At 66.0% G+C, this 56,702-nt stretch carries 52 protein-coding genes and 1 tRNA gene (1 of these 53 running past the window's edge); 34 read left to right on the forward strand and 19 right to left on the reverse strand.

Features of this window, described 5'->3' with window-relative positions:
* Positions 1-714, forward strand: a 714-nt coding sequence (locus tag V6M49_RS08055) for a glycoside hydrolase family 38 C-terminal domain-containing protein (RefSeq protein WP_332760798.1), incomplete at its 5' end; no start/stop codon positions are given.
* 263 nt (positions 715-977) lie between these two features.
* On the opposite strand, the gene V6M49_RS08060 is transcribed toward V6M49_RS08055, so the two are convergent.
* On the reverse strand, positions 978-1,715 hold the full coding sequence (locus V6M49_RS08060) for a hypothetical protein (RefSeq protein WP_332760799.1): 738 nt from the start codon (positions 1,713-1,715) through the stop codon (positions 978-980).
* Positions 1,712-2,458: a hypothetical protein gene (locus V6M49_RS08065; RefSeq protein WP_332760800.1), complete on the reverse strand. Its 747-nt coding sequence runs from the start codon at positions 2,456-2,458 to the stop codon at positions 1,712-1,714. The genes V6M49_RS08060 and V6M49_RS08065 overlap by 4 nt, the downstream gene beginning before the upstream one ends.
* Before the next feature lie 252 nt (positions 2,459-2,710).
* Here V6M49_RS08065 and V6M49_RS08070 point away from each other — a divergent pair, with 252 nt between their 5' ends.
* Together V6M49_RS08070 and V6M49_RS08075 are read left to right on the forward strand one after the other, a co-directional pair.
* Complete coding sequence (locus V6M49_RS08070) at positions 2,711-4,384, forward strand: ABC-F family ATP-binding cassette domain-containing protein (protein WP_332760801.1); 1,674 nt, start codon at positions 2,711-2,713, stop codon at positions 4,382-4,384.
* Positions 4,381-6,294 (forward strand): ABC transporter ATP-binding protein, encoded by a 1,914-nt coding sequence (locus V6M49_RS08075; RefSeq protein ID WP_332760802.1) that lies wholly within the window; start codon positions 4,381-4,383, stop codon positions 6,292-6,294. Before V6M49_RS08070 ends, V6M49_RS08075 begins: the two co-directional genes overlap by 4 nt.
* Before the next feature lie 9 nt (positions 6,295-6,303).
* On the opposite strand, the gene V6M49_RS08080 is transcribed toward V6M49_RS08075, so the two are convergent.
* The 3 genes from V6M49_RS08080 to V6M49_RS08090 all read right to left on the reverse strand — a co-directional run bounded on the left by V6M49_RS08080 (position 6,304) and on the right by V6M49_RS08090 (position 7,307).
* Positions 6,304-6,723: an NUDIX hydrolase gene (locus V6M49_RS08080; protein ID WP_141139569.1), complete on the reverse strand. Its 420-nt coding sequence runs from the start codon at positions 6,721-6,723 to the stop codon at positions 6,304-6,306.
* Positions 6,724-6,756: 33 nt separating this feature from the next.
* The gene (locus tag V6M49_RS08085; RefSeq protein WP_332760803.1) at positions 6,757-7,233 is read right to left on the reverse strand and encodes a DUF6314 family protein; all 477 of its coding nucleotides are present in this window, start codon (positions 7,231-7,233) and stop codon (positions 6,757-6,759) included.
* Between the two features lies 1 nt (position 7,234).
* Positions 7,235-7,307: transfer RNA gene (locus V6M49_RS08090), tRNA-Arg, on the reverse strand.
* A gap of 83 nt (positions 7,308-7,390) precedes the next feature.
* Here V6M49_RS08090 and V6M49_RS08095 point away from each other — a divergent pair.
* Entirely contained in the window at positions 7,391-8,155 is a 765-nt protein-coding gene (locus V6M49_RS08095; RefSeq protein WP_332760804.1) for a DUF998 domain-containing protein, read from the forward strand.
* Positions 8,156-8,170: 15 nt separating this feature from the next.
* Here V6M49_RS08095 and V6M49_RS08100 read toward each other — a convergent pair whose 3' ends face one another.
* The 4 genes from V6M49_RS08100 to V6M49_RS08115 form a co-directional block, all read right to left on the reverse strand.
* On the reverse strand, positions 8,171-8,581 hold the full coding sequence (locus tag V6M49_RS08100) for a hypothetical protein (RefSeq protein ID WP_058929960.1): 411 nt from the start codon (positions 8,579-8,581) through the stop codon (positions 8,171-8,173).
* 2 nt (positions 8,582-8,583) lie between these two features.
* Positions 8,584-10,056, reverse strand: coding sequence for a hypothetical protein (locus tag V6M49_RS08105; RefSeq protein ID WP_332760805.1), 1,473 nt, complete (start codon positions 10,054-10,056; stop codon positions 8,584-8,586).
* A gap of 2 nt (positions 10,057-10,058) precedes the next feature.
* Entirely contained in the window at positions 10,059-10,805 is a 747-nt protein-coding gene (locus V6M49_RS08110; protein ID WP_332760806.1) for a hypothetical protein, read from the reverse strand.
* 112 nt (positions 10,806-10,917) lie between these two features.
* Positions 10,918-11,541: a hypothetical protein gene (locus V6M49_RS08115; RefSeq protein ID WP_332760807.1), complete on the reverse strand. Its 624-nt coding sequence runs from the start codon at positions 11,539-11,541 to the stop codon at positions 10,918-10,920.
* Between the two features lie 32 nt (positions 11,542-11,573).
* Here V6M49_RS08115 and V6M49_RS08120 point away from each other — a divergent pair, with 32 nt between their 5' ends.
* The 6 genes from V6M49_RS08120 (at position 11,574) to sucD (ending at position 19,588) form a co-directional block, all read left to right on the forward strand.
* Positions 11,574-12,419 carry an inositol monophosphatase family protein gene (locus V6M49_RS08120; RefSeq protein ID WP_141139575.1) on the forward strand — a complete coding sequence of 282 codons (846 nt, stop codon included), beginning with the start codon at positions 11,574-11,576 and terminating at the stop codon, positions 12,417-12,419.
* Between the two features lie 98 nt (positions 12,420-12,517).
* Positions 12,518-15,085 (forward strand): DNA helicase PcrA, encoded by a 2,568-nt coding sequence (pcrA, locus tag V6M49_RS08125; RefSeq protein WP_332760808.1) that lies wholly within the window; start codon positions 12,518-12,520, stop codon positions 15,083-15,085.
* Positions 15,086-15,188: 103 nt separating this feature from the next.
* Positions 15,189-16,556, forward strand: a complete 1,368-nt coding sequence (locus tag V6M49_RS08130) for a glycosyltransferase (protein WP_332760809.1) — start codon at positions 15,189-15,191, stop codon at positions 16,554-16,556.
* Positions 16,557-16,574: 18 nt separating this feature from the next.
* Entirely contained in the window at positions 16,575-17,282 is a 708-nt protein-coding gene (locus tag V6M49_RS08135; protein ID WP_104062813.1) for a hypothetical protein, read from the forward strand.
* Between the two features lie 222 nt (positions 17,283-17,504).
* Positions 17,505-18,674, forward strand: coding sequence for an ADP-forming succinate--CoA ligase subunit beta (gene sucC / locus V6M49_RS08140; RefSeq protein ID WP_141139579.1), 1,170 nt, complete (start codon positions 17,505-17,507; stop codon positions 18,672-18,674).
* A gap of 11 nt (positions 18,675-18,685) precedes the next feature.
* Positions 18,686-19,588: a succinate--CoA ligase subunit alpha gene (gene sucD, locus V6M49_RS08145; protein WP_056346687.1), complete on the forward strand. Its 903-nt coding sequence runs from the start codon at positions 18,686-18,688 to the stop codon at positions 19,586-19,588.
* A 160-nt stretch (positions 19,589-19,748) separates the two neighbouring features.
* Here sucD and V6M49_RS08150 read toward each other — a convergent pair whose 3' ends face one another.
* Positions 19,749-20,198 carry a MarR family winged helix-turn-helix transcriptional regulator gene (locus V6M49_RS08150; protein ID WP_141139580.1) on the reverse strand — a complete coding sequence of 150 codons (450 nt, stop codon included), beginning with the start codon at positions 20,196-20,198 and terminating at the stop codon, positions 19,749-19,751.
* 169 nt (positions 20,199-20,367) lie between these two features.
* Between V6M49_RS08150 and V6M49_RS08155 the strand changes: the two genes are divergently transcribed.
* Entirely contained in the window at positions 20,368-21,588 is a 1,221-nt protein-coding gene (locus V6M49_RS08155) for an MFS transporter (RefSeq protein WP_332760810.1), read from the forward strand.
* A gap of 40 nt (positions 21,589-21,628) precedes the next feature.
* Positions 21,629-22,474: an aldo/keto reductase gene (locus V6M49_RS08160; RefSeq protein WP_332760811.1), complete on the forward strand. Its 846-nt coding sequence runs from the start codon at positions 21,629-21,631 to the stop codon at positions 22,472-22,474.
* 108 nt (positions 22,475-22,582) lie between these two features.
* On the opposite strand, the gene V6M49_RS08165 is transcribed toward V6M49_RS08160, so the two are convergent.
* A complete protein-coding gene (locus V6M49_RS08165; protein WP_141139583.1) occupies positions 22,583-23,065 on the reverse strand; it encodes an SRPBCC family protein in 483 nt (160 codons plus the stop codon).
* Positions 23,062-23,421: an ArsR/SmtB family transcription factor gene (locus tag V6M49_RS08170; protein ID WP_141139584.1), complete on the reverse strand. Its 360-nt coding sequence runs from the start codon at positions 23,419-23,421 to the stop codon at positions 23,062-23,064. The genes V6M49_RS08165 and V6M49_RS08170 overlap by 4 nt, the downstream gene beginning before the upstream one ends.
* A gap of 170 nt (positions 23,422-23,591) precedes the next feature.
* On the opposite strand from V6M49_RS08170, the gene V6M49_RS08175 reads away from it, so the two are divergent.
* The 9 genes from V6M49_RS08175 to V6M49_RS08215 all read left to right on the forward strand — a co-directional run bounded on the left by V6M49_RS08175 (position 23,592) and on the right by V6M49_RS08215 (position 34,077).
* Positions 23,592-23,996: a tautomerase family protein gene (locus tag V6M49_RS08175; protein ID WP_332760812.1), complete on the forward strand. Its 405-nt coding sequence runs from the start codon at positions 23,592-23,594 to the stop codon at positions 23,994-23,996.
* Positions 23,997-24,182: 186 nt separating this feature from the next.
* Complete coding sequence (iolC, locus tag V6M49_RS08180; RefSeq protein WP_332760813.1) at positions 24,183-25,217, forward strand: 5-dehydro-2-deoxygluconokinase; 1,035 nt, start codon at positions 24,183-24,185, stop codon at positions 25,215-25,217.
* The gene (locus V6M49_RS08185) at positions 25,214-26,137 is read left to right on the forward strand and encodes a Cgl0159 family (beta/alpha)8-fold protein (protein WP_332760814.1); all 924 of its coding nucleotides are present in this window, start codon (positions 25,214-25,216) and stop codon (positions 26,135-26,137) included. The genes iolC and V6M49_RS08185 overlap by 4 nt, the downstream gene beginning before the upstream one ends.
* Before the next feature lie 35 nt (positions 26,138-26,172).
* A complete protein-coding gene (gene iolD / locus V6M49_RS08190) occupies positions 26,173-28,101 on the forward strand; it encodes a 3D-(3,5/4)-trihydroxycyclohexane-1,2-dione acylhydrolase (decyclizing) (protein ID WP_332760815.1) in 1,929 nt (642 codons plus the stop codon).
* A 44-nt stretch (positions 28,102-28,145) separates the two neighbouring features.
* The gene (locus V6M49_RS08195) at positions 28,146-29,657 is read left to right on the forward strand and encodes a CoA-acylating methylmalonate-semialdehyde dehydrogenase (RefSeq protein ID WP_332760816.1); all 1,512 of its coding nucleotides are present in this window, start codon (positions 28,146-28,148) and stop codon (positions 29,655-29,657) included.
* A gap of 10 nt (positions 29,658-29,667) precedes the next feature.
* Positions 29,668-30,579, forward strand: coding sequence for a sugar phosphate isomerase/epimerase family protein (locus V6M49_RS08200; protein WP_332760817.1), 912 nt, complete (start codon positions 29,668-29,670; stop codon positions 30,577-30,579).
* A 59-nt stretch (positions 30,580-30,638) separates the two neighbouring features.
* Positions 30,639-31,652: a Gfo/Idh/MocA family protein gene (locus tag V6M49_RS08205; protein WP_141139590.1), complete on the forward strand. Its 1,014-nt coding sequence runs from the start codon at positions 30,639-30,641 to the stop codon at positions 31,650-31,652.
* Between the two features lie 50 nt (positions 31,653-31,702).
* The gene (locus V6M49_RS08210) at positions 31,703-32,575 is read left to right on the forward strand and encodes a sugar phosphate isomerase/epimerase family protein (protein WP_056346707.1); all 873 of its coding nucleotides are present in this window, start codon (positions 31,703-31,705) and stop codon (positions 32,573-32,575) included.
* Between the two features lie 32 nt (positions 32,576-32,607).
* Positions 32,608-34,077 (forward strand): sugar porter family MFS transporter, encoded by a 1,470-nt coding sequence (locus V6M49_RS08215; protein ID WP_332760818.1) that lies wholly within the window; start codon positions 32,608-32,610, stop codon positions 34,075-34,077.
* An 82-nt stretch (positions 34,078-34,159) separates the two neighbouring features.
* Here V6M49_RS08215 and V6M49_RS08220 read toward each other — a convergent pair whose 3' ends face one another.
* The 3 genes from V6M49_RS08220 to V6M49_RS08230 all read right to left on the reverse strand — a co-directional run bounded on the left by V6M49_RS08220 (position 34,160) and on the right by V6M49_RS08230 (position 37,495).
* The gene (locus tag V6M49_RS08220; protein WP_332760819.1) at positions 34,160-35,182 is read right to left on the reverse strand and encodes a Gfo/Idh/MocA family protein; all 1,023 of its coding nucleotides are present in this window, start codon (positions 35,180-35,182) and stop codon (positions 34,160-34,162) included.
* A 109-nt stretch (positions 35,183-35,291) separates the two neighbouring features.
* Positions 35,292-36,311 (reverse strand): sugar phosphate isomerase/epimerase family protein, encoded by a 1,020-nt coding sequence (locus V6M49_RS08225; protein WP_332760820.1) that lies wholly within the window; start codon positions 36,309-36,311, stop codon positions 35,292-35,294.
* Complete coding sequence (locus tag V6M49_RS08230; protein WP_332760821.1) at positions 36,308-37,495, reverse strand: Gfo/Idh/MocA family protein; 1,188 nt, start codon at positions 37,493-37,495, stop codon at positions 36,308-36,310. The genes V6M49_RS08225 and V6M49_RS08230 overlap by 4 nt, the downstream gene beginning before the upstream one ends.
* Before the next feature lie 153 nt (positions 37,496-37,648).
* On the opposite strand from V6M49_RS08230, the gene V6M49_RS08235 reads away from it, so the two are divergent.
* The 8 genes from V6M49_RS08235 to V6M49_RS08270 all read left to right on the forward strand — a co-directional run bounded on the left by V6M49_RS08235 (position 37,649) and on the right by V6M49_RS08270 (position 45,974).
* Entirely contained in the window at positions 37,649-38,662 is a 1,014-nt protein-coding gene (locus V6M49_RS08235; RefSeq protein WP_332760822.1) for a LacI family DNA-binding transcriptional regulator, read from the forward strand.
* A 147-nt stretch (positions 38,663-38,809) separates the two neighbouring features.
* The gene (locus V6M49_RS08240; RefSeq protein ID WP_246848715.1) at positions 38,810-39,802 is read left to right on the forward strand and encodes a substrate-binding domain-containing protein; all 993 of its coding nucleotides are present in this window, start codon (positions 38,810-38,812) and stop codon (positions 39,800-39,802) included.
* Positions 39,803-39,855: 53 nt separating this feature from the next.
* A complete protein-coding gene (locus tag V6M49_RS08245) occupies positions 39,856-40,905 on the forward strand; it encodes an ABC transporter permease (protein ID WP_141139598.1) in 1,050 nt (349 codons plus the stop codon).
* 12 nt (positions 40,906-40,917) lie between these two features.
* The gene (locus V6M49_RS08250; RefSeq protein ID WP_141139599.1) at positions 40,918-41,844 is read left to right on the forward strand and encodes an ATP-binding cassette domain-containing protein; all 927 of its coding nucleotides are present in this window, start codon (positions 40,918-40,920) and stop codon (positions 41,842-41,844) included.
* Between the two features lie 110 nt (positions 41,845-41,954).
* Positions 41,955-42,953 carry a Gfo/Idh/MocA family oxidoreductase gene (locus V6M49_RS08255; protein ID WP_332760842.1) on the forward strand — a complete coding sequence of 333 codons (999 nt, stop codon included), beginning with the start codon at positions 41,955-41,957 and terminating at the stop codon, positions 42,951-42,953.
* Positions 42,950-44,011, forward strand: coding sequence for a Gfo/Idh/MocA family protein (locus V6M49_RS08260; protein WP_332760823.1), 1,062 nt, complete (start codon positions 42,950-42,952; stop codon positions 44,009-44,011). Before V6M49_RS08255 ends, V6M49_RS08260 begins: the two co-directional genes overlap by 4 nt.
* A 35-nt stretch (positions 44,012-44,046) precedes the next feature.
* Positions 44,047-45,162: a Gfo/Idh/MocA family oxidoreductase gene (locus V6M49_RS08265; protein WP_332760824.1), complete on the forward strand. Its 1,116-nt coding sequence runs from the start codon at positions 44,047-44,049 to the stop codon at positions 45,160-45,162.
* The gene (locus V6M49_RS08270; protein WP_141139602.1) at positions 45,162-45,974 is read left to right on the forward strand and encodes a TIM barrel protein; all 813 of its coding nucleotides are present in this window, start codon (positions 45,162-45,164) and stop codon (positions 45,972-45,974) included. The genes V6M49_RS08265 and V6M49_RS08270 overlap by 1 nt, the downstream gene beginning before the upstream one ends.
* Positions 45,975-46,001: 27 nt before the next feature.
* Here V6M49_RS08270 and V6M49_RS08275 read toward each other — a convergent pair whose 3' ends face one another.
* Positions 46,002-47,024 carry a LacI family DNA-binding transcriptional regulator gene (locus V6M49_RS08275; RefSeq protein WP_332760825.1) on the reverse strand — a complete coding sequence of 341 codons (1,023 nt, stop codon included), beginning with the start codon at positions 47,022-47,024 and terminating at the stop codon, positions 46,002-46,004.
* Between the two features lie 134 nt (positions 47,025-47,158).
* Here V6M49_RS08275 and V6M49_RS08280 point away from each other — a divergent pair, with 134 nt between their 5' ends.
* Positions 47,159-48,193, forward strand: a complete 1,035-nt coding sequence (locus V6M49_RS08280; protein ID WP_141139604.1) for a Gfo/Idh/MocA family oxidoreductase — start codon at positions 47,159-47,161, stop codon at positions 48,191-48,193.
* Between the two features lie 64 nt (positions 48,194-48,257).
* On the opposite strand, the gene iolB is transcribed toward V6M49_RS08280, so the two are convergent.
* Both iolB and V6M49_RS08290 read right to left on the reverse strand, forming a co-directional pair.
* Complete coding sequence (iolB, locus tag V6M49_RS08285; protein ID WP_141139605.1) at positions 48,258-49,151, reverse strand: 5-deoxy-glucuronate isomerase; 894 nt, start codon at positions 49,149-49,151, stop codon at positions 48,258-48,260.
* A gap of 14 nt (positions 49,152-49,165) precedes the next feature.
* Positions 49,166-49,906, reverse strand: coding sequence for a GntR family transcriptional regulator (locus tag V6M49_RS08290; protein WP_141139606.1), 741 nt, complete (start codon positions 49,904-49,906; stop codon positions 49,166-49,168).
* A 274-nt stretch (positions 49,907-50,180) separates the two neighbouring features.
* Between V6M49_RS08290 and V6M49_RS08295 the strand changes: the two genes are divergently transcribed.
* From V6M49_RS08295 to V6M49_RS08310, 4 genes are all read left to right on the forward strand, one after another.
* A complete protein-coding gene (locus V6M49_RS08295; protein WP_141139607.1) occupies positions 50,181-50,888 on the forward strand; it encodes a FadR/GntR family transcriptional regulator in 708 nt (235 codons plus the stop codon).
* A gap of 199 nt (positions 50,889-51,087) precedes the next feature.
* Positions 51,088-52,473 (forward strand): MFS transporter, encoded by a 1,386-nt coding sequence (locus tag V6M49_RS08300; RefSeq protein ID WP_332760826.1) that lies wholly within the window; start codon positions 51,088-51,090, stop codon positions 52,471-52,473.
* A 26-nt stretch (positions 52,474-52,499) separates the two neighbouring features.
* A complete protein-coding gene (locus V6M49_RS08305) occupies positions 52,500-53,273 on the forward strand; it encodes an SDR family NAD(P)-dependent oxidoreductase (RefSeq protein WP_058929921.1) in 774 nt (257 codons plus the stop codon).
* Between the two features lie 117 nt (positions 53,274-53,390).
* The gene (locus V6M49_RS08310) at positions 53,391-54,524 is read left to right on the forward strand and encodes an LOG family protein (RefSeq protein ID WP_332760827.1); all 1,134 of its coding nucleotides are present in this window, start codon (positions 53,391-53,393) and stop codon (positions 54,522-54,524) included.
* Here V6M49_RS08310 and V6M49_RS08315 read toward each other — a convergent pair whose 3' ends face one another.
* A protein-coding gene (locus V6M49_RS08315) for a hypothetical protein (protein ID WP_332760828.1) crosses the window boundary here: on the reverse strand, positions 54,525-56,702 show its 3' portion. Its footprint extends 87 nt past the window's final position; the window shows 2,178 of its 2,265 coding nt (coding positions 88-2,265); the start codon falls outside the window, past its right edge — the gene reads right to left on this strand; it ends in the stop codon at positions 54,525-54,527.

The following is a 56,702-nucleotide window of genomic DNA, read 5'->3' on the forward strand; positions in this document are numbered from 1 at the left end:
GTTGAGTGGCAGGAGAGCGAGAAGCTGCTCAAGCTGGGCTTCCCGCTGGACGTCAGGGCGGACCGCTCCGCCTCGGAGACCCAGTTCGGCCATGTCTTCCGCCCCACCCATGTCAACACCTCGTGGGAGGCCGCCAAGTTCGAGATCTGCGCGCACCGCTGGATCCACGTGGCCGAGCCCGGCTACGGCGTCGCGATTTCCAACGCGGCCACCTACGGGCACGATGTCACCAGGAGCGTACGGGATTCCGACGGCGGGACCACCACCTCGGTGCGCCTCTCCCTGTTGCGCGCACCGAAGTTCCCGGACCCGACCGCGGACCGCGGCCACCAGGAACTGACCGTGACCATCCGCCCCGGAGCCGGGATCGCCGACGCCGTGGAGGAGGGGTACCGCACCAACCTCGTACCCCGGCTGGTGAAGGGCGCTCGCGGTGTGGAGCCGCTGTTCGCCGTGGACAACCCGGCCCTGGTCATCGAGGCGGTCAAGCTTGCCGAAGACGGGTCCGGCGATGTTGTGGTCCGCCTTTATGAGTCCCTGGGGCAGCGGTCCGCCGGCGTGATCACGGCCAACTTCCCGGTCACGGCCGTCCTGGCCACGGACCTGCTGGAGCGCGCCACCAACGCGCCGGGCGTCAACACTGCCGCAACGGAGCAGTCGGTGGAGCTTTCGCTGCGCCCGTTCCAGCTGGTCACCCTGAGGTTCGCGCGCTAACACCCATCGACTGCTCCGTAGGGGCCGTTTTGCAGGCTCAAAAGGGCCGTTACGGAGCACTCGATGATGGTTGGCGGGACCTGGCCGTTAAATGGCTGAGTGGGGGCGGTCCCCAACGGCCCGCCACCACTCATCCCCCCAAAGTATGCAAAGACTCAACGGGCCCGGCGTCCGGGAATCTATCCCCGTTCGCGAACACCGGCACCCAACTTCACACATTCATGATTGTGCCATGTCTAATGATTTTGTGAAAGTAGGGAAGGCTACTTTGCAGTAGAAGTCCTTAGCCGAGGGCCTCCCCGCCCGTGCCGGAGCCTGGCCACCGCGATCAAAGCCAGGCCAACGACAAAGCAAAGAATTGCCGTGTAGTTGATCAGGAACGTCGCTGGTCCCCAGCTGGGCGGATAGAAGGGGAAGAGCAGAGTCAGGGGGATGGCCACCGAGCCTACGCCCAGCAGGAAGGCGGCGATCCGAACCAGGGCGGGCAGCGTGCTGCGCACCGCGAGCACCATGGCCGGCAGCAGGACCAGCGAAACATAGGCCGGATAAGCGCGGCCGGCGGCCCCGTAGTACTGGACCAGTAGGGCATTCCCGTCATCCTCGCCTGTCATGGCAACCAATCCCGCGGACGAGCCGGCAGTGTCCATCATCAGGAACACCACAAGCACGGTCAGCGAGGTCAGGCCCAGCGCAGCGATTCCGATCCGTCCGGTGAGCATCCGGTAGGCGTCGTCGGCCCCAAAGCCGCGGGTGATGCGGATGCCCACGAAGAAGATGGCGGCGAAAATGACATAGCGGAGCAGGAGGTTGGTCGCATTAACACCGCCGAGCGCCTGGTCAATGGCGAGGTAGGGTGCTTCGATGCTGAGGAGAGTGGCCAGGGTCAACAGCGCAAAGATGTAAAAGAGTGTCCTGTTCCTCCCCCTCAGGGCACTGGGAACCCTCGCGACGGCCACCAGGCCGGAGACAGTCAGCGTGGACCACTGCAGGATTTCGATCATCCCAGGTTCTCCCAGATCTTTTCGGTTTTCTCGTGGTCGTGTTCCTGCCGGCGGAGGGCCCTGCCGAGAGTCTGCAGCCGGTCACCGGCCAGAGTGGTCAGCTCGCCGTCGGACAGGCTGTCCAAGGCGGCCTGCCGGGCTCCGGGAGGCCAGCTGGCCTCCGCCTCCGTGACCAGCCCTGTGGCCACCAGGCCGCTGGCCGGGGCGACGCCGGCGGCAAGGGAGGTGGCAACGGCCAGCTCGGGGGCCAGCCGGTTTGCGGTCAGTTGTGCCGAATAGTTCTGCGGAGCGATTCCAGTGGCGGCGGAGACCCGGTGCCGCAGCTCGCCGTCGTCGATTGCCTCCACCCAGTTCTTGACCGAGGTGGCGTGCGGTGCCGGCTCCAACGCCGGCGAACCGGCCAGCGCGGCGGCCGCCGGCACGCCGCCCGGGTCCGCGGCGGAACGGGCCAAAACTGCCCGCAGGAGGTCCGGAGTGGAGATCTGGCTGACCAGTTCGGACCTGCTGGGCGGGTGCGTGTCCGTGAGCTGGCTGTAGGCGTCGAACGCCGCCAGCGCCGAAACGGGATTGACGTTGTACGCCCGGCTGATGCTCACCACCGTAGTCTCTGCCACCTTGCCCCGGACAAGCTGCTGGGCAAGGGTGGTCCGCTTGATGCCGGAGACGCGGCAGATATCGGACGTGCTCGTGTTGGGGGCGATGCCGTGCAGCCAGCGCTGGAACGCTTTGGCAGGAATTGGCATATCGGCTCTCTGCTGAACGGATGATTGCCTTTTGATTTTAGCCTGACCTTTCGGAGGCAGTTTGGTGCGGCGTGCTGAGTCGACTATGCTTGATGGTCGAGCCCGTTGGTCCGTACACCCCCCAAGTCCGGACCAGCGGGCTCTTTAGTGCCCCGGCACTTTTCGGGGCGGCACATTGCGGATTCACCGCAGTTTCGGGCCGATTCAGGCGGGCTCCTCCGGCCGGGCGGCGGCGAGAGGATGGACCAACCTATGACTGCAACCCTTGTTGCCAAAGACCTTTCCGGCGGCCACGACCACCGGACGCTGTTCGCCAGACTCTCCCTCACGGTGGCCCCCGGCGACGTGGTGGGTGTGGTGGGCGCCAACGGCGCCGGCAAGTCCACCCTGCTGCGCCTGCTGGCCGGTGTGGACCAGCCCCAGGGCGGCAGCGTCAGCCTCGCCCCCGCCGACGCCTTTGTGGGCTGGCTGCCCCAGGAACACGAGCGCGTCGCCGGCGAGACCGTGGCCGGCTACATCGCCCGCCGGACCGGCTGCGCCCAGGCCACTGTGGAGATGGAGTCCACCGCCGAGGCGCTGGGATCCGGCGCACCGGGAGCCGATGATGCCTACTCGCTGGCCTTTGACCGCTGGATGGCGTCAGGCGCGGCAGACCTCGACGAACGCATCCCGCCCGTCCTTGCCGACCTCGGCCTGGACACCGGCGCGGACGCCCCCATGACCGGGCTCTCCGGCGGCCAGGCGGCCCGCGTGGCCCTCGCCGCGCTCCTGCTCAGCCGGTTCGACGTTGTGCTGCTCGACGAGCCCACCAACGACCTTGACCTGGCCGGCCTGGCCAAACTGGAAGCTTTTGTCCAGGGCCTGCGGGGCGGTGTGGTGCTCGTGTCCCATGACCGCGAGTTCCTGGCCCGCTGCGTGACCACCATCGTGGAACTGGATCTGGCGCAGAATTCCGTGGCGGTCTACGACGGCGGCTATGAGGCCTTCCTGGAGGAGCGCGCGGTGGCGCGGCGCCACGCGAGGGAAAAGTTCGAGGAGTTCGCGTCCACCAAGGCAGACCTGGTCTCCCGTGCCCGGACGCAGCGCGAGTGGAGCTCCCAGGGCGTGCGGAACGCCATGAAGAAAAGCCCGGACAATGACAAGATCCGCCGGGCTGCCAGCACCGAGTCATCGGAAAAGCAGGCCCAGAAGGTCCGGCAGATGGAATCCCGGATTGCCCGGCTGGACGTAGTGGAGGAGCCGCGGAAGGAATGGCAGCTGCAGTTCACCATTGGCCAGGCGCCCCGCTCCAGTGCGGTGGTGGCCACCTTGCGTGACGCCGTCGTGAAGCAGGGAAGCTTCACGCTGGGCCCGGTGAACCTGCAGCTCAACGCGGGGGAGCGGATCGGCATCACCGGCCCCAACGGAGCCGGCAAGTCGACGCTGCTGCGCCTGCTCCTGGGCGTGCAGGCGCCCGACGCCGGCAACGCCGCCATGGGTGCCTCGGTGGCCATCGGCGAAATTGACCAGGCCCGCGGACTGCTGGCCGGCCACCTCAACCTTGCCGACGCCGTCGAAGCCGTGCTCACGGACCTGACAGCGGCGGAGGTCCGCACCCTGCTGGCCAAGTTCGGGCTGAAGGCGGACCACACCACCCGCCCTGTGGATTCCCTGTCGCCGGGCGAACGCACCCGCGCCGCACTGGCGCTGCTGCAGGCCCGCGGGGTGAACCTGCTGGTCCTGGACGAACCCACCAACCACCTGGACCTGCCCGCCATCGAGCAGCTGGAAGAGGCGCTGGGAAGTTATGAGGGCGCTTTGCTGTTAGTAACCCATGACCGGAGGCTGCTCGAGAACGTGCAGCTGGATGTCCGGTGGAATGTAGACAACGGAATGGTAACTGAACTGATGGCAGACGATTCCTCACAGGCGGGGCACCAGCGATGAGCATGGACGGCGTCGCCTGGCACTCCCTGTACAACATCTCCCGGGCCAAGAACGGCTCCCGGCCCTTCTCCAAGGCCACCCTGAAACGGGTCCTGGGCTTCGCCCGCCCGCACCGGACAAAGCTGATCGCGTTTGTGGCGCTGTCCATTGTGATGGCATTCCTGGCCGTGGCCACGCCCGTGCTGGCCGGCCAGGTGGTTGATGCCATCGTGGCCAAGGCGGGTACGGACGAGGTGATCCGGCTGGCGCTGCTGATCGCCGTGGTGGCCGTTGCCGAAGCCGGCCTGGGGCTCGTGAGCCGCTGGCTGTCCTCCACCATCGGCGAAGGCGTGATCGTGGACCTGCGCACCAGGGTCTTTGACCATGTGCAGAAGATGCCCATCGCGTTTTTCACCCGGACCCGCACCGGCGCCCTGGTCAGCCGCCTGAACAACGACGTCATCGGCGCGCAGTCCGCCTTCGCCGGAACCCTTTCCGGTGTGGTCAGCAACGTGGTGGCACTGATCCTGACGCTGATCGTAATGCTCGGGACTTCCTGGCAGGTCACCGTGCTCGCCATGATCCTGCTGCCGATCTTCCTGATCCCTGCCCGCCGGATGGGCTCCAAGCTCGCGGACCTGCGGCGTGAGGCGGCAAACCACAACGCGGCCATGGGCACCCAGATGACCGAGCGCTTCTCCGCTCCGGGCGCCACGCTGGTGAAGCTTTTCGGCCGGCCGGACGAGGAATCCCGCGAGTTCGCGGTCCGCGCCGGCCGGGTCCGGGACATCGGTGTCCGCACGGCCATGCTGCAGTTCACCTTCGTCACCGCGCTGACGCTGGTGTCCGCACTCGCCCTGGCCCTGGTCTACGGCCTGGGCGGCTGGCTGGCCATCGGCGGTCAGCTCGCCGCGGGCGACGTTGTGGTGCTGGCCCTGCTGCTGACCCGCCTGTACGCCCCGCTCACCGCCCTGTCCAACGCCCGGGTGGAAATCATGAGCGCGCTGGTCAGCTTCGAGCGGGTTTTCGAGATCCTGGACCTCAAGCCCCTGATCCGGCAGAAGCCCGACGCCGTGGCCATCCCGCCGGGAAACGTTTCGGTGGAGTTTGACGACGTCCGCTTCGCCTACCCCTCGGCGGACAAGGTCTCGCTGGCCTCGCTCGAGGAAGTGTCCACGCTGGACACCCGCGGCGGCGAAGAGGTGCTGCATGGCATCAGTTTCCGGGTGGAACCCGGGCAGACCGTCGCCCTGGTGGGTTCCTCCGGTGCCGGAAAGTCCACCATCGCGCAGCTGCTTTCCCGGCTGTACGACGTCGATTCCGGCGCCGTGCGGCTCGGCGGCACTCTGCCCGGCTCGGGGCTGGACGTCCGGGACGCCACCTTCGATTCCCTGCGGGACACGCTGGGGATGGTCACCCAGGACGGACACCTCTTCCACGAATCCATTGCCTCCAACCTCCGGCTTGCCCGGCCGGACGCCACGGAAGAGGACATGTGGGATGCCATCCGGCAGGCCCGCCTGGAAACCATGATCCGGTCCCTGCCAGACGGCCTGGACACTGTGGTGGGGGAGCGCGGTTACCGGCTCTCCGGCGGTGAACGCCAGCGCCTCACCATCGCCCGGCTGCTGATTTCCCAGCCCCGGGTGGTCATCCTCGACGAGGCCACCGCCGCACTCGACTCCACCAACGAAGCCGCCGTGCAGGCGGCCCTGGGCGCCGCGCTCGAGGGGCGCACCGCCGTCGTGATTGCCCACCGGCTGTCCACCATCCGTGCCGCCGACGTCATCCTGGTGGTCGAGGACGGGCGGATCGTGGAACGCGGGAACCATACCGATCTGCTCGCGGCCGAGGGCCGGTACGCCGAGCTGTACCAGACGCAGTTCGCCGAGGCCACGGCCGTGGCAGCGGAAGCCGTTCCGGAGTACTAGACCCACTCCTCAGCGGCGCAGGGTGGCCAGTTCGGGCAGGATGTGGTCCGTCAGGAGCGGGGCCAGGTCCGCTGGCAGCGGCGCGCCCCGGTCCAGCGCCGCCAGGTCCAGCCAGCGGATCTCGGCGATCTCAGCCGAGGGGTGCGCGGTCCAGGTTCCGGGTGCGGTAAACACCGTGGCTTCGATGTCCGTGGCGGCCTCGTTGGCGGCGTCGGCGATCCAGACGCCCATCAGCTCCAGGTCGCGCGGATCCACCACGATCCCCACTTCCTCCTGAAGTTCCCGCGCAGCGGCGTGGACGGCGGTTTCGCCGGCTTCGGGCTTGCCGCCGGGGTGCATAAACATGCTGGTGCCGCGCTTGCGGACGGTCAGGAGCCGGCCCGCGTCATCGAAGACACAGACGGCGGAGACAACAATGCGGGATTTCACGGTTCCGAGCCTAGCGTGTTCAGTCGTGCCGCTTCAGACCTGGCGCTTCAGGGCGGACGTCAGCAGCAGGTCCTTGCGCGGGCCGGTCACATCCCACGTGTAACTGAATGTGTCCGGGCCTTCGTAGTTGTAGGCCACGCGGTACGTATCGGGATCGCACCAGTGCCGGTCCAGGTTCGCCTCCGGCGTGAAACTCATCCGGTGGAAGGGCCGCCCGTCGGCAAAAAATACGTCCAGGGCGTCGGGCCGGTCGGCGGGTTTCAGGACGTATTCACGCGAGGCGGGGCCGGTAAAGGTGGGCCAGCGCATGGTGCCTTCTTCACGGAAGGCCAGGCCGCCGTCGTCCGCGGGGGAAAAATGTACGACGCCGGCAAAGGTTCCGTAGGTGCCCGTGGACCGGTCCAGCAGCTGCCGTTCAACGGCCCAGCTTCCCTGAATGGAGAAGTTCCCGGCCGGCGAGGGGCCGAGCAGGTAGGCGCGGAGATCGAACTCCGGTGAAGGAAGATTCAAGTGCCCTCGATTGGAATCGAACCAACGACACCGGCTTTAGGAGAGCCGTGCTCTATCCACTGAGCTACGAGGGCGCGTGTCCGCTGGTCCGGTAGGGCCGGTCCGTCCGGACACGGATACAAGCATACAAGGTGGGAGGCCGTACTACGCTCTTGGCATGAGATCAGCCCCGTCGTCCGCCCCCGCCGTGGCCTACCTCCCGGACACCGCCTCGACCCGCCAGTACATCGGCGCCTGGTCCGTCCTGAGTGTCCTGCAGTATTTTGTGGCGGAAGCGGCCGTGATCGGCGCCTGGGGCGGGCCGCAGCCCTACGACCGCCGGACCGGATACATCAGCGACCTCGGCGCGCTTCATTGCGGGATCTACGACGGACGGGATGTGTGTTCGCCGCTGCATTGGCTGATGAACGCCTCGTTTGTGGTCCAGGGGCTGGGCATGCTGCTCGGTGCGCTGCTGCTGGGCTCGGGGCTGCTGTGTGTCGCCGCCCGGGCGGGGGCCCGGGTCCAGCCTGCGCGCCGGAAGCCTTGGCTGGCGGCGGTCTGCGTCCGGATCCTGACCGGCGCCGCCGGTGCGGGGACCATGATCGTGGGCCTGGTGCCGGAGGACGTCGGCTCCGGCTGGCACTTCGCCGGCGCGGTGGTGTATTTCCTTGCCGGCGCGGCCGCCCTCGTGGTGCTGGGCATCCTGTGGCTGCGGCAGACGCCCCTGGGGTGGTTTGTCCTGGTGTGCGGGCTGGTGTCGCTCGCCGCGCTGGCGACCGGCGGTCTCACGGGGATGGACGTCCCGGAGCCGGGGACGCTTGAAAGGCTGATGGGCTACCCCGTCACTGTGGGTGTTGCTGCCTCAGGTCTGGTGATCGCACAGCGGGTCCACCGGCACCGGAAGGAAGTACGATCGGCCGCGTCTGCAGATGGCCGCTGACGTCCCGCCGGTTGTCTAATTGACGAAGAATTCGCGGAAGTTGCTCAGCGATTTCCCCCCGGAGTAGCCGAGCGCGTCGGCCCCTGCGGACACGGCATCGTCCGGTGAGAAGATGCTGATGGCGAAGGAGCCTGACTCAAGGTCTTCGGTTTTCTCCAGCATCGGCGGGAGGGCCTCGCCGAGCACCTCCGCGAGGGCGGCCTCGTCATTGCTGGTCCCCACCAACTTCACGTTGATGAAGTTTCCGGACGTGTTCATGTTGACGTTGACCTGGGCCGATTCAACTCCAGGAACCGACATCGCGGCGTCCTGCATATCCTTTTTCAGGCGGTCAGCCGGCGACGCGCCTGACACGACGCAGGCTGAGAGGCCAAGGACGGCCATCGCCAAGGTGAGCGCTCCGGCAACGGTTTTGAGTCGGTGCATTGTTACTGCTTTCGGGAGATGTTAGACACTGTCGAGGTGACTTGGCTAGCGTCCGAGGTCAGGAACCTTTGGGTTGATTGCTGTTGACTGTACTGGGCAATCGGTCCTCCGGCCTCCTGCTGGCTGACTGAATCCACGTAACGGTTGGCGTGGTGATACTCGATCCCGGCAAACCCCGGGTCGACGTCAGGGTTGGGCATGGTGACGATCGTGGCGCCGTTGTCCTGGCTGGCGGAGATGGTGCCGTCCGGCCACGCGGTCGCGTCTCCCAGGTCCACCTGCGGAACGGGGTCGCCATCGTGCTGCAGTGCCAGGACATCGATGGACGGCGGGATGGGCGTGGAATCCACGGGTGAACCGAACGTGACCACATTGGTGACGTTGAAGCGGTCTGTGAAACCGCTGTCCGAAGCCAGGGCCGCGGCGATCATTCCACCTTGGGAGTGCCCGGAGAGCATCACCGGTGCGCCTTCGGGAATGCCTGCCTGTTCCATGGCCAGCCGAACGGCCTCCGCGGCGGTGGACAGGTTGCCGCCGGCCAGCTCAAGGTTGCCCGTCAGGTCCGTCGGATTTGCGGCTCCGTCCGGCTCCCACCGGGTGGTGCCTGGAATGCTGATGATATACGCGGGCGGCTGGCCTGGCTTCTCGACTGTGGTGATCCGGACGCCTGTATCGGGCGTACCGGGCATGCCGGGGTCGCTGTAGGCCGCGTCTGTGGTGGACAGGATGGCGCTGATGGTGGACGGGACCGGCGTCTGCGTCCGTCCGTTGTCGTCTGTGTCCTCCGGGTTACCCACTCCGACGGGAAGGGGATCCCCTGCGACCGGCCGGCCGTCGTCGAACAGATGCGGGTTGGAAAAGCCCAGCGTGAAAGTGGCCTGTTTGAGGTTCTCGAAGGAAGCTGCCAGCAATACGCTGTTGGAGACAAGCTCTGTGATGGATGGCGGTTCGCCCGACGTCAGCCATCGCCAGCCCATCTCCGCGACGTTGCCGGTTTGGCTGAAGACATTTCCCTGCGCATCCAGGATGTTCCTGATGGGAAGCGGAGCGATGTCCTGGACGTAGTGCCACGTGTTGCTGACTGTGTCCCCGACAGCATCCGTAACTTCTCCGGCGGTGTCCCACAGGTCCTCTGCGGCGTCGGCTCCGGACTCAATCAGCTGGTCAAAGATTGAGGGGCCGCCGGTAGCTTGGGGTGCCGCGCTTGCCTCCAAGCGGCGGCTGGCTGCCACTTGTTCCTCAACATTCTGTTTGACGGCGTTGGAAGCGGCCGCGAGCGCATGGGCAGTCCCGAGCAGCTGCCGCCGGTAGCCAACCCACTCCTCCGTGAACCGCTTCCCGTCGTCTCCTTTCCATGGCGCGCCTGTAATCAGCGGAGTCAGGCTGCCGCTCAGGGCCAGCAGCCGGTCACTGGTGCGGGCAAACTCTTCGCTGAGGCGCCGCCCGCTCTCCACGTCCATTCCGTACAGGGCCATGGTCACGCCGCCTTTTCCGCAGCGCTGGCGAGGTACTCGCGGGCTCCGAGCACACGCCACGCAACCTCGCGGCTGAGGTCAGCAATGGAATAGCTACGCTCCGCCAGCGCCCAGGCGTCTCTACTGACATGGCCCGGGTGATGTCCCTGGTCCGCAACGGGCACCGCCGCGGACACCTCAAGATGGAACGTATGGGTGGCGCCAGGACCGGTTTCCCCGACGACGGCATCCGGTGCTGCCTGCCGTTCCGCGGCTGCGGGCAAATGGCGCCGGATGGCAGCCCAGGCATCTTCCTCGCGGAAGAAGGAAACTTCGACCGCGTTGCGGACTTCCGTCACGGCCACACCGTCCACACCGTGCCGGATCCTGCGGTAATAGGTGATTCCAACGCCCCGCCCGCCGGTGAGTCCAAGCTCGGTGTGGACGGAGAGGTCCTGTGACTGGACCACCGCCGCGGCCTTCACGGGAGCAGACGCCGCAATCCACACTGCGAGCACCCACTGCCGGGTGATGGCGCCCTGCCCGTCGACAATTCCTGCACGGCGCAGCTCGGCTTCCATGGCCTGGGGGTCTCCAGCCTCCAGTTGGCGGCTGGCCTCGGCCTGGGCCGACTCCCGGTACGCAGAAACGGCCGCCTCGGCTTCCGGTTCACCCGCCAGGACTTCCGCGGCCTTGTGGACCGTCAACGCCCAGGCCAGTCCGCTGATCTCAACGATATTGAGAGCAGGATCCGTCCGTGATTCCCCCATGGATTCCCCCGATGTTTAAGATCCCCGGCATCAAATGCCGGCACTGGACACACTATCGGGGTGTCCGGCAGGAAGGGTATGGGGAGAACTCTCCGGAGGTACGGGCGGGAGCCTACTGTTGGCGCGGCCGTTTGCGCAGGAACACAGCCGTAGCCCCGGCCAGCAGGCTGACGACGAACAGCACCCACCCGGCAACGGTGAGCCCGGACGCCAGGGCGACCTGGCCGGCGTCGGCCGTTTCCGATCCCAGCGCGGCGTCGATGGCGACATTGCCCCACAGCCGGACCACCACAAACAGCAGCGGGATGGCCCAGAGTGACCAGCGGAGGGCCTTCTTGGCGACGTTGGTCCCGATCAGGAGCAGCCAGGTGAAGCCGAAAATGAGCGGGAACAGGGTGCCGGCTGTCTTGTGGACGTAGTTGAGCTGGCCGCGGGCGTCGTTGTCCATGGCGGCGTTCAGTTGGCCGACGTAGCCAGCGTCAAAACCTCCCAGGAGCGAGTCGGGCATGGCCAGGCCGCCGGAGAGCTGGGTGAGCTGCTGGAGCGTGAGCAGGTGGACATACCAGAACAGGAACAGGCTCACTGTCACGCCCGCGATGAGGATCAGGTTGGTGTTGCTCTGGGCCTTCTGCGGCGAACGTTTGGTGGAGGGGTTGATGACCGGCGGGAGGCTGTGCTGCGGAACAGCCGCCTTCGAGCCGTGCTTCTTGATCCGCTGCGCTGGGGTTTTGGCCATGGCACCATTATCCCGCCACCTAAACTGGGTCAATGACCACTGGCCGGCACAGCGCCCTTGAACTTGACCCCGCCCTGGACGACTATCAGCTGGCATCCGCGCTGGTGCGCGAAGCCGGGCAACTGGCGCTCCTGATGCGCATGGCCGGGCTGCAGTCCCAGCAGAAAACCTCCATCTCCGACGTGGTGACCGCCGCGGACCACGCTGCGGAAGCCTACGTGCTGGGGCAGTTGCAGCGCTGCCGGCCGGAGGACGGCATCCTGGGGGAGGAGGGCACCTCTGTGGCCGGCACCAGCGGCCGTACCTGGGTGATCGACCCCGTGGACGGCACCTACAACTTCCTGCACGGATCCACGTACTGGTGTTCGGCCCTCGCGCTGAAGGACTCGTCCGATGTGCTGCTCGGCGCGATTTTCCAGCCGGAGGAGGACAAGCTCTGGCTCGGCGGCACGGCCCACGCAGCCACGCTGAACGGCGAGGTACTGACTGCCTACCGGGACACGAACGCTGTCCAGGACGGCGGGGCGCGCAACGCAACCGCGCTCGCCGAACTCGGCGCAGCCACCTACATCCACCCCACCTGGCTCATGGATCCGCTCTGCGCCATGCCCTGGCACGCTGCGGCCACCTCCGCCGCGGCGCTGCGGATGTTCGGCTCCGGGTCCTGCGACCTGGGCCGGGTGGCCGATGGCCAGCTGGGATGCTGGTTCCAGCACAGCTGCCCGGAATGGGACTGGCTGCCGGGCAAGGCGATCGTCCGCGCCGCCGGCGGCGCCACGGACACGGTCCGGATCAACGGCCTGGACTGGTTTATGGCGGGAGGCACGACGGCGGTGCGGGAGTTGCGTGCGGCCCTTGAGTCGGGCTCGGTGGCCTGAGTCCGGGCCGCCTTTTGCGCGCTTCCCGGGTGGGGAGCACGGTGTTATCCACAGGCTGGACCTGACTGTCAGCCCCACCGCCTAGACTTGTAGGCACCATGGATATGTTGTTTGACCCGTACTCTGACGGACCGTTCAAGGCCGCCGCGCCAGCCTCCGCCCGCACCAAGTCGCGCCCGGAAGGCCTTGCCGCGGCCGCCGAGTTCGGTGGCGGCGGGCCGGGCGGCGGCTCCGAACACGCAGCAGAACGGGGCGCCCAGCGCACGGGCGGCTGGGCCAACCAGCAGCCCTCTCATGACGGCAACGGCGAGCCGGCCCACCACCGGCCGAATGCCGAGGAACTCCTGGAGGGGCTTAACCCGCAGCAGGAGGAGGCCGTCAAGCACGCCGGCGGCGCCCTGCTCATTGTGGCCGGCGCCGGCTCGGGAAAGACCCGCGTCCTCAGTAACCGGATCGCGTACCTCATTGCCACGCACCGCGCGCATCACGGTGAGATCCTGGCCATCACGTTCACCAACAAGGCCGCCGCCGAGATGCGGGAGCGCATCGCGGCGCTGGTGGGTGGACGGGCCAAGATCATGTGGATCTCCACGTTCCACTCTTCCTGCGTGCGTATCCTGCGCCAGGAGGCCGCGAACGTCGGCCGGAAGTCGAACTTCTCCATCTACGACTCCGCGGACTCGCTGCGGCTGGTCATCCAGGTCTCCAAGAGCCTGGACCTGGATCCCAAGAAGTTCGCGCCCAAGGCCATCCAGCACAAGATCTCCGCGCTCAAGAACGAACTCATCGACGCCGATTCCTACGCGTCCTCCGCGAATTACAACGATCCCTTCGAGTCCGCCGTGGCTGACGTCTTCAAGGGCTACACCCAGCGGCTGCGCCAGGCCAACGCCATGGACTTCGATGACCTCATCGCCGAGACCGTCTACATGTTCCGAGCCTTCCCCGCGCTCGCCGATTCCTACCGGCGGCGGTTCCGGCACGTCCTCGTGGACGAGTACCAGGACACCAACCATGCCCAGTACGCCCTGGTCCGCGAGATAGTGGGGGAGGGCCCTGGTGCGTCCGAGCTCACCGTCGTGGGCGACTCCGACCAGTCCATCTACGCCTTCCGCGGCGCCGACATCCGCAACATCGTGGAGTTCGAAAAGGACTATCCGGACGCCCGCACCATCAAACTGGAGCAGAACTACCGCTCCACGCAGAACATCCTCAGCGCGGCCAACTCCGTGATCTCACGCAACCCCAACCGCCCGGACAAGCGGCTGTGGACCGCCGAGGGCGAGGGCCACAAGATCATCGGCTATGTGGGCGAGAACGAGCACGCCGAGGCCCAGTTCATTGCCAAGGAGATTGACCGGCTCCAGGACGAGGACAACCTCCGCCCCGGTGATGTTGCCATTTTCTACCGCACCAACGCGCAGTCCCGTTCCATTGAGGATGTGCTGGTCCGGGTTGGGCTGCCGTACAAGGTAGTGGGTGGCACCCGCTTCTACGACCGCAAGGAAATCAAGGACGCCCTCGCATACCTCCGCGTTCTGGTGAACCCGGACGACGACGTCAACCTGCGCCGGGTGCTCAACGAACCCAAGCGCGGCATTGGTGACCGCGCCGAAGGTGCCGTGGCCGCACTGGCCGAGCGCGAACGGATGTCGTTCATGGCCGCCGCCCGGCGGGCTGAAGAGGCTCCCGGCATGGCCACCCGTTCCGTCAACGCCGTCCTCGGGTTTGTGAAACTGCTGGACGACCTCGCAGAGGTTGCCTCCGGTTCAGGCGCCGCCGCCGCGCTGGAGGCCGTCCTGGAACAGACCGGCTACCTCGCCGGGCTGCGTTCCAGCACTGATCCACAGGACGAGTCCCGCGTGGAGAACCTGGCGGAACTCGTCGCCGTCGTGCGTGAATACGAACAGGAGAACCCGGAAGGTTCCCTGGGCGCATTCCTGGAACAGGTGTCGCTGGTCGCTGATGCGGACCAGATCCCGGATGCGCCGGGTGCGGACATCGACGCCGCCGTGGCCGAAGCTAAACGCCTGGGCGTGGTCACGCTGATGACCCTCCACACCGCCAAAGGGCTCGAATTCCCGGTGGTGTTCCTCACGGGCATGGAACACGGGCTGTTCCCGCACCAGCGCTCGGCCACGGACCCCAAGGAACTCGCCGAGGAACGCCGGCTGGCCTACGTGGGCCTGACCCGTGCGCGCAAGCGCCTCTACGTCACCCGGTCCGAAGTCCGCAGCATGTGGGGCCAAAGCCAGTACAACCCGGCCAGCCAGTTCCTCGAGGAAATTCCCGCAGAGCTGCTGGAGTGGAAACGCGAAGGCACCAGCCGGCAGCCCGGCGGGTGGGGGAGCAGCAGCGCGTCGATCGGGTCCAGCCGTTACGGCGGATCCTTCTGGGGCGCCGGCACGTCCCGCGGCGCGGCCGCCGATTCCTCGGCGGGCTTCAACGCGGACGTTCCCGCAGCGATCGCCAAGAACCGGGTCCAGCCGCAGAAGGAGATTGTGGCCGTCAGTGTGGGCGACAAGGTCAACCACACCAGCTTCGGCAACGGCACGGTGCTGGCGCTGGAAGGCGCGGGGGACAAAACAGTGGCCAAGGTGAAGTTCAGCGTCGGCGAGAAGCGACTGCTGCTCCGCTACGCGCCACTCACGAAGCTCGACGCCTGACCACGCCTGCCCTTGTCCGGGCACCGCGGCTGGCTTACAGTTCAGGAACGCGCGGTACCCGGGAAACAGCCGGTAGCCGGGGAACCGGTGCAGCGCAGGCCACTTGAGCACAGCAGAACTTGAGCACAGCAGATTCGGGGGCACCACTGTGAAGATCCTGTTCGCCAGCCAGGCCATTGACGGCCATTTCAACCCCATGACGGGCGTGGCGATGCGGCTCAAGGACCGCGGCCACGAGGTGGCCTGGTACACGGGTCCCGTCTATGCGGACAGGCTCGCCGGCATGGGAATCCAGCACTTCCCCTTCCGCAGGGCCATCGAGCACCGCGCGGACAACCTCAATGAGCTCTATCCGGAGCGGGCCAAGCTCAAGGGCCCACGGGCCATCGGCTTCGACGGCGAGAAGATTTTCGCCAGCAACGTCAGCCACTTCTTCGAGGACATCCGCGGGGTCGCGCAGCAGAATCCCTTCGACGTTCTTGTGGCGGACAGTTCCATGTTCATTCACCGGCTCGTCTCCCACTTGATGGGCAAGCCGGTAGTGAATTTTGTTGCGATCCCCAACATGGAAAGCGACCCGCAGGTCCCGCCGCTTTTCTTCGGGTTCCGGCCGCCCCGCAATCCCGCGGAGAAGGCGGTCCAAGGCCTGGCGGGCCTGCTGTCCGACAAGGTCATCCTTCGGCCTGCCAGTCAGAGCTACGGCCGGCAGCATGCCGCCTACGGCCAGCCTGTTCCGCGGGAAGGCCGGCTGACGGACGAACCCTATCGGTGCTCGGACGCCATTATCCAGACCGGCACGGAATCCCTCGATTTCCCGCGGCGCCGGGTCAATGCCAAAGTGCACTACGTCGGGGCGCTCCTGCCATACCGGTCGCCTGGCCAGGCGCCCGGCGGTTCCGGTGAGGCCGCATCCGGTTCCGGTGGGGACGGCGGCTTTCCCCGGTCCTATCCCGCAACGCTCGTTGTCACCCAGGGAACAGTGGACAACCTTGACCAGGACAAACTCATCGTTCCGTCGCTTGAGGCGGTCAAGGACATGGATGCGTTGGTCATCGTGGCAACCGGCGGGCACGGCACCGAAGCGTTGAAAGCCCGGTACACGCAGCCCAACGTGGTGGTCCGGGACTACGTGGACTTCGCGGAGGTCTTTGACTTCACGGATGTCTTCATCACCAACGGCGGATTCGGCGGTGTGCAGCTGAGCCTGTCCAAGGGGGTTCCCTTGGTGGTTTCGGGCATCAACGAGGGCAAAAGTGATGTTAACGCCCGGGTGGAACACGCCGGCGTCGGCATTAACCTCAGGACGGAGTCACCCAAGCCCGCGGACATAGCCGGTGCAGTTCGAAAGGTCCTGGCGGATCCTGGCTGGAAATCCCGCGCCCGGACGATGCGGGAGCAGTTCGACCGTGAGGATCCCGCCGAAGCTGCTGCCGCCGTCGTAGAGGCCGCCGGGACGCGCCCGACGGCCTGAGACCGCTGCCGGGGCATAATGGAGGCCATGCGACGGACTGTATTGGGGATCCTGGCCGCCTTCTTCCTGCTGGCAGGCACTGCCTGCAGCATCACCACCGAGGACCCGGGCTATGTGGCTCCGCCGCCGCTGCCGGCCATGGAACAACTGGAACAGGCAGCGTTGGCCGACCCCGCCGCGTTCAGGGCCAGCGGGGACGTCCTGTCCTTCATCACGGAGGACCGGAACATTGTGTGTTCCCTGACGTCGGCCCGTGGGGAACACCTTGACCTCCCGTATGAGTCGAACAGCTTCAGTGATGCGGCCAACAACAAGCTCGCCACCGTCCCGGTGGCGCATTGCGAGCTTGCCGGATACCCCAAGCCTGCCGCGGGCGACATCAAGGACGACTGCGCCGGCACCGGCCTGGGCTATCTGGGCGGAGCGGCGCTGCTCAGCCCGGACAGGGCAACGTATGGGGAGTGCCGTTCCGGCGTCACACAAATGGAGGCAGCCTACGGACCCAAGGGCAACAAGAGCGGCCCGCTGACGGAACTGCGGGTCCTCGCCGAGGGCCAGAACCTGGAACGGAACGGGCTGCGCTGTTCGGCCCATAACGGCGGCGTGGCGTGCGGAAACGTCTCGGCCGGCGTCGGATTCTTTGTGGCCCGGGACCGCTACGAACTTATTTCCAAGGACGCGGCAACAGCCTCCCCGGCACCCGCTGAGGCCTCAAAAACCCCGTAATCTAGGCGTTTTTCTACGCTCCATAGAATAGTGTCGTTACTCACATAAGCGGTAGTGTGGAACGGGCCGGTCCTCTGAGAGGGCTAGAGTTCCGAATGGAGCATTGCGCTGTGGGGCCCGTTTCCGGACTGGTCGCAGGTGCAGGCAATCCGCAGCCCGGTCATCGTCTTCGGCGGTGCCCGACTGTACAGAAACTACTTCGACGTAGAAGGACACTAAACCGTGGACCTGTTTGAATACCAGGCGCGCGATATGTTCGAGGCGCACGGTGTACCCGTGCTTGCCGGCATCGTGGCGTACACCCCAGAAGAAGCAAAGGCAGCTGCCGAGAAAATCGGCGGCGTAACTGTCGTTAAGGCCCAGGTTAAGGCCGGTGGCCGCGGTAAGGCTGGCGGCGTCAAGGTTGCCAAGACCGCCGATGAGGCGTTTGAGCACTCCACCAACATCCTGGGCATGGACATCAAGGGCCACACCGTCAACAAGGTGATGATTGCCCAGGGTGCCGACATTGCCGAGGAGTACTACTTCTCCGTGCTGCTGGACCGGGCCAACCGCAACTACCTGGCCATGTGCTCGGTAGAAGGTGGCATGGAAATCGAACAGCTCGCCGTCGAACGCCCTGAGGCGCTCGCCAAGATCGCCATCGACCCCGCTGTGGGCATCGACCAGGCCAAGGCCGACGAAATCGTCGCAGCTGCAGGCTTCGATGAGGAACTGCGCGGCAAAGTCGCCGCCGTGATCCTCAAGCTCTGGGACGTCTTCAAGAAGGAAGACGCCACCCTCGTTGAGGTGAACCCGCTGGTCAAGACCGGCGCCGGCGACATCGTGGCACTGGACGGCAAGGTCTCCCTCGACGAGAACGCCGGCTTCCGCCACGCCAAGCACGCCCTCCTCGAAGACAAGGACGCTGCAGATCCGCTCGAGGCCAAGGCCAAGGCGCAGGACCTGAACTACGTCAAGCTGGACGGCTCCGTGGGCATCATCGGCAACGGTGCAGGCCTGGTCATGTCCACCCTGGACGTTGTTGCCTACGCCGGTGAAAACCACGGCAACGTCAAGCCCGCCAACTTCCTGGACATCGGCGGTGGAGCTTCCGCCGAGGTCATGGCCGCCGGCCTCGACGTCATCCTGGGCGACCCGCAGGTCAAGTCCGTATTCGTGAACGTCTTCGGTGGCATCACCGCGTGTGACGCCGTCGCCAAGGGCATCGTTGGTGCGCTGGCCGAGCTGGGCCACTCCGCGAACAAGCCGCTGGTAGTCCGCCTCGACGGCAACAACGTTGAGGAAGGCCGCCGCATCCTGGCCGAGGCCAACCACCCGCTGGTTACCCTGGCCGCCACCATGGACGAGGGCGCCGACAAGGCCGCCGAGCTCGCCAACGCAGCTAAGTAAAGGGACGCACCATGTCTATCTATCTGAACAAGGACTCCAAGGTCATCGTCCAGGGCATCACCGGCGGCGAAGGCACCAAGCACACCGCCCTGATGCTGAAGGCCGGCACCAACATTGTTGGTGGCGTCAACGCCCGTAAGGCCGGCACCACGGTCCTGCACGGCGACACCGAGATCAACGTTTTTGGCACCGTCAAGGAAGCCATTGCCGAAACCGGCGCCGACGTCTCCATCGTCTTTGTCCCGCCGGCATTCACCAAGAACGCCGTGGTTGAGGCCATCGAGGCAGGCATCGGCCTGGTCGTCGTCATCACCGAAGGCGTGCCGGTCCAGGATTCCGCCGAGTTCTGGGCACTGGCCCAGTCCACGGTTGACGCCGACGGCAAGCAGGTCACCCGCATCATCGGGCCGAACTGCCCCGGCATCATCACCCCCGGCGAAGCGCTGGTTGGCATCACGCCGAACAACATCACGGGCAAGGGCCCCATCGGCCTGGTTTCCAAGTCCGGAACCCTGACCTACCAGATGATGTACGAACTGCGCGACCTGGGCTTCTCCACCGCCATCGGCATCGGCGGCGACCCCGTCATCGGTACCACGCACATCGACGCCCTGGCCGCGTTCGAGGCTGACCCGGAGACCAAGGCGATCGTCATGATCGGCGAAATCGGTGGCGACGCCGAAGAACGTGCTGCCGACTACATCAAGGCACACGTCACCAAGCCGGTTGTTGGCTACGTTGCCGGCTTCACCGCTCCCGAAGGCAAGACCATGGGCCACGCCGGCGCCATCGTCTCCGGTTCCGCCGGAACCGCCCAGGCCAAGAAGGAAGCCCTTGAGGCTGCCGGCGTGAAGGTCGGCAAGACGCCGTCCGAGACCGCCAAGCTGCTGCGCGAAGTCTACGCAGCGCTCTAGTAGTTCTGTAAGAGCAACGCGGGGTCACTCCCTGCCCGTTCCAGAGGTTGGATCGGGCACGGAGTGACCCCGCGTTGTTTGTTTAAGCGCGTTTTTGGTTAAGTACGACGGCGGACGGTCACCTTCTCCTGGAAGGTGACCGTCCGCCGTCGTACTTGAACTAGGCGTTCGCGTGGAGCCGGGGGAGTGCGTCCACCAGCGCGGCCAGCTCGGGAATCGCCTGGGCCTCGGCCAGGGCGCGCTCCAGCGTGGCGTCATGGACGGGCCGGGTTTCCTCCAGCAGGGCGATGCCGCTGGGCGTGAGCTCGGTGTAGATGCCGCGGCGGTCGTCCGCGCAGAGGATCCGCGTCAGCAGAGCCCGGTCCTCAAGCCGGTTGACCAGCCGGGTGGTGGCGCTGGCGCTGAGCGCGGTGGCGCGGGCGAGCTGCTGCATGCGCATGTGCCAGCCGTCCTGGCGGCTGAGCGCATCCAGCACGGTGTACTCCACCACTGACAGCTTTGATTCGGCCTGCAGGGAGCGTTCCAGCTCGCCCTCGATCAGGCCGTGCAGCGCCGCGAGCGTGCGCCAGCCCTGTGCCCGGACCTCCACGGCGTCGTCCTTGATGCCCATCTGTCTTTCCTCTCGCGGGTGCTCCAGCCGCCTGGCGGCGTAAGGCGGAGCACAATCGATAATAGTTGCTTGCGCGGCGTATCTGCTTGTGCAACAATAAATAACGCGTCTGCAACTACTAGCTTACGCGTCCTATCTCATTCCGTACAGTTTTCAAAGGAGCATCCCCATGCCCATTGGCCTGATAGCCCTCGCCCTCGGCGGGTTCGGCATCGGACTCACCGAGTTCGTGATCATGGGCCTGCTGCCCGAGGTTGCCGCCGACTTCCAGGTCAGCGAGGCCACGGCAGGCTGGCTGATCTCCGGATATGCCCTGGCCGTGGTGGTCGGCGCATTGGTGCTGACCGCGGCGGTGACCCGCTTCGAACGCAAGCCCGTCCTCGCTGTTCTGCTGGTGCTGTTCATCGCCGGCAACCTGGTCTCCGCCATCGCTCCCGATTACGGAATGATGATGGTCGGCCGGATCATCGCCGCCCTGGCGCACGGTGCCTTCTTCGGGATCGGAGCCGTGGTGGCCGCGGACATGGTTGCCCCCACCAAAAAGGCCGGCGCCATCGCCATCATGTTCACCGGGCTCACCGCAGCCAACGTCCTGGGCGTGCCGTTCGGCACCATGCTGGGACAGGCCGCAGGCTGGCGCTCGACGTTCTGGGCCATCACCGTCATCGGGGTCATCGCCCTGGCGGGAATCCTGGCGCTCGTTCCGAAGACCGGCCATGGCGACACCACGCCCGGAACGCTGCGCAGCGAACTACGCGCCTTCCGCTCCGGGCAGGTGTGGCTCTCCATCCTGGTCACCATCCTCGGCTATGGCGGGATGTTCGGCGCCTTCACCTATATCGCCTTCACGCTCACCGAGGTCTCCGGCTTCGCCGCCTCCACCGTTCCGTGGCTGCTGATCGTCTTCGGTGTAGGCCTCTTTATCGGCAACACCATCGGCGGCAAGGCTGCGGACCGCAATGTGGACCGCACGCTCGTGGTGGTGCTCTCCGTGCTGGTGGTGGTGCTCGTCGGTTTTGCCCTGACCGCCGGCAACCAGGTGCTCACCGTTGCGTCCATCGTCCTGATGGGCGGCTTCGGATTCGCCACCGTGCCGGGACTGCAGATGCGCGTGATGAAGTACGCCTCCAGCGCCCCCACCCTCGCGTCCGGCGCCAACATCGGTGCCTTCAACGTGGGCAACGCCCTCGGCGCCTGGCTCGGGGGAGTGACCATCACCGCCGGACTCGGCTACACCTCGCCCATCTGGGCCGGCGCCGGCATCACCCTGCTGGGGCTCGTGGTGATGATCATCGCCGCCGCCGGAGCCAAGCGGGCCGTCCGGCAGGCCTCCGCCAACGCCGGTCCCGGCGGACGTGTGGCCGCCGAACCTGTAGCCGTCCTCCACTAAGCCTTCAAACCCCGATCCTCAACCTGCAACAGGAGAACCCATGACTTCCACCACCATCACCACGTCCATCCCGGAGATCACCCTCAACAACGGCGTGCGGATGCCGCAGCTGGGGTTCGGCGTCTTCCAGGTGTCCGACGACGACACCACCGCCGCGGTCAGCCACGCCCTCGCAGCCGGCTACCGGAGCATCGACACCGCCGCCATTTACGGCAATGAGGCGGGTACCGGAGGCGCCATCGCCGAGTCCGGCATCGACCGCGAAGAGCTGTTCATTACGTCCAAACTGTGGGTGGCCGACCTCGGCTACAACGCCACGCTGGCCGCGTTCGAGGCCAGCCTGGCCAAGCTGGGACTGGACTACCTGGACCTCTACCTCATCCACTGGCCGGCGCCGGCAACCAACCTGTACCTCGAGTCCTGGCGGGCGCTGGAGCACCTGCTGGCCAGCGGCAAGGCACGGGCCATCGGCGTCTCCAACTTCCTCCCCGAGCACCTGCAGAAGGTCATTGACCTGGGCGGCACGGTCCCGGCCATTAACCAGATTGAGCTCCACCCGGCCCTGCAACAGCGGGACATTGCAGACTTCAATGCCGCCCACGGGATCGCCACTGAGGCCTGGAGCCCGCTCGCGCAGGGTGCCGTGCTGGCAGATCCGGCCGTTGTGGACATCGCGGCACGGCATGATGTGAGCCCGGCGCAGGCCATTCTTCGCTGGCACCTGCAGCAGGGCCGGATCATCATCCCCAAGTCCGTCACCCCGCAACGGATCCGGGAAAACCTGGACGTTTTCGGCTTCGACCTGACGGCCGACGAACTCACTGTCTTCGACGGCCTGGAGCGCGACGGCCGCACCGGTCCGCACCCGGCGGAGTTCAACGGCTAGGAAAAGCCCACCCTCGGGTCTCGACGGGCTCGACCACGAGTACGACGGCGGCCGGTTACCTTCTCCAGGAAGGTAACCGGCCGCCGTCGTACTCGTTTAAGGGCTGTTCTAGACCTTGGCGCCGCTGAGCAGTTCGTCGAGCCGCTCGTAGCCCTCGGTCATGCCGCCTTCCATGCCGGACTGCGCCATGCCGTCGCGGGCCTCCTGGGTGGGATAGACGGAGTGGCCCCGGACGCGGGACCGGCCGTTGCCGAGGTCCTCGAAGGTCAGGAACTCGATGCTGACCACGTCGGGGTAGCCGCCGAATTCGAAGGTCTGGATGGCGAATTCGTTCTCGCGGACGGTGTGATAAACGCCGCTGAATTCGTAGGCGACGCCGTCGGGCCCGGTGTGCAGGTAGCTGTAGCTGCCGCCGGTGCGGAAATCGAAGTGGTTGATTTCCATCTTCATGCCACGCGGGCCGAGCCACTGGACGATGAGGTCCGGGTCCTTGTGAGCGCGGAAGACGTCCGCCACCGGGAAGTCGAACTCCCGCTCGAAGTCGATGAAGGGGAGTCCTTCAGGAATAGTGAGGTTCAGCGGATTGCTCATGATGATTCCTTTGGATGGTTGCCGCTGTTCGCGGCATTGGATCTGAGCACGGCGTCAAGGCTGCGGAACTGCTCTTCGCGGACCAGCCGGTACTGGTCGATCCACGCTGTGAGAGCCTCCAACCGTGCGGGATTCAGGTGGACGGGCCGGCGCTGGGCTTCCCTGCTGCGGGTGACGAGCCCTGCCTGCTCGAGGACCTGGATGTGCTTCGAGACCGCCTGTTTGGTGATCGCGAAGGGTTCCGCCAATTCGTTGACTGTGGCCTGCCCGCGGCTGAGCCGGGCGATGATCCGCCGCCGCACGGGGTCGGCCAGGGCCATAAAGGCCGAGTCCAGGGTGCTGTCGTCGGGGTTCATCGTGCTGCAGGCCTTTCTCGATCAGTTAATCAACTGATTCATTGATCAACTATCTGGTTGTTTAACCATATCCCCGGCCCCGCCTGGGCGGAAGGGGTGTAGGGGATCTTCCTTGCGGACCATCTTGAAAGTTTGTTAGTATGTCAGGACAAACTTCAGGGAGATGGAAAATGCCGCTGGTACGAATCGATGTTAATCACGGGCGCACCGCTGAACAGTTGCAGCGCCTGAGCAGGGGCATCCACGATGCCATCCTCGCGGAGTATGCCATCCCGGAGCGCGATTACTTCCACATACTCACGGAGCATCCGCAGGGCCAGATTGTCGCCCAGGATGCGGGACTCGGCTTCGAGCGCACCCCCGATGTGGTGATGATCCAGATCTTTACCCAAAGCGGCCGGAGCCAGGCGGCCAAGCAGTCGCTGTTTGCGGCGATCGCCGACCGGCTGGCGGAACTTGATGTTGCCGGCGAGGATGTGTTTATCGGATACGTGGAGAATGCGGCCGGCGACTGGTCCTTCGGCTTCGGGCGGGCGCAGTATGTCACGGGCGAGCTGGCGGTTCCCCGGAAGTAATCCCGAGGGCGCCAATTCCACGCCTTATGCAGGTTGTAAATATGTCAGTACAAACCTTTGACAGGACAATGATTCTAGGGCAAGGTAGTGGTTGTGGCCCCGCTCACGGGGGCCCGGCCAGGAACCCGAGCCCTAGCTCTTGCTGTACAGGGTATGGAGCTCAAACCAGAAAGGTCCGCGATTACCGTGACCCACGAACTGCTCACGATCGGGCGCATCAGTGTCGATATCTACCCGAACGACATCGGGGTGGATCTGGAGGACGTCACGTCCTTCGGAAAGTACCTCGGAGGTTCCCCTTCCAATGTGGCCGTGGCCGCGGCGCGGCATGGCCGCAATGCAGGCGTGATCACGCGCACCGGCGACGACGCCTTCGGGAAATACCTCCACCGTGAACTGCGCAAGTTCAACGTGGACGATACGTTCGTGACGCCGGTGAAGGAATGGCCCACCGCGGTGACGTTCTGCGCCATCATGCCGCCGGATGATTTTCCGCTCTACTTCTACGGGCGTTTCCCCACGGCGCCTGACCTGCAGATCAAGGCCGCGGAGCTGGACCTGGAAGCCATCCGTGAAGCCGGGATCTTCTGGTCCACCGTGACCGGCCTCTGCCAGGAGCCCAGCCGTTCCGCCCACCTCGCGGCGCACGAGGCACGGCCGCGGACCGGCCTGAACGAGGGCCAGTACACCATCCTGGACCTGGACTACCGGCCCATGTTCTGGGCCTCCGAAGAGGATGCCCGAACCGAGGTTGCCAAGATCCTGCCGCACGTCACGGTTGCCATCGGCAATGACAAGGAATGTGCCGTCGCCGTGGGCGAAGGAACCCCTGACGAGCAGGCCGACCGGCTGCTGGCCGCCGGCGTCGAGATCGCCGTCGTCAAGCTTGGGCCGGAGGGCGTGATGGCTAAGACCCGCACCGAACGCGTTGTCTCCGCGCCGGTCCCGGTGGAAACCCTCAACGGCCTCGGTGCCGGCGACTCGTTCGGTGGGGCCTTCTGCCACGGACTGCTGTCCGGCTGGCCGCTGGCCCAGGTCCTGGACTACGCCAACGCCGCCGGCGCCATTGTGGCCTCCCGCCTGTCCTGCGCCGACGCCATGCCGACGCCGGAGGAAGTCACCTCGCTGCTGGCCGAACGCGGCCGCCTGGTACCCGCCCTGGCCGGTGCCGCCGCCTCACGCCCATCCCACACCACAGTTTCCGAAGGAGCAGCGTCTTGAGCGCCAACGACGATCCCCGCCGCTACCAGCACCTGAGCGCCCTCCGGCTCGAAGACCCCGACGCCGTTGCCCGCGCGGCAGCCACGCGCCGGCGCCATCCGGGGCTGAAGTACGGTGTGCAGAACTTCATCGTTGCCGCCGACCACCCCGCCCGCGGAGCCCTCTCCGTGGGAAACGATCCGGTGGCTATGGCGGACCGCCGCGATTTGCTGGACCGCCTGCAGATCGCCCTGGCGAATCCCGCCGTCGATGGTGTCCTCGCGTCCCCGGACATCATGGACGACCTGCTCCTGCTGGGGGCGCTCGAAGGCAAGCTGGTCTTCGGCTCGATGAACCGCGGTGGCCTGGCCGGGCTCGTCAACGAAATCGATGACCGTTTCACCGGCCACACGGCCGCAGCCCTGGAAGCCCTGGGGGCCGACGGCGGCAAGATGCTGACCCGTATCTGCCTCGGCGACCCGGACACCGCCTCCGCCCTGGAAGCCACAGCGCGGGCCGTCGACTCCCTCGCCGCACGCAAGCTGATCGCCATGGTGGAACCGTTCCTCTCGACCTGGCAGAACGGCAAGGTCCGCAACGACCTCAGCCCGGACGGGGTCATCAAGTCCATCGCGATCGCCCAGGGCCTGGGCTCCACGAGCGCCTACACCTGGATGAAGCTGCCCGTGGTGGCCGAGATGGAACGCGTCATGGCGGCCACCACGCTGCCCACCGTGCTCCTCGGCGGGGACCCGGAAGGCACCCAGGACGAGGTCTTCGCCAGCTGGCAGGCCGCCCTGGCCCTGCCCGGCGTCCAGGGCCTCACCGTGGGCCGGACGCTGCTGTACCCGGCCGACGGCGATGTGGCCGGCGCCGTCGCCACCGCCGCCTCGCTGCTCAAGACGCCCGTGCTGCAGTCATCAGCGAAAGTATCGGAGTAGTCATCCCAATGAGCACAGGAACAGCAACACGCAGAATGACAGTCGCCCAGGCCGTCGTCGAGTACCTTTCCAAGCAGTACACGGTGGACCGCATCGACACTGAGGACTACCGGGAGCGGCTGATTCCGGGGACGTTCGGCATCTTCGGCCACGGCAACGTCGCCGGCGTCGGCCAGGCGTTGAAGCAGTACCAGGCCGCGGACCCGTCCATCATGCCGTACTACCAGGGCCGCAACGAGCAGGCCCAGGTGCACCAGGCCGTGGGCTACGCCCGGCACACCCGCCGCCGCCAGACGTTTGCCATCAGCACCTCGATCGGTCCGGGATCCTCGAACCTGCTCACCGGCGCCGCGCTGGCCACCACCAACCGCCTGCCCGTGCTGCTGCTGCCCAGCGATACCTTCGCCACCCGCGCCGCGGACCCGGTCCTGCAGCAGCTCGAGCAGCCCTACGCCTACGACATCACCGTCAACGACGCTTTCCGGCCGCTGTCCAAGTTCTTCGACCGGGTCTCCCGCCCGGAGCAGCTGTTCTCGGCGTTCCACCACGGCCTGCGGGTCCTGACGGATCCGGCCGAGACCGGTGCCGTCACCATCTCGCTGCCGCAGGATGTCCAGGCCGAAGCCTTCGACGTGCCTGCGGAGTTCCTGGCCGAACGGGAATGGCGCATCCGCCGCCCCGAAGCCGACGACGAGGACATCCGCCGCGCCGCCGAGGCCATCCGAGCCGCGAAACGCCCGTTGATCATCGCCGGCGGCGGCGTCCTCTACGCCTACGCCAACGAGGAACTCGCCGCATTTGCTGAGTTGACCGGCATCCCGGTGGGCAATACCCAGGCCGGCGTCGGCGTCCTGCCCTGGGACCACAAGTTCTCGCTCGGCGCCATCGGCTCCACGGGTACAACGGCGGCCAACGCCATCGCTGCCGAGGCGGACCTGATCATCGGTATCGGCACCCGCTACGAGGACTTCACCACGGCCTCGCGGACCGCGTTCCAGAACCCGGACGTCAAGTTCATCAACATCAACGTCGCCGCCATCGACGCGTACAAGCATGGCACGTCGCTGCCGATCGTGGCGGACGCCCGCAAGGCACTGGTCAAGCTGAACCAGGCCCTGGGCGGCTACCGTATCGGAGCGGACCTCGAAGCGACGATCGCCGCGGAGAAGAAGCGCTGGGACGCCACGGTGGACGAAGCCTTCGATACCCGCTTTACGCCGCTGCCGGCCCAGAACGAGATCATCGGCGCCACGTCCCGGGCCATGGACGCGGCTGACGTCGTTATCTGCGCGGCTGGTTCCCTGCCCGGTGACCTGCACAAGATGTGGCGTGTCCGGGACCCGTTCGGCTACCACGTGGAATACGCGTACTCCTGCATGGGCTACGAAATCCCGGGCGGACTCGGTGTTAAGCGCGCCGCGCTCGCAGAAGCCGCGCGCGGTGGCGAGCAGCGCGACGTTGTGGTCATGGTGGGGGACGGCTCCTACCTGATGATGCACACCGAACTGGTCACCGCCGTCGCCGAACGCATCAAGCTGATCGTGGTCCTGATCCAGAACCACGGTTACGCCTCCATCGGCTCGCTGTCCGAGTCCCTGGGTTCGCAGCGTTTCGGTACGCAGTACCGGGCGCTGAACGAGGAACAGCACAGCTTCGACGAGGGCGAAACCCTCCCGGTGGACCTGGCCCTGAACGCGGAAAGCCTCGGCGTGAAGGTGATCCGGATCGAACCGGGGGAGAAGGTCATCGCCGAACTCGAGCAGGCCATCCGGGACGCCAAGGCTGCTCCTGAACGCGGCGGGCCCATCCTGATCCACGTTGAATCCGACCCCCTGCTGGATGCTCCAAGCTCCGAGTCATGGTGGGACGTTCCCGTCTCCCAGGTCTCGGACCTCGACTCCACGCAGCAGGCCTTCAAGACCTACACCGACCACAAGAACCGCCAGCGCAAACTGCTCGGCTGATTTCCCAGACACACAGCCCCCACAGACCAAGGAAGTCCAACACCATGTCAACGACGACCGTCACCACCACCATCAACCACTTCATCAACGGGGCCGAAACCGCCGGCGTTGGCACCCGCACGCAGCCCGTCTACAACCCCGCCACCGGCGCCGTCTCCGCGGAGCTGCGGCTGGCCAACCGTGCGGACCTGGACGCCACCGTCGCGGCCGCCCGCGCCGCCGCCGACATCTGGGGCGACATTTCCCTGGCCAAGCGAACCAATGTGCTGTTCAAGTTCCGCGAACTCGTTGCCGCACACGTGGACGAGTTGGCCGAGCTGATCACCGCCGAGCACGGCAAGGTCCTCTCCGATGCCAAGGGCGAGATCGGCCGCGGCCTTGAGGTCATCGAGTTCGCCTGCGGCATCCCGACCCTGCTCAAGGGCGATTACTCGGACCAGGTCTCCACCGGCATCGACGTCTTCTCCTTCCGAGAGCCGCTCGGCGTGGTCGCCGGGATCACGCCGTTCAACTTCCCGGTGATGGTGCCGCTGTGGATGGCCCCGATGGCCATCGCCGCAGGCAATACGTTCATCCTCAAGCCCTCCGAGCGTGACCCGTCCGCCTCGATGCTGCTGGCCAAGCTGTGGAAGCAGGCAGGCCTGCCGGACGGCGTGTTCCAGGTCCTGCACGGCGACAAGGAAACCGTGGAGGGGCTCCTGACCCACCCGGACGTGGACGGCATCTCGTTCGTTGGATCCACCCCGATCGCCCAGTACGTCCACGAGACCGCCACCAAGCACGGCAAGCGTGTCCAGGCCCTGGGCGGGGCCAAGAACCACGCGATCATCATGCCCGACGCCGACCTGGACAACGCCGCGGACCACCTCGCCGCCGCCGCCTTCGGCTCCGCCGGCGAACGCTGCATGGCCATCTCCGTGGCCGTCGCCGTGGGTGACGCCGCGGACCTGCTGGTCAAGAAGGTCGAGGAGCGCGCCCTCGCCGTGAAGGTCAACAACGGCACAGCGCCCGACGCCGAAATGGGCCCCGTGATCACGCCCGCATCCAAGGAACGCATCGTAAAGATCGTCACCGAGGCCGAAGCCGCCGGTGCCGCGATGGTGGTGGACGGCCGCGACTTGGTGGTCCCCGGCCACGAGGAAGGGTTCTGGGTTGGCCCCACGGTCATCGACCACGTCAAGACCGAAATGACCGCCTACACCGAGGAAATCTTCGGACCGGTCCTCGTGGTGGTCCGCGTCGAGGACCTGGACGCAGGCATCGCCCTGATCAATGCCAACCCCTACGGCAACGGCACCGCCATCTTCACCTCCTCCGGCGCGAACGCCCGCAAGTTCCAGCGTTCGGTGACCGTGGGCATGATCGGCATCAACGTGCCGCTGCCCGTGCCGGTGGCCTACCACTCCTTCGGTGGCTGGAAGGCATCGCTGTTCGGCGACAAGCACATCTACGGCCCGGAAGGCGTCTCCTTCTACACCCGTGGCAAAGTAGTCACGTCCCGCTGGCCCGAGCCCACCCACGCCTCGGGTGCCTCGTACAACTTCCCCTCCAACTAAGGAAGCGTCAATGACTGAGAACAAATTGATCATCGGCACGGCGCCGGACTCCTGGGGCGTGTGGTTCGCCGATGACCCCCAGCAGACTCCTTGGGAGCGCTTCCTCGACGAAGTGGCCGAATCCGGATACAAATGGATCGAACTGGGTCCGTACGGCTACCTGCCGAACGATCCCACGCGGCTGGCCGAGGAGCTCAAGGCCCGCGATCTGAAGGTCACCGCAGGGACGGTCTTCACGGCATTCCACCGCGGCGCCAAGCAATACGACGAAGCCTGGGAGCCGGCCCGCAAGGTGGCCGAACTGACGGCAGCCATGGGCGGCGAGCACATTGTGGTCATTCCGGCCATGTGGCGCGATGACGTCACCGGTGAGGCGGTGGAAAGCGGCGAGCTTTCACAGGAACAGTGGGCGGACCTCTTCGCCGGCCACAACCGCATGGGCAAGGTCCTGCTGGAGGACTTCGGCCTGAAGCAGCAGTTCCACTCGCACGCCGATTCGCACGTTGGTGCGCAGCAGGACATCGAGACACTGCTGGCCGCGACGGACCCCGAATACCTGAATCTGTGCCTGGACACCGGCCACGCCGAGTACTGCGGAGCGTCCAGCCTGGAGCTCATCAAGAACTATCCGGACCGCATCGGCTACCTGCATCTGAAGCAGATCAACCCGGACGTCCTGAAAAAGGTCAACGAAGAAAACATGACCTGGGCAGCAGCCAACCTCGCCGGCGTTATGACCGAGCCCCCCAACGGCCTCCCCGACCTGCGCGCCGTCATCGAGGCAGTGGAAGGCCTGAACCGGCCGATCTTTGGCATCGTGGAACAGGACATGTACCCCGTGGACTTCGACGTGCCGATGCCCATCGCCAAGCGAACCCGCAACTACCTGCTCTCCTGCGGCTCCCGCACCACAGTCAGCTAGAAGCATCACCGTCAGCTAGCACCACGTACAGCTGGCCCCCGATACCTAAGGACAGAACAATGACTGACATTCTCCGCGTTGCCGTCATCGGCGCAGGCCGCATGGGTGCGGACCACATCAAGCGTCTCAGCACCCGCATCCACGGCGCCGAAGTGGCCGCCGTCGTCGACGTCGACCTCTCCCGTGCGCAGGCCGCCATCGAAGGCATCGACGGTGCCGTGGCGCTTGCCAGCGCCGACGAGGCGCTCAACAACGGCGACGTCAACGCCGTGCTGATTGCCACGCCGGGCTTCCTCCACGAGGAAATCCTGTACAAGGCGCTCGAAAAGGGCTTCCCGATCCTCTGCGAAAAGCCGCTCACCCCGGACGCCGAAAGTGCCTGGAAAGTTGTCCAGGCCGAAACGGCCCTGGGACACAAGCGCATCCAGGTGGGCTTCATGCGCCGCTTCGACGCCGAATACGCCGCGTTGGGCTCCGTCATCCGCGACGGCGAACTGGGTGAGCTGCTGATGCTCCACCACCAGCACCGGAACCCCACCACGCCGGCCGGTTTCACCAACGAGATGCTGATCAACGACTCCGTGGTCCACGAGTTCGACGCCATCCGCTTCTTCACCGGCGAGGAAATCACCTCCGTGCAGGTCCGGCTGGGCAAAGCCACCCGCAACGCCCCGAACGGCCAGCACGATCCGCAGCACGTCCTGCTCGAAACCGAATCCGGTGTCCTGGCAGACGTCGAGATCTACGTCAACGCCAAGTTCGGCTACGAAGTGGCCACCCAAGCCTCGTTCGAGGACGGCATCGTGAACATCGGCGGCGACAGCGGGCCGTACATCCGTACATCCGGCCGCTGGGGCGGTGCAGTCACGCCCGGCTTCGAGGAGCGCTTCGGCGCCGCATACGACGTCGAGGTCCAGGCCTGGGTGGACGCCGCCCGCCGCGGCGAAATCGGTGGCCCCACCGCCTGGGACGGCTACGCCACCGCAGCCTGCTGCGAGGCCGGCGTCGAGGCCCAGAAGTCGGGAGAAAAGGTCAAGGTCCAGCTGAACGCCAAGCCGGACCTCTACACCTAAGCCCCGCCCGCACTCAGTTAGATCACTGACTCATTCACAAAGGAGTGACCATGAAAATCGCCCTGGACCCCACCCCGTTCCACCACAGCCACAGCCTGCTGGAATTTCCGCGCGTGGCCGCCGATCTCGGTTACAAGTACCTGCAGCTGACTCCGCATGCGGACATGATCCCGTTCTACAACCACCCCAAAGCCGATGATGAGCTTGTGGCCCAGATGAACAAGGCCTGCAAGGATGCCGGCGTCGAAATCGCATCGGTGCTTCCCGTGCTGCGCTGGTCCGGCCCGGATGAGGATGCCCGCGAAGCAGCGGTCCGCTACTGGAAGCGTGCCATCCAGATTGCCGTGGACCTGGGCGTCAGCACCATGAACACCGAATTCAGCGGCCGCCCCGAAAAAGCCGAAGAATCCGAGCGCGCCTTCTACCGCTCCATGGAAGAGCTGCTGCCCATCATCGAGCGTGAAGGCCTGGATGTCCTGATCGACCCGCACCCGGACGACTTCGTCGAAGACGGCCTCGCCGCCATCCGCGTCATCCGCGGCATCAACTCGCCGAACATCGGCATGGTCTACGTGGCCTCGCACTCGTTCCACATGGGCAACAAGCCACTGGAGATCATGCGGGCCGCCGGGGACAGGCTCCGCCTGGTCCACGTCTCGGACACCATGGACCACCACGCCTCGCACGGCCTGCGCTACATCACCAACCCGCCCGGAAACGCCGTGCGCGTGCACCAGCACCTGAAGATCGGCGACGGCGACGTGAACTGGGACGAGTTCTTCGGCGGGCTCAAGGAAATCGGCTTCCTGGACAAGGACAACACCGTGATGGTGTCCAGTGTCTTCGCCGAAGACGACAACGCCGAGGACGTGTCCCGCTACCAGCTGGAGACGATGCGCAACTACGTCGCCCAGGCCAAGTAGTGGTGGGGAAGACGGACCAAAGCAACGGAACCATGACGAATCCCGGCACAGTCCAGTCCGACGCGCCCGGCAGCACCAAGCCGAACAACCCGGCCACGCCGGCCAACCCCACCAACCCCACCAAACCGGCCAACCCGAAGAAGTTCATGCGGAAGGTGGCGCTCTTCTCCACGTTCGGCGGACTCCTGTTCGGCTACGACACCGGCGTCATCAACGGCGCCTTGCCGTTTATGCAGCGTGACCTCGGACTGACGCCGCTCACCGAAGGGCTGGTCACGTCCACGCTCCTGTTCGGCGCTGCCTTCGGCGCCATCAGCGCAGGCCGGCTCTCGGACCGCTTCGGCCGGCGCAAGACCATCATGGGACTGGCCCTGATCTTCGTTGTGGCCACCATCGCCTGCACCCTCTCACCAAGCACTGAACTGCTCATCGCGGCGCGCACCCTGCTGGGCCTGGCCGTGGGCGGCGCCTCCGTAATTGTCCCCGTGTACCTCGCGGAAATGTCCCCGGCGGCCCAACGCGGCCGCATCGTCACGCAAAACGAGCTGATGATCGTCACCGGCCAGTTCCTGGCCTTCACCTTCAATGCGGTGCTCGGCAACGCCTTCCCCGAGGAAACGCACGTGTGGCGCTGGATGCTGGTCATCGCCACGCTCCCGGCAGTCATCCTGTGGTTCGGGATGCTGGTCCTGCCGGAGAGCCCCCGCTGGCTGGCGTCGGCCGGCCGCTTCGGGGCCGTCCTTGAGGTGCTGCGGTCCACCCGTGCCGCCGGCGACGTCTCGGAGGAGTTCGATGAGGTACGGCAGGCAGCCCGCGAGGACTACCAGGCCAGGATGGGCACGTTCAAGGACCTCACCGTTCCGTGGATCCGCAGGATCTTCGTGGTGGGCCTGGGCATGGCCATCATCAACCAGATCAGCGGCGTCAACGCCATCATGTACTACGGGACGTCCATCCTGTCCTCGTCCGGGTTCGGCGACCAGGGCGCCCTGATCGCCAACGTCCTCAACGGCGTCACGTCCGTGGCGGCTGTGATCGTCGGCATGTATCTGATGACGCGGGTGCCCCGCAAGCCCATGCTGATCGTGGGACTGTGCGGGACAGCCTCTTCCCTGACGGCCATCGCGCTCGTCTCCATGCTCCTGCCGGAGAGCACGTTGCGCGGCTACCTTGTGCTGCTGTTCATGGTGACGTTCCTGGCGTCCATGCAGGGCTGCATCGGCACCGTCACGTGGCTGACCATGTCCGAGATCTTCCCCATGCACGTCCGCGGCATCGCGATGGGCATCTGCGTCTTTGTGCTGTGGATGATCAACTTCCTGATCGGGTTCTTCTTCCCGCAAATGGTCTCCTGGATCGGGGTTTCGGCGACGTTCTTCATCTTCGTGGCACTGCAGCTGGGTGCCATTGTCTGGGTCAAGCGCGTCGTTCCGGAGACAAAGGACAAATCCCTGGAGGAGCTCGAGCACCTGTTCAAGCAGCGCTCAGGCGTGTCCGTCTAAGGGACGCAAAAACCAAGGTGACACGAGAACGCCCGACGCCGGCCCGGCGTCGGGCGTTTCTGCGTCCCCTTTTGGGGGACTTCTAGAGTGCGATCACCGCGCTCTCCAGCGAACTGCGGCGGGCCGCATCCAGCACCTCCAGCGTCCGGATTCCTTCCGCCGCCGGTACGGGTTCAGGGCCGTCGCCGCGGACCGCGCGGGCGAACTCGGTATAGAAGCCGGCATAGTTCCCCTGCGCCGAGGCAATGGCCTCGCGGCCGTACTTCGTGGACAGGGTGCCCCAGTTTTCGGCCGCGTCGATGCCCCACGTTGCCGGGTCCTCTACCGGACGGCGGCCCGACATCAGGGCGTCGGCCTGAACGTCGGCGCCGGAGGCGATGTAGCTGCCCCTGCTGCCGTAGGCCCGCAGCTCCCGGGTGGTGGAATGGTTGAGTTTGCTGGCGGACACCGTGGAGACGGTTCCCGACGCATGCGTCATGGTGACAACAAAGCCGCAGTCCGTCCGTTCGCCGAAACGGTCCGTCCAGTCCAGTGTCGCGTGCACGTGGCTCGCCGGTCCCAGCAGCCACAGCATCTGGTCAACCAGGTGGCTGCCCAGGTCCCGCAGGAGGCCGCCACTGGCACCAAGTTCAAGGCTGTCGGCGTTGTCCTGGTCCATGGTCGAATGCACCCGCCACGTCTCACCCAGTTCCCCTGAGGCCAGCACGTTGGCGAGCGTGAGGATATCCGCGTCGCGGCGCCGGTTGTGGTAGACGTTCAGGACAACGCCAGCCCGCGTGGCGGCCTCGGCGAGTTCCCGCGCAGCCTCCGCCGTGGGGGCAAAGGGCTTGTCGGCCACAACGTGCACGCCCGCTGCGATGGCTTCGATAACCAGGTCACGGCGGGTGTGCGGCGGCGTGGTCATGGTCACCGCGTCCACGCCGGCGTCGAGCAACTCGGCAAGGCTCCCATAAACAGGCAGCCCCGGGAAGTCCGCTTCTGCCTGAGCCCTTTTCGCTTCCGAACGGGCCACAATGCCCACCAGTTCCACTCCCTCGGCCGCCTCGATGAACGGGGCATGGAAGTACCTGCCGCCTGCTCCGTATCCGACGATGCCAATACGCATGTTTCGCTTCCTTCTGTCTTAGGGCCGGTCTCAGGGGACAGCAAGGGGGCGACGCATGTGCGCCGCCCCCTTGCTGTCTGTCACAGGCCTTTGCTGACTGGTTGGCTGACTAAGCCGTCAGGTTCAGCGAAGACCTGAGCGCAGCGTCAGCATCCCGCAGCACCTTGGCCGCCACCTGGAGGCCCTCGATCCGGCCCAAGGACGTGTCCTCGTGCTCGATGTTGACCAGCATCTCCGGGTCTACTTCGTGCAGGGCGCGGAGAAACTCCGTCCAGTAGGCGGTGTTATGCCCGCGGCCCAGGGCCACAAAGTCCCAGGCAGAGTTCTTGGGCCACTCGTTGGCCCACTCGTCGCCGCCGAGGTTGGTGCGGTTTTCCTCCGGCGCGAGCCGGCGGAAGCTGTTGTCCAGCACGCCGTAGAGCGCAGCGTTTTCGGTGTTGACGCGGACGTCTTTCGCCGCTGCCTGGAAGACGAGCGGCCCGAGTTCGCGCACCACGGCGACCGGATCCATCTGCTGCCAGAACAGGTGGGAGGCATCCAGTTCGACGCCGACATGCGTTGCCTTGGTCAGCTCGATCAGCTTGCGGACGTCGGCGGTGTTGAAGACGAGGTTCTGCGGGTGCAGTTCGAGGGCCACCTTGACGTCGTGGTCAGCCGCCAGGCGGTCGGTTTCCTTCCAGAATTCCGCAGCCACGCCCCATTGGTAGTCCAAGACGTCCAGTGCTGCGGAGTTCCAGGCGTTGACCACCCAGTTGACGGTGGTGGCTCCGGGCTCTCCGCCCGGCAGGCCGGACATGGTGACCACCCGGTCCTGGCCGAGGCGGCTGGCCAGCCGGATGGAGCGGCGGATATCCTCGGCGTGCTTCTCGCCGATCTCACGGTTGGGGTGCAGCGGGTTGCCGTTGCAGTTAAGGCCCGCGATGGAAACCCCGGTGCCCTCGAAGACCGCCAGGTAGTCATCGCGGGCGGCGTCGCTTTCCAGGATCTGGTCCATGGTGGGGACGTGCACCGCGGGGAGGAACCCGCCGGTGTTGATCTCGATGCCGGTGAGGCCGAGCTCGGCGATGACCTTCAGTGCTTCGGGAAGCGGCCGGTCGTGCAGGACCGCGTTGTACACGCCGAGCCTCATAGCGTGATCTTCTTTCCGTTGTTCAGGGCGGATTCGGCGACTGCGCCGAGCAGTTCCATGTTGCGCACGCCTTCGTCGAACGTGGCGCAGCGGGGGAGGGAGTCTTCTGCGCTGAGGCCTGCGACCTCTTCGAGGAAGGCGCGGGCCTGGTAGCCGAACGCGTCGTTCTGGCCGAAGCCGACTTCGGGTGCGTCCATGGCCAGGCCGCCGGCGATGTAGGGGTGGCCCGGGCCGAGGATGACCTGGCGGTACCCGTTCTCGTTGCCGGAGCCGTCGTTGAGGAACAGCTGGATTTCGGCGGGGCGGCGCTGGTCAAACTTGGCGGCACCGTTCTCGCAGAACACCTCGAACTGGAGGCTGTTGGCGTGGCCGGCTGCAACCCGCGAGACTTCAAAGCTGCCGGCGCCCGTGCCGAACTCGGCATTAAATGCTGCGTAGTCGTCGTTCTCGACGGCTTCGAAGGTATCGCTGACGGCAACGTGGTCGTGGCCCATCACGGCCGCGAGCGGCAGGGGCCGCTTGTCGATCACGGTGCTGAGGCTGCCGCCCGTGACCGACTTGATGTCGCCGCAGAGGAACTCGGAGATGTACGTCAGGTGGCTTCCCACGTCGGCCAGCGCACCGGATCCGGGGCCGCCCTTGTAGCGCCAGCTCATGGGAGCGGCGGGGCTGAAGCCGTAGTCGGTCCAGTAGCGGCCGCTGAAGTGCAGGACGTTGCCGAGCACGCCGTTGCGGATCAGGTCCCGGATGTACGCGATGCCGGGGGTACGGCGGAAGGTGAAGCCAATGCGGGCGATCGTGCCGCCGGCCTCAGCCACGCGGGCTACCTCGGCCATGGCGCGTGCGTCTGCCAGGGAGTCGCTCAGCGGCTTCTCGCACAAAACGTGCTTGCCGGCAGCGAGCAGGCCTTCCACGACTTCGCGGTGGAGCGAGTTGGCGATGACCACGCTGACGACGTCGATGTCATCGGCTTCGGCGATTGCCTGCCAGGACGTGTCGTTGCGCTCGTATCCGAAACGGCGGGCGGCCAATGAACCGAATTCGGCGTTGACATCGCCGATCGAGACCAGGCGCACCGGGGGAAGTACCGGGCTGTAGAGGGCAGACGCGGTGCGGTATGCAGCAGCGTGGGCCTTGCCGGCCATGCCTGCACCGATGACGGCGACGCCTAGGCTTTCAGCCATTGATTTCTCCTTTGAAATTCAGCCGTGGCGGGAAGCTCCAACGGCATTTTGTAGCGCTACAATTTAGTGCGTTGGAACTGAGCGTATCCATGTATGTATGTCCTGTCAATCACCTGCGGATATCCTCAAGGGCAGACACGAAAGGCACCCCGAATGACGTTGCACAGCCCCAAGACCCGACGCCCGACGATCTATGACGTGGCGAAGCAGGCGGGCGTCTCGCCGTCGTTGGTTTCACTCGTACTGCAGAATCCGGCGCGGGTGAGCGACAAGCGCCGGGAAGCTGTCCAGGCGGCAATTTTGGACCTCGGATACCGTCCCAGCCGTGCCGCCACCACGCTCGCCAGCAGCCGGACGAAGAGCATCGGGCTGGTGATCGACGACTACCGGAACCTGTGGTTCGTCGATCTGCTGCGGGGGATGGAATCTGCGCTGACCGAACATGGCTACCAGGTGATGCTGGCTGATTCCCGCCCCGGGGAGAACCGCATCCAGGAAGCTGCCGACGGTTTGCTTGCCATGCACGTTGACGGACTGGTGATAGCGGCCGAGCCAAGCGCGTCAATGCTGGCCGGGGCGGGGGTTCCGACGGTAGTGGCGGGGTGGCGCGCTGGCGTGCCGGCCGGCGCGGACCTGATCACCAACGACGACGACGGCGGCGGCGGTATGGCGGCCAGCCACCTTCTGGGGCTCGGCCACACCCGGATAGGCCACCTTTCCGGCTCCGGCGGTGCCGCAGCACACCGGCGCGCCGGCTTCCAAGCCCGGCTCCAGGAGTCCGGCGTCGAACCCCGGATTGTGGGGGAGCAGGGCGGCACGTCCGAGGAAGATGGCTACGCCTCGACGTGCTGGCTGCTGGACCACTTTCCGGACACCACCGCCATCTTCGCCGCCAACGACACCATGGCGTTGGGTGCCTTGGGCGCCATCAAGGCGCGCGGGCTTGCGGTCCCGGCGGACATCTCGGTGATCGGCTACGACAATTCAACCCTGGCCAAGTCGCGGTATCTGGAGCTGACCTCGGTGGACAACCGAAGTGACGTGGTGGGCGTGGATGTGGCAAAGGCGCTGCTGGCGCGCATTCACGACTCCTCGGTTGGCCCGCAACGCAGGCTGATCGAGCCCGCCCTGATTGTCCGCGGAACCACGGCGCGACCGGCACTTTAGGCGGCCACAGCAAGCTCCCCACGTCAAAACATCCTAATGTCAGGACAAACTATTGACATTCGTGAGTTGAATCACCATGATCGAGGTAGACAGTGCTCCGGCGGTTGCAGAGTGGCAGCCCGGAACCTGAGATCAAAGGAGATTAACGTGGCTAATTTTTCTTGGCGCAAGGCGGCTCTCGTTGCGGCAGTTGTGCCGATGATGGCGCTGAGCGCCTGCTCAAGCACCGGCGGCAAGCCCGCCGATACCGGCAATGCCGGCGGCGGACAGGTCGCCACAACGGATCGGATCAAGATTGCCTTGATCGCCCATGCCCCCGCCGGTGACACATTCTGGGACACCGTCCGCAAAGGCGCCGAGGAGGCTGCGGCGAAGGACAACGTCGAGCTGCTGTACACCTCCGATCCCGAAGCCGGCAGGCAGGCCCAGCTGATCGAGCAGGCCGTGGATCAGAAGGTGGACGGCATCGCCGTGACCCTGGCCACGCCTGAGGCTTTGAAGGGTGCGCTGAAGAAGGCCGCTGATGCGGGCATTCCGATTGTCAGCTTCAACGCCGGCGAATCGGCCTCCGCGCAGCTCGGAGCGTTCACCCACTTCGGTTCCAACGAGCAGCTCGCTGGCCAGGCCGTAGGCACAAGGCTCGCAGAGGGTGGATACAAGCACCCGGTCTGTGTGATCCAGGCGCAGGGACACGTGGGCCTCGAAGCCCGCTGTGCCGGTGTGAAGGCCAAGGTGCCCGGGACGGAAATTTTGTACGTCAACGGCGCCGACATGACGTCCGTTGAATCAACGGCAACCGCCAAGCTGCAGGCCTCAAAAGACGCTGACGTGATCATCGGCCTCGGTGCCCCGATCACGCTGACCCTCCTGAAGTCCGTTTCCACCGCCGGCAGCGCCGCCAAGGTTGCCAGCTTCGACCTGAACAAGGAACTGGCCCAAAAGGTCTCCGACGGCAGCGTGCTGTTCACCGTTGACCAGCAGCCGTGGCTGCAGGGCTACAGCGCCGTGGATGCGCTGTGGCAGAACAAGCGCGGCGGATTCAAGATCGGCGGCGGCCAGTCGGTCCTGACCGGCCCGGCAATCATCGACAAGTCCAACGCGGCCGAAGTCCTGAAGTTCGCCGAACAGGGTATCCGCTAAACAGCCCGCTGGCCGGGCCGGCCAACGCCGGCCCGGCAGCAAGGAGAATCATCATGACCATGACCCAGCCCAAGCTCAAATTACCGGCGATTGATGAACGCGTCGCCAAGCGCAGCCCGTTGCAGAAGCTCCTCAGCCGGCCCGAGGTCGGTGCCCTCGTGGGCGCAATCGTCCTTTTCGTCTTCTTCGCGTTTGTTTCCCCGACGTTTACCCAGCCCAACGCCCTGGCCACCATCCTGTATGGCAGCTCCACGATCGGGATCATGGCAGTGGGGGTGTCCCTGCTGATGATCGGCGGGGAGTTCGACCTTTCCACCGGTGTCGCCGTGATCTCGTCGGCGCTGACAGCGTCGATGTTCAGCTGGTACTTCAGCACAAATGTCTGGGTCGGCGTTGTCCTGGCGCTGCTGGTCTCCTTGGCCATCGGCTTCATCAACGGCTGGATCCTGATGAAGACCAAGCTGCCCAGCTTCATCGTCACCCTGGCCACCTTCCTGATGCTGACCGGCCTGAACCTTGGCCTGACCCGCTTGATCGGCGGCTCCGTGTCATCGCCGTCCATTTCTGTCATGGACGGCTTCGACTCCGCCCGCGCAGTGTTTGCCTCCTCCGTCACCATCGGCGGCATCGACGTCAAAATCACGGTCTTCATCTGGATCGCCCTCGTCGCCGTGGCCACCTGGGTGCTCATGCGGACCCGTGTGGGCAACTGGATCTTCGCCGTCGGCGGGGACGAGAACGCTGCCCGCGCCGTAGGCGTCCCGGTCAAGGGCACCAAAATCGGACTCTTTATGGGAGTGGGTTTCTGCGGCTGGATCCTGGGCATGCACAACCTCTTCGCCTTCGATACCGTGCAGTCCGGTGAAGGCGTGGGCAATGAGTTCCTCTACATCATCGCCGCGGTCATCGGCGGCTGCCTCCTCACCGGCGGCTACGGCTCGGCCATCGGTGGCGCGATCGGCGCGTTCATCTTCGGCATGGCCAACAAGGGCATCGTCTACGCGCAGTGGAACCCGGACTGGTTCAAGTTCTTCCTGGGCCTGATGCTGCTGCTGGCCACGATCGTCAACCTCATCGTCAAACGCCGCGCGGAACTCAAGTAAGGGGCCGGAGAAATGAATGCCAACGAAATCGACCAGCAAACGCTGCTCCAGAACGAAAAAGATCCCCTCACCCACACGCCCGTGCACCTGCTCTCCCTCGAGGGAGTAGGCAAGCATTACGGCAACATCATCGCCTTGTCCGACGTGACGATGGCCGTGGACAACGGCCGCGTCACCTGCGTGCTGGGCGACAACGGTGCCGGTAAGTCCACGCTGATCAAGATCATCGCCGGCCTGCACCAGCACGACGCCGGAGTCCTGAACATCATGGGCGAGGAACGGAAGTTCACCTCGCCCCGCGACGCCCTCGACGCCGGCATCGCCACGGTCTACCAGGACCTCGCGGTTGTCCCGCTGATGCCGATCTGGCGGAACTTCTTCCTCGGTTCCGAGCTGACCAGCGGCTTTGGCCCGTTCAAGAGCCTGGACGTCGAGAAGATGAAAGCCATCACGCTCAAGGAACTCGCCGAGATGGGCATCGACCTGCGCGATGTGGAGCAGCCCATCGGACAGCTCTCCGGCGGTGAACGCCAGTGTGTGGCGATCGCCCGGGCCGTGTACTTCGGCGCCAAGGTCCTGATCCTGGACGAGCCGACGGCGGCCCTCGGCGTCAAGCAGTCCGGCGTGGTGCTGCGCTACATCCTGCAGGCCCGCGACCGCGGCCTCGGGGTCATCTTCATCACCCACAACCCGCACCACGCCTTCCCCGTCGGGGACCGGTTCCTGCTGCTCAAGCGCGGCAAGTCGATCGGTTACTACGACAAGAAGGACATCTCCCTCGACGAGCTCACCGCCCAGATGGCCGGCGGCGCCGAACTCGCCGAACTGGCGCACGAGCTCGAACAGCTCGGCGGCCACAGCGAAGCCCTCAAGGAAGTCAAAGCCGAAGTGGCCGACGTCGCTGACGCCGTCCAGGCAGGCGCCCCAAGACACGCCTAGCCGCGCCGGCCCGAAGGGGCCCTCCGGCGGACTGCCGGCGGGCCCCAGCCTTGCCATGGGGCAGCCATCAAAACGACGTGCAGAATCACGATGGACAGGACAGGACCAACATGCCGATCCGGGTAGGCGTCATCGGCGCCGGAATCATGGGCGCCGACCACATCAGGAACCTCTCCACCACTATCGGCGGCGCGGAAGTCACCTTTGTGGCAGACCTCGACGCCGGCCGTGCCGCGGCCGCTGCACCTCCGGCCGCCCGCATCACCACCGATCCCTCCGAGCTGATCAACTCCAAGGAGGTGGACGCCGTCGTGGTTGCCTCCCACGACTCCACCCACGCCGGGCTGGTGCTTGAGTGCTTCGAGGCGATGACCCCGGTGTTGTGCGAAAAGCCGCTGGCACCCACACTCCTGGAAAGCCTCGAGGTGGTAGCGGCGGACGCCGACATTGTGGCCGCCACCGGCGCATCCCTGCTCTCACTTGGCTTTATGCGGCGCTTCGACCCCGGCTACGTGGCCCTGCGCCAATCCGTGCAGGACCGGAGCCAAGGTGAGCCCCTGATGGTCCACTGCACCAGCCGCAACGCAGCTGCGGGCCCCGGCACCACCTCGGAATCGGCCATCACGAACTCGGCCATCCATGAGCTGGACATCATCCCTTGGTTGCTGGACTCGCGCATCGTGGAGGTGTCATGGCAGGCCGGGCGGAGCTCACGCCATGCCGACGGCGGCCTGCAGGACCCGGCCTTTATGATGCTCCGCACCGCCGACGGGACGGTGACCACGCTGGAGCTGTTCCTGAACGCCCAGTACGGCTACACCACGCGCTGCGAGGTTGTCTCGGAACGTGGCACCACCGGCCTGAATGATTCCGCACTGCTGGGCGTCCAGCAGGCGGGCCTCAGCCAGACGGCAATACCCGCAGACTGGCGCCCCCGCTTCGCCGACGCGTACCGGCTCCAGCTGCAGGCCTGGATCTCAGCATTGGCCCAGGGGGAACAACCACCCTTGGCCGGGGCGCAGGACGGCCTGAACGCCTCGCTCGTGGCCCAGGCCATGATCCAGTCCCTGCACAGCGACGGCGCCTACACGAAAGTGAGCTACTCGTGAGCTTTTCCGCCCTGCCGGTTTCGCGCGTGCCCGGTCCGCGGGATGCCCCGGTGCTGCGCTGGGGGATCATGGGACCGGGCTGGATCGCCCAACGCTTCACCGAATCCGTCCAGGCGCATACGGACCAGGTGATCGCCGCCGTCGGGTCCCGTTCGCTGAGCCGGTCCAAGGCATTCGCGGACGCTTTCGACGTGCCCGCGGCCTACGGCAGCTACGAGGAGCTGGCAGCCGCCCCGGACATCGACATCGTCTACGTCTGCACGCCACACAACTTCCACCACCAGGCCGCGGTGCTCGCCCTCGACGCCGGCAAACACGTTCTGGTCGAGAAGCCGATCGGCCTCAACGCGGCGCAGGCCCGGGACATCGCCAAACGGGCTGAAGCCGCCGGGGTGTTCGCCGCCGAGGCCATGTGGAGTTTCTTCCTGCCCAAGTTCGACGTGATCCGGCAGATCCTCGACGCCGGGACCCTGGGCACCGTGACCACGGTTTTTGCCGAGTACGGCGAACACTTCGAACGCGGCCACAGGATCTTCGATCCCTGGCTGGCCGGCGGCCCGCTGCTGGACCTCGGCACGTACCCGCTGGCCCTGGTCACCGAGGTCCTGGGCCCGCCGGAAGAGCTGCACGCCATCGGCCAGCCCCACGAGTCCGGGGTCAACGCCCAGCTGTCCGCCATCATGCGGTTCGCCGGCGGCGCGCAGGCCGTGGTGAACACCCACCTGCATAACTTCACGCCCACTGCGGCCACGATCGTCGGTTCGAAGGCCACGCTGACCATCGACGGTCCCTTCAACATGCCCGGCGGCTTCGAGGTCCGCTTCCCGGACGGGGCCCGGGTGCGCCATGAGGAACCGCCCGGCGGCCACTTCGAGGGACTGCACTACGAAGCGGCGGCCGTGGCCCGTGCCGTGGCCGCCGGGCAGACACAGGCCGGCCAGCGGACGCTGGCAGCATCCATCCGCACCTTGGACGTGGCCGACGAGATCCGCCGCCAGCTGGGAGTCGTGTTCCCGGGCGAATCTGCGCTCCCCGACGAGGACGCGGCACGGCTCTGATTCATTTTTTGTTTGACAATCGAAAGGACGGGCCAATGGCCTACATCGAACAGCACTCCGCAGGACTCTCCGCACCCGTGAAGGTCGGGCTCATCGGCTCCGGCTGGATGGGGGCGTTCCACGCCGAAAGCATCGCCCGCCGCGTCCCCGGCGCCATCCTGGCGGCCATCGCCGACCCCAACGTGGAATCCGCGCAGGCCCTGGCCCAATCGCTGGGCACCGCAAAGGTCACTGCCGACGCCGCGGACATCCTGGCCGATCCCGAGATCGACGCCGTGGTCATCGCGAGCCCGGCCCGCTTCCACTCCGCCCTGATCACCCAGGCCGCCGCCGCGGGCAAGCACGTCTTCTGCGAGAAGCCCGCGGGCCAGGGCCTGGAAGAGCTCGACGCCGCGCTGGCCGCCGTCGAAAAAGCCGGGGTGCATTTCCAGATCGGCTTCAACCGGCGCTACGCGGATGACTTCCAGGCCGCCAAGAAAGACCTTGCGGCCGGCATCGCCGGCCAGCCGCAGCTCCTGCGCTCACTGACCCGCGATCCCGGCAACGGCAGCATCCCAAACGCGGCCAGGGTCCCCGCGTGGACGGTCTTCCTGGAAACCCTGATTCACGACTTCGACACCCTGAACTGGTTCAACGAAGGCGCCGAGCCGGTGGAGGTCTATGCCGTGGCCGACGCCCTCGTGGAACCGGAGCTGCGCGATCAGGGCTTCCTGGACACCGCGGTGGTGACCATCCGCTACAGCAACGGCGCCATCGCCGTGGCGGAAGCAAACTTCAGTGCCCTCTATGGCTACGACATCCGCGGCGAGGTCTTCGGTTCCAAGGGCATGGTCCAGGCCGGCCGGGCCACTGAGACGGCGGCCCGGCGCTACACGGCGGACGGATTGTCCGCGGATACGCCGCGCCTCAACGTGGAACTCTTCCGGCAGGCCTACACGGACGAACTCGCCGATTTCGCCGCCACGGTTCGTGCGCAGCGGGACGGAACACCGCCGCCGTCGGGCGCTTTCACCCTCACCCCCGGCGCCGCAGACGCCCGCCGCGCGCTGGCCATGGCGCTGGCGTGCATCGAATCGGTCAAGCAGGGCGGTCCGGTGGCTGTGGCTGCTGCCCCGGTGGCGCTTCGTGACGACGCCCGGGCGGGCGTCTGATGCGGCTGGCCGTCTGCGCGGAAATGGTCTTCACGGACCTGCCGTTTGTGGAACGGGTGCAGCGGATCCACGACGCCGGATTCGACGTCGAGATGTGGGACTCCAGGGGCAAGGACCTGGCCGCGCTCAAGGCCACCGGCGCGGTGTTCTCCTCCATGACCGGGTACACCTCCGGAAGCCTGGTGGACCCCGACACGGCCGACGACGTGGTGCGGACGGCCGAGTCGCTGATTCCCACGGCACTGGAGCTCGGCGTCAGCCGCATGGTGGTGCACTCCGCGGAGCTCATCGATGGCCAGGCGGCCCGCCCCCTCTACCGGTCCACCGGCCGCATGTGGAGCACCGGGGCGCGGACCCTGGAACGACTCGGCAACTTGGGGGAGAAGTACGGCGTGACGTTCTGCCTGGAGAACCTCAACACGATCCTGGACCACCCCGGCATCCCGCTCGCCCGCGCCAAGGACACCCTGGCGCTCGTGGAAGCAGCCGGGCACCCCAACGTGAAGCTCATGCTGGACCTGTACCACGCACAACTGGGCGAGGGGAACCTCATCGAGCTTGTGCGGACCGCCCTGCCGCACATCGGCGAAGTCCAGGTTGCCGACGTACCGGGCCGCTGCGAACCCGGAACCGGGGAGATCAATTACCGGGCCGTGGCCAGGGCGCTCGCGGAAGCAGGCTACGAGGGGACTGTGGGTATGGAAGCCTGGGCCAGCGGTGACGACGAGGAAGCCCTAGCGGCCTTCCGGGCGGCGTTCACCGTGCAGGACGCCACGGTGCAGGACGCCAGCGTCCGGATCGCCTCGGCATAGGCGTGCCGTTCAGGTGTGGCGTGCCGTTCAGGGGTGAGGGGCGGCGGTGCTGCCCCTCACTTCCAGCGTCGGCACCAACAGTTCGTCTGGGGGCAGCGTACTGCCTGGCTCCAGCCGTGCGATCAGGAGTTCGGCCGCCCGTTGCCCGGCGGCGAAACTGGCCGTGTCCACGGAAGTCAGGCTGATCCGGCGCAACCGCGCCAGCGGGGTGTTGTCGTAGCCGGCCACCGAAAGATCGGCAGGCACGGCGAGCCCGCATTCCTCGGCAGCCGAGAGGACCCCCAGCGCCGCCATGTCGTTGACAGCGAATACCGCTGTGGGCCGGTCGCCACCTGACAGCAGCTCGAGTGCGGCACGGTGGCCGCCCTCTTCGCTCAGGTCTCCCGGCACGGTCCGGATGAACTCCGCCAGGCCGGCGGCCCTCATCTCAGCCTCATACCCCCGACGGCGGGCAATCCCGACTGCGGTGGCCGGTGCCCCCACATGGGCGATGCGGCGGTGCCCCAGCGCAATCAGATGGGCCACCGCGAGGCGCGCCCCGGCGTCGTCGTTGTTGGTCACGACGGTGACGTTGGCACCCGGGCCGGTGGGCGCTCCCAGCGCGATGGTTGGCACCTGCAAGGCTGCTGCCGTCAGGCCGGGGCTCTCCGGCATGGTCCCCACGAGCACCAGGGCCTCGATGTTCATCTCCAGCAGCTTCTTCAGCAGGGATTCGCCGCTGCGGCTGTCCAGGCGGAAGTCGCCCATCAGCATCTGCAGGCCGCGCTCGTTGAGGGTGCTGTTGAGCCCTTCCACCGCGCTGACGAACCAGGGGTTCCGCATGTCGTTGAGTACCACGCCCACGGTGCGGCTCCGTGATTCGCCGAGGGCCCGGGCGGCCGCGTTCGGCCGGTAGCCGAGTTCCAGGACAGCATGCTCGACGGCGGTGCGCTTGGCCGCGCTGACGTAGCCCGTGCCACGCAGCACGAGGGACACCACCGACTTGGACACACCCGCGGCGGCGGCCACGTCCAGGATGGTGGCCGCGCGTTTCCGTTCGGGGGCAGTCACAGTGTCCTCCAGTTTGTTAATACAAAGTCTTGACTCCGTATGCGGATTCACCTACTCTAGCAAGACAATGATGGAACGTTCCAACATTGTTTGTCTGCCCGGATTCCGGGACCGCTACTGCATGCGAGGGAACTATGAAGGACGTCATTCTCGGTCTGGTCGGAGTGGGGCGCATCGGCGTGATGCACGCGAACAATATCGCCGCGCTCAACGGAGTTCTCAACCCGGAGGGCGTCAACGTCAGGCTCCTGCTCACCGACGTCGCCGAGGACCACGCCAAGGGCATTGCTGCCGGCCTCGGTGCCGGCTTCCTGCCCTCGGTGGAGGACCTCATCGCCGCCGGCGTGGACGGACTCGTCATCGCCACCGGAACCGGCACCCACCCCGACCTGATCAAGGCCGGCGTGGACGCCGGAATCCCTGTCTTCTGCGAAAAACCCGTGGCCATGAACGTGGCTGACGCCCTGCCCGTGCTGGACTACATCCGCGACAACAACGGCGTGGTGCAGATCGGCCACCAGCGCCGCTTTGACCACGGCTACCTCGAAGCCAAGCGTGCCTATCAGGCGGGCGAGCTGGGCTGGATCCACTCCCTGCGCGCGGTCACCTGCGACATGGCGCCGCCGCCCGTGGAGTTCCTCGCCAGTTCCGGCGGCCTGTTCCGCGACTGCTCCGTCCACGACTTCGACATCCTCCGCTGGCTGACCGGCCGCGAGATCGTGGAGGTCTACGCCAAGGGCTCCAACAACGGCGACCCGGCCATCGGCGCCGTGGGGGACGTGGATACGGCGCTGGCACTGATCACGTTCGACGACGGTACGGTCGGTACAGTGTCAGCCACCCGCTACAACGGGGCCGGCCACGACGTCCGCCTGGAAATCCAGGGTTCCAGCCGTTCGCTGATGGTTGGGCTCGATGAGCAAACGGCCATGGTGTCGGCCGAAGCCGGGATCGATTTCCCCGCCGGTGAGCCCCACCGGACCTTCGCAGAGCGCTTCGACCAGGCCTACCGGTCAGAAATGGCCGCGTTTGTGGAGCTGATCCTGGGCCGCCGGGAGAATCCCTGCACCCCGGAGGACGCCGTGGCCGCCTCCCGCGTGGCGGACGCCGCCCAGGAATCACTGGCAACGGGCGTCCCGGTCAGGGTGGCCATCAGCGTAGCCAGGTGAGCGTACCGCTGCCATGAAAAATGCCCCTCCGGAATCCGTTCCGGAGGGGCATTTTTCTTGATCTCTACGCGCCGAACGGCAGCCGGGGATCGATGTCCTGGCCGTCCCAGCTTTGCCGGACCCAGCCGTGGTGCGGGTCGTCGCTGATGAGCCATTCACGGACGGGACCGGGGCCGGCCATCACGTTGAGGTAGTACAGGTCGTAGCCCGGGGCCGCCATGGCGGGGCCGTGCCAACCGTAGGGGACCAGCACAACGTCGCCCGTGCGGACCTCGGCCGCCACGTCGATGGGACGCTCATCCGAGGCGTAGACGCGCTGGTAGCCGATGGCGTCGGCGTCGGCGGGTGCCCCGGAACCGGCGGCCACCTGCGTCTCGAAGTAATAGATCTCCTCGAGGTTCGTTTCGCCGTCCTTTTCCTCATCGTGCTTGTGCGGCGGGTAGGAGGACCAGTTTCCGGCGGGGGTGAGGACTTCGCACACGATGAAACGGTCAGCTTCGAGGGCCGCAGGCGTGCCGAAGTTGTGGACCTGGCGTGAGCAGTTGCCTGCCCCACGCAGTTCCACGGGTGTCTCCGCCGCCGTGACCAGGCGCGTGGGGTAGGAGGCCTTGGCCGGAGCCGTGGCGACCGCCACCCGACCGCCGTCGGACGAGCTGATGGTGACGGTCCGGCCCGTGCCCGAGTACAGCACGTCGCTGGGGCCGTGGAACACGGACGCCCGGCCCGCCAGGACATAGTCTTCACCGTCCACAGAGACGGTGAAGGAGCCGTTGAGCGGGACTACAATGCGTTCCTCGTCCGCTGCGGGGAGCACGACGGCGGCACCTGCAGTTAAGGTGGCCACCTTCAGGCCCGTATGGGCCCAGCCGTCCACGGTCCGGGTTGAATCGGAGGTTCCGAGCGAAATGTCCCAACCGCCGTCGGCGGCGCTGCCCAGGGGGTAGACCCAGTTAGTCATAGATGTTCCTTGCGCTATCGCTGTACGAGTGTCATTTCAAAGCTGTATGAATCCGCCCGGTACACGTGGTGTCCGGTTTCCACCCGGCGGCCGGCGTCGTCCGTTGCGGTGCGCTCCATGGTGACCAGGGCGGAATTGACCTCGGCCTCCAGCAGGCGGGCCTGGTAGTCGTTGGCGATCATCGCGCCGATCCGTTGCGAGGCCAGGCGGAAGTTCACACCGCCGCGGCGGAGAATGGCGTAAAGCCCCTCAGCGGCCAGCATGGCTTCGTCCATGGTGGCGATGTCGTCCCGGACCCAGTTCTCCATCAGGGCCAGGGGCTTGCCGCCCACTTTGCGCAGGCGGGTGAAGTGGTACACCTTGGAGCCGGCTGGCAGTTCGAGGGTGGCGAGCGTCGCAGCGTCGGCCTCCATGTGGGAGAAGGTCAGCACCTGGGTGGTGGGCTTCTTGCCGTTGTTGGAGAGGTCATCAAACAGGCTGGAGAGCTCCAGGGGGCGGCGGACCTGGCTGGAGACCACCTGGGTGCCCACGCCGCGCTTGCGGACCAGCAGCCCCGAGCGGACCAGCTCGTCCATGGCTTTGCGCATGGTGGGCCGGGAGAGGTTCAGCTGGGCCGCGAGATCGATTTCGTTTTCCAGCCGGCTGCCGGGTTCCAGGATTCCGCTGTGGATGGCGGCCTCGATGCCCTGTACCACCTGGTGGTACAGGGGTACGGGCGAGGAGCGGTCGATGATGAGACCAAGTTGATTCGCCACTGGATATTCCTCGTTCCATGCCGGAAGCTGGTGCCCGCCCGAGGCCCGGGAGGGAATCCATGTCCTACTATGTTCGCTTGATAGGACATACTGCCTTTGTTGATAATATCAGCCGAACTTTGGCGGTCAAGGCTACGGCCCGCTTTGGCATGGAAATGACCTGAGAGGCCGCTTTAGCGGGCGGTGAAGCTGGCGGGGGTCCCGGTCCGTACGGCGGCTTCTGTAATGTGGATGGCACCCGGAGTACGGGGCAAGACTAAAGGTGGGAAGCACGATGGGCCGCAGGACACTTGTTGACGACCTTGTCGACGGCCTGCTCGAAGACATCCTGGACGGCAAACTGCAGCCCCATGTAGCCTTACCGCCCGAAGCCGACATCGCCAAAGCCTACGACGTCAGCCGCCTCACGGTGCGCGAGGCACTCAAGGCCCTGCGGGCACAGAACATCCTCTACGTTAAAGCCGGCCGCGGGACCTTCGTCAACCCGACCGACAACTGGACCGGCCTGGACGCGATCTTCAAGGCCGCTTCGCACGACAATGGGGCGGAGCAGGTCGCAGTGGGGTTGATCGAGATGCGGCGCATGGTGGAAACCGGGGCGGCTGCGCTCGCGGCCAAACGCCATACACCCGAGCATGCGCAGCAGATGCGCGAGTGCATTGCGGACATGCAGCGCTTCCATGATTCCGGCGACCTCGATGGCTTCGTGGCGGCAGACATCGCCTTCCACGACGCAGTGTTGAAGGCTTCCGGCAATCCATTTGTCCGGGCGCTGTTCGCGCAGCTGGGTCAGCTCCTTTACGTAAAACGGCGTGAAACGTCCGCCGTCGAAGAGATCCAACTGCACGCCATTGAGTACCACCAAAAGGTCATGGAAAGCATCCTCAGCGGCGAGGCCGAGCTGGCCCGCCGCACCATGGACGAGCATATGGACCAGACATACCGGGACTACGAACGCTACGTGCACCACGCAGCATCCTGACGTTGCAGCCCGCACCAAGCAGGTCTTGACGTAATCCGCATCACTAATCTATGCTTTTTCTCAGTTGTTCGATCAGATGTCTGACATCTGACTCAATCGCATTGATCCCGTTCCCCTTTTGGACTGGGCCTCCCAAGATATCCGCACGGATTCCCGCCACCACGGCCGGTGCCGGACTCCGTTAGACAGAAGGTCGAAGATGACTTCACTCTCCTTAAAATCCGCAGGGCTCGGCGAGCTTGGCGAGCGCACGCTCCGCAAGGTCCGCCGCCGGGTTATGCCACTGATCGTCCTGCTCTATTTCGTTGCCTACCTTGACCGCAACAACGTGGGCTTCGCCAAGCTCACCATGAGCGAGGACATCGGCCTGAATGCCGCAGCTTACGGGCTCGGCGCCGGCATCTTCTTCCTCGGCTATGCGCTCCTCGAGGTGCCAAGCAACGCTGGCATGTACCGGTTCGGCGCACGCAAGTGGCTGGCCCGGATCCTTATTACGTGGGGCATCTTCGCCACGGCCATGTGCCTGGTGAACGGTGAAACCACCTACTACATCATCCGTTTCCTGTTGGGGGCGGCAGAGGCTGGATTCTTCCCGGCCATCCTTTTCTACCTGACGCTGTGGTTCCCCGCCGCTCAGCGCGTCACGGTACTGGGCATCTTCATCCTCGCCCAGCCCATCTCCAACGCCCTCGGCGCCCCGGTCTCCGGACTGCTGCTCCAGATGGACGGCGTCATGGGCCTGCAGGGCTGGCAGTGGCTGTACATCATCGAAGGTATCCCGGCCATCATCCTGGGCTTGCTTACCCCCATCCTCATGACCGACCGCCCGCGGGATGCCAAGTGGCTCAACCCGGACGAGCGCGAATGGCTTGCCACCACCATGGACAAGGAGTTGGCCGTCAAGTCCAGTTCCGGCAGCCACAACTTCCTATCCGGCCTCAAGGACAAGCGCACCCTGACCTACTCGGCCCTGTACTTCGGCCTGGTCTGCGGCATCTACGGACTGGGTCTCTGGATGCCCACCATCGTCGCCGCCTTGGGCAAGTTCTCCACCGCCCAGGTCGGGTTCATCGTCCTCATTCCCTACTCCGTGGCTGCAGTCTTTGTGTACTTCTGGAGCAGGCGTGCGGACAAAACCGGAAAGCGGGCCTGGCACAGTGCGGTCAGCATGGTCCTTGCCGGCATGGGCCTCCTTGCTGCAGGCTACATGCTCCCGGTCAACCCCATACTGGCCCTCATTGCCCTGACCGCCGCGGCCATGGGTATCTACGGCGCCATCGCGCCGTTCCTGTCCATGCCGTCCGCGGCGCTCACCGGGGCAGCTGCTGCTTCCGGCCTTGCCCTGATCAACTCACTGGGTAACCTCGGCGGTTTTGTGGCCCCGTACGCTGTCGGCCTGCTGAACGACGCCACGGGCAACAACCAGAGCGGCCTGCTGTTCCTGTCCTTCTGCCTCTGCGTCACGGCGGTTGCCACCTACCTTTACGCACGCAAGCGCCCCGAAGGCGATGCCGCGCTGGATCCCGCAGTTGCCGCGACTGCCGCTGTGGCCCCTGATTCCGCGCACCCCGCCAAAATCTCCTGATCTCGAAACCCCTGAAGGAAAACCTCATGACTACCAGCAACTTCCCTTCCGAACGCACCGTTGTCCTGACCGGCGCCGCGTCGGCCCGCGGCATCGGCCGCGCCGCCGCTGACCGGATGGCCAGCGAGGGATGGTCAATCGCCATCCTCGACATCAATGCGGAGGACGCCAAGGCCGCCGCCGCGGAGATCGGCTCCAACCGTGCCGTCAAGGCCATTGGCGTTGGAGCCGACGTGTCCGACGAGGCGTCCGTTGACCGGGCCATCACCGAGATCGAAGACGCGCTTCCCCCGATTGTTGCGCTCGCCAACCTCGCCGGAATCAGCTCCCCGACGACGTTCATGGAAACCACCGTGGCGGAGTGGGACAACGTCTTCGCCATCAACATGCGCGGTACCTTCATCGTTTCCCAGCGGGTCCTCAAGGGCATGATCGAGCGCAAGCTCGGGCGGATCGTGAGCATCTCGTCCATCTCCGCCCAGCGCGGCGGCGGAACGTTCTCGAAGGTTGCCTACAGCGCTACCAAAGCCGGAATCCTCGGGTTTACCCGCGCCCTGGCCCGGGAAGTCGGCGAGTTCGGCATCACGGTCAATGCGATTGCCCCCGGTCCGATCGACACCGACATCATGGGTGGAACCCTCACCGATGAGCGCAAAGCGCAGCTGTCCGAGGGCATCATGATGGGCCGCGTGGGCACCCGCGAGGAAGTGGCAGCCTTGATCGCCTTCCTGTTGGGCCAGGACTCGGGCTATATCACCGCCGCCACCTACGACATCAACGGTGGCCTCCAGGTTTCCTGACCGGGAACCGGACCAGGCACGGGCACCCCCTCCGGTTTTCCGGCGGGGGTGCCCTCGTGCCAGTGCAGTGCAGTGCAGTGCCGTGCCGGAGCCTCGGCCGAAGTCTAGGCTGGCACTATGAACCCCTCCGGCGGCCTGGTGCCCAGCCCTCGGACCCTTGAGGTTGAGAGCCTGGACGCGTTCGACCGGCTGGTCGCCGCCGGCGCGGTGGCCATGCACGGCTGGCACGCCCAGTCCCTGGACCTGCGCGGCCGCAAGGCAGCGCTTGAGGCGCTGGACGTGGAAGGTGCCATTTTCCTGGGCTGCACCTTCGACCGGGGCGTTGAAGACGGGCTTCGCCGCCGCGGCGCACTGATCTTCCCCAGGTTGCAGGGTGTGCCGTTCGATCCCTACCGGGCCCGGCTCTATACACCGCAGGAACTGTACGCCGGCCTGGAAAACTCACCGTATGAGGAGCTGCCTGACGCCCTGGTGTACCAGTGGAGCATCCGCCCGGGGCAACGCAACCGGCTGGACGCCACACTGGCCTCGGCGCTGCATGACCACGCCATCGGCGACGCCTTGGACGGGTTCACTCACTCGGACCCCTACGCCGGCCGCACCACCGTGGGCGTGATGGGCGGGCATGCCGCCCTGCGGGGAACCCCGGACTTCGCTCAGGCAGCCGAGCTGGGCAGGCTCCTTGCGCAGAGCGGGCGGATCGTTGCAACCGGCGGCGGCCCGGGTGCCATGGAAGCGGCAAACCTCGGCGCCTATCTGAGCCGCGTTCCGCACGCGGAGTTCACGGCGGCACTCGCCGGCTTTGGAGCCGTCCCCGGCTTCCGCCCCTCGGTGTCCGCGTGGGCACGCGAGGCGGCCGCCGTCGTCGAACGCCATCCCGGCGGAACGCCGTCCCTAGGGATCCCCACCTGGTTCTACGGGCATGAGCCGCCGAACTACTTTGCCACCCACATCGCCAAGTACTTCGCCAACGCCATCCGGGAGGCGATCCTGCTGGAACTGTGCGACGGCGGCATCGTCTTCCTGCCGGGAGCGGCCGGTACCGTGCAGGAAATTTTCCAGGACGCCTGCGAGAACTACTACAGCGCCCGCGAAGCCGTGACGCCGATGGTGTTGGTGGGGCGGCAGCACTGGGAGCACGAGTATCCCGCGTGGCCCATGCTCCGGCGGCTCGCTGCCGGACGGGCCATGGAGGACCGGATCTTCCTGGTGGACAGTGTGGACGAGGCGCTCGCGGTGCTGGGCCGCTAGCTAGGGGCTAGTCACCAATCCCTCCCAGGCCACGGTCCAGCCGGACGGGAACCCCGGGGCGTGCCGGTCCGGTCCGTTGTCCCATCCGGCGGCCATCAGCGCGGTGGCCGCCAGCAGTCCGCCATTGCCGGGCAGATAGACCGGCAGGGAGTCCGTCTGGCGATTGTGTCCATTGGGCAGCACCGTATTCTTCCCCGCGTCCAGCAGCAGTGCGTCGACGGCGGCCTCAGGGTCTTCGAGGCGCGCGGCAGTCATGGCCATCACCGGGTAGTCCCAACCCCACGTGCTGTCCCAATCCCAATCAGCCAGGACGTCCGTAAGCGTTGCCCGCATGATGTCCTTGTCGATCAGGTCTGTCTGCGGCAGGACACCGAGCGCACACAGCATCGAGGGGTGGTCGGTGCGGATGGTGAAGGGTTCAACGTCGATCGCGGCATAGACTCCGTCGATCACGTGCGGCCGGACCAGGCCATCGGCCACCTCCGACCATGCCCCGACGGGTTCCAATCCCAACCGTTCACGCCAAGCGGCCGCGATCCGGAGACCCCACTGCCAGTACGCCAACTCGAACGTAGGATTCGTGACCCTGCTCCGGATGGAACCGTAGCTTTCCTGCGCAGGAATCAGGGGCGGTCCCAGCTCGAATCCGCGTGAGGTGGGATGCGCAAAGCTGGCCATGAATTCGGCGGACTCGAAGACGATCCCGGCGAACTCCTCCAGCACGTCCCGGCTCGGGTTGGCCCGGTACACCAGCTCGGCCAAGTGGATGGGGTGCGGCTGCTGCCAGATCAGGAAGGTCCCGATGGGGCTGGGACTCTCCCTGCCGTCCGGGCCTACTTGCTTTGGCCAGCGGACGCCGTCGAAGCCCTGCGCCTTGGCCGTTTGGCGCGAGGTTTCCAGCACGGTGGAGTACCACCGCAACGACGGCAGCAGGAGCTCCACACGGTTCCAGTGGGCAAAATGTGCAGTGTGCCACCAGTGCATTTCAAGATGGAAGCGTCCACGCCAGGAATTGCACACGAGTCCCGTCTCCTGCGGGGGTAACGATCCGGCGCAGTTGGTGGCCGTCAGGTACTGCGACAGGACTATCCGACGCTCCAACTCCTTCGCGCGTGGATCATCGGTCGCATCGAGCTCGATAGCCCCGCCCGAGGACCAGAACTCCTGCCACCAGGCCTCAGAGACGGCGGCAACCCTGCTGCCTGCAGAGACCCAGGCTGAGGAAAGCCCGACGGCGGTGCTGGCGTCCGCTCCCCAGTTCGGCGTGTTCCCCCCTTGTGCAAGCAAGTTGCTGCCTCGCGGGACGCAGTCGCCGTCTCCGGCGGAGTTGAAGGCAATGGACAAATCGAGAACCACGGGGTTGTCCCGCCCCGCGGTGTTCTCGGGAGCAATCCGGAGGCGGTGCTGTTCGGCCTGTACAACAGTCAGGTTCTGCCCCGTTATCACGACCTTATAGCGGGAGTCGTCCAACTCGCGGTGGGCAGTCCAGCTGGTGGATCCGGCGTACTCTTCGGACGGCGTCGGCTCGCCTAGCGACGTGGTGTGGGCGTCCGGGTTGTTCCAGTCGGCGGCGTCATGCCAGGCCTCCGAGCCATACGGAAAACAGATGCCAACCACCAGGCCTTTCCCGAGTGCGGGCGACTCCACGCGAAGGCCGATTTCGTCCTGGCGGGGGTGGCACGCCGTGGTAACCGTCACCGGGTGGCCCGTAAGCGTGAAGCGGCTGGTCACTGCGCCCGTCCAGAGATCAAGAGTTTGCTCTGTGCCGGACACGTCGGCTTCTGAGATTGCCCGTTCGGTTCCGTTCTCCACCAGGCGGAAGCCAATGCGTCCCAAATCGAGGCGGTGCGGGTTTGCCCGCAGCCACGTTTCGGCCCGGGAGGCGTCGGTTTCGCGGTCGTGGACGATGGTGCCCACCATGTCAACGTATGGAACCGGTCCGCGGGGTGAATCGTAGGCCACCGTGGAACCAGCAAGTTCATATGGGTGGGCTGGAGGTATGGCGTGCCAGCCCCATTGGGCCTGTGTGCCGAGGAGCGTTCCCGGCGGCAGGTTGTCGCGTGCGCCAACAGGGTAGGCCTCAGGCATCGTTTGGAGCCCGGTGAGATCCATGGTGAAGGCGAACTCGCCGTTACCGACGGATACCGGGCTTCGGGGATCAAGGTTCTGCTGCCGGAC

The organism is Pseudarthrobacter sp. (assembly GCF_036675385.1).
Classification (GTDB): Bacteria; Actinomycetota; Actinomycetes; order Actinomycetales; family Micrococcaceae; genus Arthrobacter.

Excerpts from the sequence above, each read along its gene's own strand:
- V6M49_RS08060 (WP_332760799.1), bottom strand. The coding sequence starts at position 1,715 with ATGATCGAAATCCTGCAGTGGTCCACGCTGACTGTCTCCGGCCTGGTG.
- V6M49_RS08065 (WP_332760800.1), bottom strand. The coding sequence starts at position 2,458 with ATGCCAATTCCTGCCAAAGCGTTCCAGCGCTGGCTGCACGGCATCGCC.
- V6M49_RS08070 (WP_332760801.1), top strand. The coding sequence starts at position 2,711 with ATGACTGCAACCCTTGTTGCCAAAGACCTTTCCGGCGGCCACGACCAC.
- V6M49_RS08075 (WP_332760802.1), top strand. The coding sequence starts at position 4,381 with ATGAGCATGGACGGCGTCGCCTGGCACTCCCTGTACAACATCTCCCGG.
- V6M49_RS08095 (WP_332760804.1), top strand. The coding sequence starts at position 7,391 with ATGAGATCAGCCCCGTCGTCCGCCCCCGCCGTGGCCTACCTCCCGGAC.
- V6M49_RS08100 (WP_058929960.1), bottom strand. The coding sequence starts at position 8,581 with ATGCACCGACTCAAAACCGTTGCCGGAGCGCTCACCTTGGCGATGGCC.
- V6M49_RS08105 (WP_332760805.1), bottom strand. The coding sequence starts at position 10,056 with ATGGCCCTGTACGGAATGGACGTGGAGAGCGGGCGGCGCCTCAGCGAA.
- V6M49_RS08110 (WP_332760806.1), bottom strand. The coding sequence starts at position 10,805 with ATGGGGGAATCACGGACGGATCCTGCTCTCAATATCGTTGAGATCAGC.
- V6M49_RS08115 (WP_332760807.1), bottom strand. The coding sequence starts at position 11,541 with ATGGCCAAAACCCCAGCGCAGCGGATCAAGAAGCACGGCTCGAAGGCG.
- V6M49_RS08120 (WP_141139575.1), top strand. The coding sequence starts at position 11,574 with ATGACCACTGGCCGGCACAGCGCCCTTGAACTTGACCCCGCCCTGGAC.
- pcrA (WP_332760808.1), top strand. The coding sequence starts at position 12,518 with ATGGATATGTTGTTTGACCCGTACTCTGACGGACCGTTCAAGGCCGCC.
- V6M49_RS08135 (WP_104062813.1), top strand. The coding sequence starts at position 16,575 with ATGGAGGCCATGCGACGGACTGTATTGGGGATCCTGGCCGCCTTCTTC.
- sucD (WP_056346687.1), top strand. The coding sequence starts at position 18,686 with ATGTCTATCTATCTGAACAAGGACTCCAAGGTCATCGTCCAGGGCATC.
- V6M49_RS08150 (WP_141139580.1), bottom strand. The coding sequence starts at position 20,198 with ATGGGCATCAAGGACGACGCCGTGGAGGTCCGGGCACAGGGCTGGCGC.
- V6M49_RS08155 (WP_332760810.1), top strand. The coding sequence starts at position 20,368 with ATGCCCATTGGCCTGATAGCCCTCGCCCTCGGCGGGTTCGGCATCGGA.
- V6M49_RS08160 (WP_332760811.1), top strand. The coding sequence starts at position 21,629 with ATGACTTCCACCACCATCACCACGTCCATCCCGGAGATCACCCTCAAC.
- V6M49_RS08165 (WP_141139583.1), bottom strand. The coding sequence starts at position 23,065 with ATGAGCAATCCGCTGAACCTCACTATTCCTGAAGGACTCCCCTTCATC.
- V6M49_RS08170 (WP_141139584.1), bottom strand. The coding sequence starts at position 23,421 with ATGAACCCCGACGACAGCACCCTGGACTCGGCCTTTATGGCCCTGGCC.
- V6M49_RS08175 (WP_332760812.1), top strand. The coding sequence starts at position 23,592 with ATGCCGCTGGTACGAATCGATGTTAATCACGGGCGCACCGCTGAACAG.
- iolD (WP_332760815.1), top strand. The coding sequence starts at position 26,173 with ATGACAGTCGCCCAGGCCGTCGTCGAGTACCTTTCCAAGCAGTACACG.
- V6M49_RS08195 (WP_332760816.1), top strand. The coding sequence starts at position 28,146 with ATGTCAACGACGACCGTCACCACCACCATCAACCACTTCATCAACGGG.
- V6M49_RS08200 (WP_332760817.1), top strand. The coding sequence starts at position 29,668 with ATGACTGAGAACAAATTGATCATCGGCACGGCGCCGGACTCCTGGGGC.
- V6M49_RS08205 (WP_141139590.1), top strand. The coding sequence starts at position 30,639 with ATGACTGACATTCTCCGCGTTGCCGTCATCGGCGCAGGCCGCATGGGT.
- V6M49_RS08210 (WP_056346707.1), top strand. The coding sequence starts at position 31,703 with ATGAAAATCGCCCTGGACCCCACCCCGTTCCACCACAGCCACAGCCTG.
- V6M49_RS08215 (WP_332760818.1), top strand. The coding sequence starts at position 32,608 with ATGACGAATCCCGGCACAGTCCAGTCCGACGCGCCCGGCAGCACCAAG.
- V6M49_RS08220 (WP_332760819.1), bottom strand. The coding sequence starts at position 35,182 with ATGCGTATTGGCATCGTCGGATACGGAGCAGGCGGCAGGTACTTCCAT.
- V6M49_RS08225 (WP_332760820.1), bottom strand. The coding sequence starts at position 36,311 with ATGAGGCTCGGCGTGTACAACGCGGTCCTGCACGACCGGCCGCTTCCC.
- V6M49_RS08230 (WP_332760821.1), bottom strand. The coding sequence starts at position 37,495 with ATGGCTGAAAGCCTAGGCGTCGCCGTCATCGGTGCAGGCATGGCCGGC.
- V6M49_RS08235 (WP_332760822.1), top strand. The coding sequence starts at position 37,649 with ATGACGTTGCACAGCCCCAAGACCCGACGCCCGACGATCTATGACGTG.
- V6M49_RS08245 (WP_141139598.1), top strand. The coding sequence starts at position 39,856 with ATGACCATGACCCAGCCCAAGCTCAAATTACCGGCGATTGATGAACGC.
- V6M49_RS08250 (WP_141139599.1), top strand. The coding sequence starts at position 40,918 with ATGAATGCCAACGAAATCGACCAGCAAACGCTGCTCCAGAACGAAAAA.
- V6M49_RS08255 (WP_332760842.1), top strand. The coding sequence starts at position 41,955 with ATGCCGATCCGGGTAGGCGTCATCGGCGCCGGAATCATGGGCGCCGAC.
- V6M49_RS08265 (WP_332760824.1), top strand. The coding sequence starts at position 44,047 with ATGGCCTACATCGAACAGCACTCCGCAGGACTCTCCGCACCCGTGAAG.
- V6M49_RS08270 (WP_141139602.1), top strand. The coding sequence starts at position 45,162 with ATGCGGCTGGCCGTCTGCGCGGAAATGGTCTTCACGGACCTGCCGTTT.
- V6M49_RS08280 (WP_141139604.1), top strand. The coding sequence starts at position 47,159 with ATGAAGGACGTCATTCTCGGTCTGGTCGGAGTGGGGCGCATCGGCGTG.
- iolB (WP_141139605.1), bottom strand. The coding sequence starts at position 49,151 with ATGACTAACTGGGTCTACCCCCTGGGCAGCGCCGCCGACGGCGGTTGG.
- V6M49_RS08295 (WP_141139607.1), top strand. The coding sequence starts at position 50,181 with ATGGGCCGCAGGACACTTGTTGACGACCTTGTCGACGGCCTGCTCGAA.
- V6M49_RS08300 (WP_332760826.1), top strand. The coding sequence starts at position 51,088 with ATGACTTCACTCTCCTTAAAATCCGCAGGGCTCGGCGAGCTTGGCGAG.
- V6M49_RS08305 (WP_058929921.1), top strand. The coding sequence starts at position 52,500 with ATGACTACCAGCAACTTCCCTTCCGAACGCACCGTTGTCCTGACCGGC.
- V6M49_RS08310 (WP_332760827.1), top strand. The coding sequence starts at position 53,391 with ATGAACCCCTCCGGCGGCCTGGTGCCCAGCCCTCGGACCCTTGAGGTT.